The sequence below is a fragment of the Aquirufa sp. ROCK-SH2 genome, assembly GCF_054558315.1.
The window spans coordinates 115,344-173,014 of record NZ_JBPXKB010000002.1; the positions used below are offsets into that span (position 1 = coordinate 115,344).

The 57,671-nt window shown below is 36.6% G+C and carries 52 protein-coding genes and 2 tRNA genes (2 of these 54 cut by a window edge); 22 read left to right on the top strand and 32 right to left on the bottom strand.

The genetic code is table 11. The features are described 5' to 3' along the window. Positions 1–1,250: the 3' portion of an OmpA family protein gene (locus tag V7S79_RS04485; RefSeq protein ID WP_459489365.1), read on the top strand. The gene continues 499 nt to the left of window position 1, outside the view; 1,250 of the gene's 1,749 nt are visible here — the last part of the coding sequence; its start codon lies beyond the left edge, outside the window; its stop codon occupies positions 1,248–1,250. Between the two features lie 162 nt (positions 1,251–1,412). On the opposite strand, the gene V7S79_RS04490 is transcribed toward V7S79_RS04485, so the two are convergent. The 4 genes from V7S79_RS04490 to V7S79_RS04505 form a co-directional block, all read right to left on the bottom strand. After that, a complete protein-coding gene (locus V7S79_RS04490) occupies positions 1,413–2,417 on the bottom strand; it encodes a glycosyl transferase (RefSeq protein WP_459489366.1) in 1,005 nt (334 codons plus the stop codon). 108 nt (positions 2,418–2,525) lie between these two features. Further along, positions 2,526–3,785 carry a serine hydrolase domain-containing protein gene (locus V7S79_RS04495; protein ID WP_459489367.1) on the bottom strand — a complete coding sequence of 420 codons (1,260 nt, stop codon included), beginning with the start codon at positions 3,783–3,785 and terminating at the stop codon, positions 2,526–2,528. Between the two features lie 168 nt (positions 3,786–3,953). Further along, a tRNA-Leu gene (locus V7S79_RS04500) sits at positions 3,954–4,039 on the bottom strand. Between the two features lie 41 nt (positions 4,040–4,080). Continuing rightward, positions 4,081–4,153: transfer RNA gene (locus V7S79_RS04505), tRNA-Gly, on the bottom strand. Between the two features lie 100 nt (positions 4,154–4,253). On the opposite strand from V7S79_RS04505, the gene V7S79_RS04510 reads away from it, so the two are divergent. Further along, the gene (locus V7S79_RS04510) at positions 4,254–4,724 is read left to right on the top strand and encodes an Lrp/AsnC family transcriptional regulator (protein WP_459489368.1); all 471 of its coding nucleotides are present in this window, start codon (positions 4,254–4,256) and stop codon (positions 4,722–4,724) included. A gap of 432 nt (positions 4,725–5,156) precedes the next feature. Here V7S79_RS04510 and tgt read toward each other — a convergent pair whose 3' ends face one another. The 12 genes from tgt to V7S79_RS04570 form a co-directional block, all read right to left on the bottom strand. Then, positions 5,157–6,290 (bottom strand): tRNA guanosine(34) transglycosylase Tgt, encoded by a 1,134-nt coding sequence (tgt, locus tag V7S79_RS04515; RefSeq protein ID WP_459489369.1) that lies wholly within the window; start codon positions 6,288–6,290, stop codon positions 5,157–5,159. Positions 6,291–6,308: 18 nt separating this feature from the next. Further along, on the bottom strand, positions 6,309–6,644 hold the full coding sequence (locus tag V7S79_RS04520; protein WP_459489370.1) for a helix-turn-helix domain-containing protein: 336 nt from the start codon (positions 6,642–6,644) through the stop codon (positions 6,309–6,311). A 162-nt stretch (positions 6,645–6,806) separates the two neighbouring features. Next, the gene (locus V7S79_RS04525; RefSeq protein ID WP_459489371.1) at positions 6,807–8,264 is read right to left on the bottom strand and encodes a capsule assembly Wzi family protein; all 1,458 of its coding nucleotides are present in this window, start codon (positions 8,262–8,264) and stop codon (positions 6,807–6,809) included. A 4-nt stretch (positions 8,265–8,268) separates the two neighbouring features. Continuing rightward, a complete protein-coding gene (locus V7S79_RS04530; protein WP_459489372.1) occupies positions 8,269–8,709 on the bottom strand; it encodes a UpxY family transcription antiterminator in 441 nt (146 codons plus the stop codon). A 48-nt stretch (positions 8,710–8,757) separates the two neighbouring features. Then, complete coding sequence (gmd, locus tag V7S79_RS04535) at positions 8,758–9,834, bottom strand: GDP-mannose 4,6-dehydratase (RefSeq protein ID WP_459489373.1); 1,077 nt, start codon at positions 9,832–9,834, stop codon at positions 8,758–8,760. Between the two features lie 82 nt (positions 9,835–9,916). Next, complete coding sequence (locus V7S79_RS04540) at positions 9,917–11,689, bottom strand: AMP-dependent synthetase/ligase (protein WP_459489374.1); 1,773 nt, start codon at positions 11,687–11,689, stop codon at positions 9,917–9,919. A gap of 85 nt (positions 11,690–11,774) precedes the next feature. Further along, positions 11,775–13,271, bottom strand: a complete 1,497-nt coding sequence (locus tag V7S79_RS04545) for a tetratricopeptide repeat protein (RefSeq protein WP_459489375.1) — start codon at positions 13,269–13,271, stop codon at positions 11,775–11,777. A 294-nt stretch (positions 13,272–13,565) separates the two neighbouring features. Next, positions 13,566–15,212 carry an Ig-like domain-containing domain gene (locus V7S79_RS04550; protein WP_459489376.1) on the bottom strand — a complete coding sequence of 549 codons (1,647 nt, stop codon included), beginning with the start codon at positions 15,210–15,212 and terminating at the stop codon, positions 13,566–13,568. After that, positions 15,205–16,089 carry a class I SAM-dependent methyltransferase gene (locus V7S79_RS04555; RefSeq protein WP_459489377.1) on the bottom strand — a complete coding sequence of 295 codons (885 nt, stop codon included), beginning with the start codon at positions 16,087–16,089 and terminating at the stop codon, positions 15,205–15,207. The genes V7S79_RS04550 and V7S79_RS04555 overlap by 8 nt, the downstream gene beginning before the upstream one ends. Before the next feature lie 2 nt (positions 16,090–16,091). Next, entirely contained in the window at positions 16,092–17,951 is a 1,860-nt protein-coding gene (gene mnmG / locus V7S79_RS04560) for a tRNA uridine-5-carboxymethylaminomethyl(34) synthesis enzyme MnmG (RefSeq protein ID WP_459489378.1), read from the bottom strand. A gap of 29 nt (positions 17,952–17,980) precedes the next feature. Then, complete coding sequence (gene ybeY, locus V7S79_RS04565) at positions 17,981–18,397, bottom strand: rRNA maturation RNase YbeY (RefSeq protein WP_459489379.1); 417 nt, start codon at positions 18,395–18,397, stop codon at positions 17,981–17,983. A gap of 23 nt (positions 18,398–18,420) precedes the next feature. Continuing rightward, positions 18,421–18,774, bottom strand: a complete 354-nt coding sequence (locus tag V7S79_RS04570; RefSeq protein ID WP_459489380.1) for a YraN family protein — start codon at positions 18,772–18,774, stop codon at positions 18,421–18,423. Positions 18,775–18,977: 203 nt separating this feature from the next. Here V7S79_RS04570 and lipB point away from each other — a divergent pair, with 203 nt between their 5' ends. Both lipB and V7S79_RS04580 read left to right on the top strand, forming a co-directional pair. Further along, a complete protein-coding gene (lipB, locus tag V7S79_RS04575; protein ID WP_459489879.1) occupies positions 18,978–19,733 on the top strand; it encodes a lipoyl(octanoyl) transferase LipB in 756 nt (251 codons plus the stop codon). A gap of 1 nt (position 19,734) precedes the next feature. Then, entirely contained in the window at positions 19,735–20,463 is a 729-nt protein-coding gene (locus V7S79_RS04580; RefSeq protein ID WP_459489381.1) for a 3'-5' exonuclease, read from the top strand. On the opposite strand, the gene V7S79_RS04585 is transcribed toward V7S79_RS04580, so the two are convergent. The 3 genes from V7S79_RS04585 to V7S79_RS04595 are packed head-to-tail and all read right to left on the bottom strand — an operon-like array spanning position 20,464 to position 23,502. Further along, complete coding sequence (locus V7S79_RS04585) at positions 20,464–21,099, bottom strand: NeuD/PglB/VioB family sugar acetyltransferase (protein WP_459489382.1); 636 nt, start codon at positions 21,097–21,099, stop codon at positions 20,464–20,466. 1 nt (position 21,100) lies between these two features. Next, entirely contained in the window at positions 21,101–22,294 is a 1,194-nt protein-coding gene (locus V7S79_RS04590; RefSeq protein ID WP_459489383.1) for a M14 family zinc carboxypeptidase, read from the bottom strand. Next, positions 22,294–23,502 (bottom strand): chloride channel protein, encoded by a 1,209-nt coding sequence (locus V7S79_RS04595; protein WP_459489384.1) that lies wholly within the window; start codon positions 23,500–23,502, stop codon positions 22,294–22,296. The genes V7S79_RS04590 and V7S79_RS04595 overlap by 1 nt, the downstream gene beginning before the upstream one ends. A gap of 118 nt (positions 23,503–23,620) precedes the next feature. Here V7S79_RS04595 and V7S79_RS04600 point away from each other — a divergent pair, with 118 nt between their 5' ends. The 3 genes from V7S79_RS04600 to V7S79_RS04610 are packed head-to-tail and all read left to right on the top strand — an operon-like array spanning position 23,621 to position 27,219. Beyond that, a complete protein-coding gene (locus tag V7S79_RS04600; RefSeq protein WP_459489385.1) occupies positions 23,621–25,000 on the top strand; it encodes a DEAD/DEAH box helicase in 1,380 nt (459 codons plus the stop codon). A gap of 11 nt (positions 25,001–25,011) precedes the next feature. Further along, complete coding sequence (locus V7S79_RS04605; protein WP_459489386.1) at positions 25,012–25,719, top strand: tetratricopeptide repeat protein; 708 nt, start codon at positions 25,012–25,014, stop codon at positions 25,717–25,719. A gap of 12 nt (positions 25,720–25,731) precedes the next feature. Continuing rightward, on the top strand, positions 25,732–27,219 hold the full coding sequence (locus tag V7S79_RS04610) for a GH3 auxin-responsive promoter family protein (protein WP_459489387.1): 1,488 nt from the start codon (positions 25,732–25,734) through the stop codon (positions 27,217–27,219). 407 nt (positions 27,220–27,626) lie between these two features. Here the strand turns inward: V7S79_RS04610 and V7S79_RS04615 are convergent, their stop codons facing one another. Beyond that, complete coding sequence (locus V7S79_RS04615) at positions 27,627–28,136, bottom strand: gamma carbonic anhydrase family protein (protein ID WP_459489388.1); 510 nt, start codon at positions 28,134–28,136, stop codon at positions 27,627–27,629. A gap of 10 nt (positions 28,137–28,146) precedes the next feature. After that, positions 28,147–28,659: a KdsC family phosphatase gene (locus V7S79_RS04620; protein WP_459489389.1), complete on the bottom strand. Its 513-nt coding sequence runs from the start codon at positions 28,657–28,659 to the stop codon at positions 28,147–28,149. 74 nt (positions 28,660–28,733) lie between these two features. Here V7S79_RS04620 and V7S79_RS04625 point away from each other — a divergent pair, with 74 nt between their 5' ends. The 4 genes from V7S79_RS04625 to V7S79_RS04640 are packed head-to-tail and all read left to right on the top strand — an operon-like array spanning position 28,734 to position 36,287. After that, on the top strand, positions 28,734–33,428 hold the full coding sequence (locus V7S79_RS04625; RefSeq protein WP_459489390.1) for a hypothetical protein: 4,695 nt from the start codon (positions 28,734–28,736) through the stop codon (positions 33,426–33,428). Next, entirely contained in the window at positions 33,428–34,225 is a 798-nt protein-coding gene (locus V7S79_RS04630; RefSeq protein ID WP_459489391.1) for a lysophospholipid acyltransferase family protein, read from the top strand. Before V7S79_RS04625 ends, V7S79_RS04630 begins: the two co-directional genes overlap by 1 nt. Before the next feature lies 1 nt (position 34,226). Next, on the top strand, positions 34,227–34,913 hold the full coding sequence (gene recO, locus V7S79_RS04635) for a DNA repair protein RecO (RefSeq protein WP_459489392.1): 687 nt from the start codon (positions 34,227–34,229) through the stop codon (positions 34,911–34,913). Continuing rightward, positions 34,914–36,287, top strand: coding sequence for a M61 family metallopeptidase (locus tag V7S79_RS04640; RefSeq protein ID WP_459489393.1), 1,374 nt, complete (start codon positions 34,914–34,916; stop codon positions 36,285–36,287). Between the two features lie 88 nt (positions 36,288–36,375). Here V7S79_RS04640 and V7S79_RS04645 read toward each other — a convergent pair whose 3' ends face one another. Continuing rightward, complete coding sequence (locus V7S79_RS04645; RefSeq protein ID WP_459489394.1) at positions 36,376–37,611, bottom strand: nucleoside recognition domain-containing protein; 1,236 nt, start codon at positions 37,609–37,611, stop codon at positions 36,376–36,378. A gap of 73 nt (positions 37,612–37,684) precedes the next feature. Here V7S79_RS04645 and V7S79_RS04650 point away from each other — a divergent pair, with 73 nt between their 5' ends. Both V7S79_RS04650 and V7S79_RS04655 read left to right on the top strand, forming a co-directional pair. After that, complete coding sequence (locus tag V7S79_RS04650) at positions 37,685–38,389, top strand: M15 family metallopeptidase (protein ID WP_459489395.1); 705 nt, start codon at positions 37,685–37,687, stop codon at positions 38,387–38,389. A gap of 139 nt (positions 38,390–38,528) precedes the next feature. Then, positions 38,529–39,119, top strand: a complete 591-nt coding sequence (locus V7S79_RS04655; RefSeq protein ID WP_459489396.1) for a NifU family protein — start codon at positions 38,529–38,531, stop codon at positions 39,117–39,119. Positions 39,120–39,250: 131 nt separating this feature from the next. Here V7S79_RS04655 and ispE read toward each other — a convergent pair whose 3' ends face one another. The 4 genes from ispE to V7S79_RS04675 are packed head-to-tail and all read right to left on the bottom strand — an operon-like array spanning position 39,251 to position 42,771. Next, positions 39,251–40,054, bottom strand: coding sequence for a 4-(cytidine 5'-diphospho)-2-C-methyl-D-erythritol kinase (ispE, locus tag V7S79_RS04660; protein WP_459489397.1), 804 nt, complete (start codon positions 40,052–40,054; stop codon positions 39,251–39,253). A 1-nt stretch (position 40,055) separates the two neighbouring features. Then, positions 40,056–41,048 (bottom strand): vWA domain-containing protein, encoded by a 993-nt coding sequence (locus tag V7S79_RS04665; RefSeq protein ID WP_459489398.1) that lies wholly within the window; start codon positions 41,046–41,048, stop codon positions 40,056–40,058. Further along, entirely contained in the window at positions 41,045–41,905 is an 861-nt protein-coding gene (locus V7S79_RS04670; protein ID WP_459489399.1) for a hypothetical protein, read from the bottom strand. The genes V7S79_RS04665 and V7S79_RS04670 overlap by 4 nt, the downstream gene beginning before the upstream one ends. Further along, positions 41,905–42,771 (bottom strand): DUF58 domain-containing protein, encoded by an 867-nt coding sequence (locus V7S79_RS04675; RefSeq protein ID WP_459489400.1) that lies wholly within the window; start codon positions 42,769–42,771, stop codon positions 41,905–41,907. The genes V7S79_RS04670 and V7S79_RS04675 overlap by 1 nt, the downstream gene beginning before the upstream one ends. A 127-nt stretch (positions 42,772–42,898) precedes the next feature. Here V7S79_RS04675 and V7S79_RS04680 point away from each other — a divergent pair, with 127 nt between their 5' ends. From V7S79_RS04680 to V7S79_RS04705, 6 genes are all read left to right on the top strand, one after another. Next, positions 42,899–43,246, top strand: a complete 348-nt coding sequence (locus V7S79_RS04680) for a DUF4296 domain-containing protein (RefSeq protein ID WP_459489401.1) — start codon at positions 42,899–42,901, stop codon at positions 43,244–43,246. Beyond that, a complete protein-coding gene (locus V7S79_RS04685) occupies positions 43,243–44,133 on the top strand; it encodes a glycerophosphodiester phosphodiesterase family protein (protein WP_459489402.1) in 891 nt (296 codons plus the stop codon). Before V7S79_RS04680 ends, V7S79_RS04685 begins: the two co-directional genes overlap by 4 nt. Before the next feature lie 6 nt (positions 44,134–44,139). After that, the gene (locus V7S79_RS04690; RefSeq protein ID WP_459489403.1) at positions 44,140–45,660 is read left to right on the top strand and encodes a GH3 auxin-responsive promoter family protein; all 1,521 of its coding nucleotides are present in this window, start codon (positions 44,140–44,142) and stop codon (positions 45,658–45,660) included. A 4-nt stretch (positions 45,661–45,664) separates the two neighbouring features. Then, complete coding sequence (locus tag V7S79_RS04695; RefSeq protein ID WP_459489404.1) at positions 45,665–46,117, top strand: GatB/YqeY domain-containing protein; 453 nt, start codon at positions 45,665–45,667, stop codon at positions 46,115–46,117. A 74-nt stretch (positions 46,118–46,191) separates the two neighbouring features. Beyond that, the gene (gene rlmN / locus V7S79_RS04700; protein ID WP_459489880.1) at positions 46,192–47,175 is read left to right on the top strand and encodes a dual-specificity RNA methyltransferase RlmN; all 984 of its coding nucleotides are present in this window, start codon (positions 46,192–46,194) and stop codon (positions 47,173–47,175) included. A gap of 8 nt (positions 47,176–47,183) precedes the next feature. Beyond that, positions 47,184–47,762, top strand: a complete 579-nt coding sequence (locus V7S79_RS04705) for a precorrin-2 dehydrogenase/sirohydrochlorin ferrochelatase family protein (RefSeq protein ID WP_459489405.1) — start codon at positions 47,184–47,186, stop codon at positions 47,760–47,762. 516 nt (positions 47,763–48,278) lie between these two features. Here V7S79_RS04705 and V7S79_RS04710 read toward each other — a convergent pair. The 4 genes from V7S79_RS04710 to V7S79_RS04725 all read right to left on the bottom strand — a co-directional run bounded on the left by V7S79_RS04710 (position 48,279) and on the right by V7S79_RS04725 (position 53,055). Further along, positions 48,279–49,487, bottom strand: coding sequence for a helix-turn-helix domain-containing protein (locus V7S79_RS04710; RefSeq protein WP_459489406.1), 1,209 nt, complete (start codon positions 49,485–49,487; stop codon positions 48,279–48,281). Positions 49,488–49,811: 324 nt separating this feature from the next. Beyond that, a complete protein-coding gene (locus tag V7S79_RS04715) occupies positions 49,812–50,531 on the bottom strand; it encodes a hypothetical protein (RefSeq protein WP_459489407.1) in 720 nt (239 codons plus the stop codon). Between the two features lie 167 nt (positions 50,532–50,698). After that, the gene (locus tag V7S79_RS04720) at positions 50,699–52,417 is read right to left on the bottom strand and encodes a GMC oxidoreductase (protein WP_459489408.1); all 1,719 of its coding nucleotides are present in this window, start codon (positions 52,415–52,417) and stop codon (positions 50,699–50,701) included. Positions 52,418–52,446: 29 nt separating this feature from the next. Then, positions 52,447–53,055, bottom strand: a complete 609-nt coding sequence (locus V7S79_RS04725) for a gluconate 2-dehydrogenase subunit 3 family protein (protein WP_459489409.1) — start codon at positions 53,053–53,055, stop codon at positions 52,447–52,449. Positions 53,056–53,168: 113 nt separating this feature from the next. Between V7S79_RS04725 and V7S79_RS04730 the strand changes: the two genes are divergently transcribed. After that, the gene (locus V7S79_RS04730; RefSeq protein ID WP_459489410.1) at positions 53,169–53,309 is read left to right on the top strand and encodes a hypothetical protein; all 141 of its coding nucleotides are present in this window, start codon (positions 53,169–53,171) and stop codon (positions 53,307–53,309) included. Positions 53,310–53,501: 192 nt separating this feature from the next. Here the strand turns inward: V7S79_RS04730 and V7S79_RS04735 are convergent, their stop codons facing one another. Together V7S79_RS04735 and V7S79_RS04740 are read right to left on the bottom strand one after the other, a co-directional pair. Then, positions 53,502–54,005: a helix-turn-helix domain-containing protein gene (locus V7S79_RS04735; protein WP_459489411.1), complete on the bottom strand. Its 504-nt coding sequence runs from the start codon at positions 54,003–54,005 to the stop codon at positions 53,502–53,504. An 11-nt stretch (positions 54,006–54,016) separates the two neighbouring features. After that, positions 54,017–54,355: a type II toxin-antitoxin system HigB family toxin gene (locus V7S79_RS04740; protein ID WP_127804946.1), complete on the bottom strand. Its 339-nt coding sequence runs from the start codon at positions 54,353–54,355 to the stop codon at positions 54,017–54,019. 335 nt (positions 54,356–54,690) lie between these two features. Between V7S79_RS04740 and V7S79_RS04745 the strand changes: the two genes are divergently transcribed. Beyond that, entirely contained in the window at positions 54,691–55,833 is a 1,143-nt protein-coding gene (locus V7S79_RS04745) for an ATP-binding protein (protein WP_459489412.1), read from the top strand. Between the two features lie 604 nt (positions 55,834–56,437). Continuing rightward, positions 56,438–57,671, top strand: part of the annotated coding region (locus tag V7S79_RS04750) for an Ig-like domain-containing protein (protein ID WP_459489413.1) (this coding region is incomplete at its 3' end). The annotated region continues 12,034 nt past the right edge of the window; 1,234 of its 13,268 annotated nt are in view.

Consider the following 57,671-nt stretch of genomic DNA (forward strand, 5'->3'; position numbering starts at 1 on the left):
ATGGAAAAGTGCTTTTATTGGCGTTTTCAGAAAAGAAAAACAGTGAAAACGATGATTTATACATTAGCTTTTTAGAAGATGGAGAATGGTCTAAACCAGAAAATTTAGGTAAAAAAATCAATACCGACTTCTCAGAAACAACGCCTTTTTTAGCCGCAGATGGCAAAACACTGTATTTTTCATCCGACCGTCCAGGGGGAAAGGGGAGTCAAGATATTTATGTGGCCAAAAGGGTAGATGACAATTGGTTAAATTGGCGTGCCGCACAAAACTTGGGTGCGCCCATCAATACCGAAGATTACGATGCCTATTATTCGCTTTCTGCCAAAGGCGATTACGCCTATTTTTTATCTGGAAAAAACAGTTTGGGTAAAAAAGATATTTTCCGATTCAAAACCTCCGATCAAGATAGCAACCTAACAGAAAAAGAAGCACCAATATTAGCGAAAAATACGGCCAAAGACGGGAAGTCGAATGGAAACAATTCGAACAATACTAACGATGGAAATAATCAAGCCAACTCAGGTAAAAATGCTATAACAAAACCAAAAGAAGAAGCTCCCATTTTGGTACAGCAAAATGCCAAAGAAAGTCCGCGCTTAGGCTCATCTGAACAGTCTGAGGCAGTAGTTTTAATCTCTGGTAAGGTGTTTAATCCGAAAACAGGAAAAGCGCCAGAGGATGCCAGTATTAGCTATGAAGATTTGGTGACGGGTAAAACGATTGGAATCGCGAAGCCAGATCCGAATTCCGGAATTTATAAATTGGTTTTACCTTATGGAGTCAATTATGGCATTACAGCTAAAGCCAAAGGTTTTATGCCAAGTTCCATTAATATCGATTTGAGCAAAATGAGAGGAAGATATTTGGAATTAGACGAAAGAGATTTAGTAATGGCGCCTATCGCCAAAGGATCCAGTGTAACGATTAATAACCTCTTTTTTGAGTTGAATAAAGCAACTTTACAACCTGAATCTGAACCAGAGTTGAAACGCATCGTTTCTGTATTGAAAGAAAATATGAGCTTGGCGATTGAAATTAGCGGCCACACCGATAATACCGGTTCCGATGAAATCAACCAAAAACTATCTTTAGACCGTGCTGATGCAGTTAAAACGTATTTATTAGGCGCAGGAATCAAGCCTGAGAGAATCAAAACGAAAGGTTACGGTAAAACCAAACCAAAAGCTTCTAATGATACAGATGAAGGCCGATCGATTAACAGAAGGGTGGAGATTGAGATTCTGTAGAGGTAAAAGGTAAGAGGTAAAAGGTAAGAGGAAATAGCTCTTTTCCTTTCCGCAGTCCTTACTGTTTTTTTAAACATTAAGGAATTAAGATATTAAGAACCATTAAGTAATTTATACACCTCTTACCTCTTACCTTTTACCTTTTACCTTTTACCTCTTACCTCAAATACGTACTTCATCAATCCACTTAACTATTGCTAAAAATGGCATAGATAAATACTTTCTGACACGAAGGTATTTTTTGCGTGGTAATACAGGTGCGGTTTTAATGTAGAAACAAGGATATTTCTTGTATTCATTGTGTCCATTTTTGATCAATGTTTGTGCATAAACATCAAAAATGGAGGCTACATCACCTTTTTCCACAAAATCAAATCGATTTTGGTACTTCGAAATTTGAGTAGAATTACTAGGGTCATAACCTGAAAAATGGAAAAAAATCAAGGGAACTTCTTGATTTACCTGATAACTTTCTCCATCCGTATTCAAGCTTCGTTCATGCAAATTCCAATATGCCATGTTTAGGCCTTTATGGCGACTCACAAATACATCCTGATAATATATTGGAGCGAAGTTGACCCAATTTTGATCCACAAACATTCCATGTGCTAAATCTATGTAGCAATGTTCAAACAAACGTTCTGCCCACCAATTCAAAAACGACAAAGTTGTTTCACTTCTTTTTGTCCCGATAAATCCCAAATTATACATTCCCGTGTTCAATAAATCGCGCTCCTGTGGCGTAGATTCATCGGGAAAAGGACTTAAAATATGAGGGGTTAAAAACAAACTGTTTTGTTCCAAACCCTTTTCTATTTCTGCTAATGTTTGGAAAATAATGATATCTGGATCAAAGTAATGTAGAATTTCTATTTCGGGAAATTGATCATACAAATACTTCAAATAAAAAGGCTTAACAGCCGTATTCAATTCGGTAATATTATACCGATTGCACATGTCCTCAAAATCAGGAATTCCAATGTTATGTAATTCGATTAAGGTATATGCAGGTAATTGTTCCTTAGAAATACTTGATTGATCTAAACGATCGACCAAGCCAATGACAAAGTCATAATCTGGGTTATGTTCCAAGAGAGAATCGCCCAAGGATTTAGCTTGTGCCAAATAATTGATCGAACAAATTGTTAAAACTACCTTTTTTTGCATGGAATTAATTGAGGTCGCAATTTCGGGAAATAAAATTAAAATGAAGAATTAAGAATGTAGAATGTAGAATATTTCATTTTCAATTCTACATTCTACATTTTCAATTTATCATTTCAGGCTTCCATAAATCACATTCTCAATTTTATTATTGAAATCGCTATGGGAATTTGGAGTGTGTTGAGTCATAATTAATACAATCAATTTCTCTTTCGGATCAGCCCAATAGGTGGTTCCATAATATCCTCCCCAAGAAAACGAACCTTTGCTTCTCGGTTTTAAGTCGGCACTTTTTTCTGAGGTCAATGAAAACCCTAATCCAAAATTATCATTTCCCATTAAACCAGGGGCCAATTGTGGACTAATCATTAACTCGGCGGTTCTTCTGCCAATGATTTGTTTACCATTGTATTTTCCTCCATTCAAAATCATTTGAAGAAAAATGGCATAGTCGAAAGTACTCATAGAAAGTCCTGCACCACCTGAAAAATACGTTTTCTTGTCCAAAGGATAGTTGGGATTGATATTTCTAAACGTTGGAGACCAAGGAATGATTTTACCATTTTCTTCCGTGTATACTGTCGCCAAACGGCTGCCTAATTCAGCAGGAAGGTTGAAAAAAGATTCTTTCATTCCCAAAGGCTGAAAAATATGGGCTTTGAAATACGCATCTAAGCTTTTACCAGAAATCACTTCAATCAAACAACCAAGCAAATCGGTATTTAAACCATAAGTGAATTTCTCGCCAGGTTGGTGGGCTAAAGGAAGTGTTCCTAAGACCTTCATTTTTGCTAATAAAGTGGCATTCATTTTTCCCAAACCGGAGGGAATATCTGCTTTGGCATAAATGGCTTTCATTTTTTCTGATCCGATGGCCGTATAATCAATGCCAGAAGTATGGGTTAATAGGTCGCGGAAAGTGATTTCTCTTTTGGCAGGAACTGTGGTATAAGTAGAATCAGCGGGATTAAAATCTTTTAGAACTGTTGGGTTTTTGAATTCAGGAATAAAATCAGAAATTTTTTGATCCAAATTCAATTTTCCTTTTTCGAATAATTGCAAAATTCCCAAGCTTGTAATGGCTTTGGTTTGACTCATGATTCTAAAAATCGCATCAGCTGGCATGGGTTTTTTAGTCGCAAAATCGGCATAACCATGCCCTTTATAATGAATTAACTGATTGTCTTTCACGACCAAAGTAACCGCACCTATCAAGTGGTTTTTCTCAATATAAGGTTGAATAACTGAGTCGATATAGGCCAAATGCGCATAATTAATGTGCGGATTATTTTTAATGATATTTGGTGAAAGAGTTTGTCCAAATAATGAAAGAGACAAAAACAATAGGCAATAGGTAAAGAGGTTTTTCATAGGAGGGAGGCTTAAAAATGCTTTTAACGACAAAATTTATCCTAATTTATTCAATTTTTTGATTCAATGAATAAATATTCGGCACAGAAAGCTTTGTTGACTTCGTGATAAAAAGAAAGTTGGTGAAATAAAATGAAAAAAAATCCCCTGCTTTCGCAGAGGATTTTGTACCTGGGGCGGGAATCGAACCCGCACGAGCGTTTCGGCTCACAGGATTTTAAGTCCTGCGTGTCTACCAGTTCCACCACCCAGGCGTCCCTGAAAACTTAAAAACACCTTGCGGTGTTCTAAGTTGAGCGAAAGACGGGGTTCGAACCCGCGACCTCGACCTTGGCAAGGTCGCGCTCTACCAGCTGAGCTACTTTCGCTTATTGTGAGTGCAAAATTAAGACACTTTATTCTTTTATGCAAGTACAAAAGCAAATTTTCTATTAATAATTCTATAATTTTGTGTTTTCAACAAAAGATATGAACATTCACAAGCTCGACCCAACCGACCATAAATTACTTGAAATTCTTCAGCAAAACGCCAAAATTACCAACGCGCAATTGTCAAAAGAAATTGGACTTTCTCCTGCACCTACCTTGGAACGTGTCAAGAAATTAGAAACCTTGGGTATCATTCAAAGTTATCATGCGCAAGTAAGCAGAGAAAAAGTGGGTTTAGGAGTAACTACCTTTGTTACAGTCACTTTAACTGGTCACAAAAAACAAGTAACCGAGTCTTTTGTTCATCAAATCAATCAAATTCCAGAGGTTATTGAATGCCACCACGTCACCGGCGCTGGCGATTTTATGCTGAAAATTATTTCAAAAGATATCTCTACTTATCAGAAATTAATGTTGGAAAAAATCAATGAAATCGAAGAGGTTTCTGCCACTTCTACCATGGTAATTTTATCTACTTTTAAAGAAAGTAAAATTTTACCAATTCCTTGATTTTTGGCTTCGGTACCTATCATTGAAATCTATTTTCTATGTTTTTAAACACCAAGGAAACAAAGATTTTATAAAATTTTGCCTGTCCAATTTACTATTGATGAAAACTGAGTGTTAAAAAACACAAAAATAGCATTCCCAAAGTTGAACCAATGTCAATAATTGGACTCCTTTTTCGATCTAATCAATTTATCAAATAACTGAACTTTATAACTCGTAAATTGCAGGGGGTAAGGGGACGCATTTCCCCTTAAAAAAAGAAAATTAGATTTACTATCTAGTTACTTATATTTCCAATCAATATTCTGATTTTCTTCAAGGCGCAATGAACTATAAGTTCAAATCATAGTACACACTCAGCAAAGCTGAGCGCGTATTGCCTGAGCGCGTATTGGTAGCTAATCTTACGTCATACATCTTACATCATACATCTCACAGTCGATTCATAAACTGCGGTATCATTCGATTTTTCCATTCAGTGAAGGTGCCTTGCTGAATTTGTACGCGTGCCTCTCCGACCATCCAAAGATAAAAGCGCAAATTACAAACACTGGCAATCATGGCGCCAAGCATTTCTTCACATCGGTTCAAATGCCTTAAATAGGCTTTGGTATATTGTCCATGTAATGTTCCCACAAATGCTGGGTCAATCAATGAAAAGTCGTTTTTCCACTTTTCGTTTTTGATATTGATAATTCCTTGCGTGGTAAAGATGGTGCCATTTCTAGCGTTTCTAGTTGGCATTACACAATCAAACATATCTATTCCCAAAGCAATTCCTTCCAAAATATTTGCAGGCGTTCCTACACCCATCAAATACCTTGGCTTGTCTTTGGGTAAAATATCCGTCACCTGATCCGCCATTTCATACATTTCTTCCACAGGCTCTCCAACAGATAAGCCACCAATTGCATTACCAAAAGCATTTTTGGAGGCAATGTATTCGGCTGAAATTTTGCGCAAATCTGGAAAAACACTTCCTTGAACTATTGGAAAAAGGGCTTGATTGTAGCCATACTTGGGCGCTGTGGCATCAAAACGTGTAATGCACCTGTCTAGCCAGCGGTGGGTCATTTCCATCGATTTACGGGCATATTCATAGGTACAAGGATAAGGTGTGCACTCATCAAAGGCCATGATAATATCTGCGCCAATGGTTCTTTGAGTGTCCATGACAGATTCTGGACTAAAAAAATGAATGCTCCCGTCTATGTGCGACTTAAATTTTACCCCTTCTTCTTGAATTTTACGGCCAGCTCCGGCTAGAGAATATACTTGATATCCACCCGAATCGGTTAGAATCGGTCCAGACCAACCATTGAATTTATGCAATCCACCTGCATTTTCTAAAACTTCTAATCCGGGTCTAAGGTATAAATGATAGGTATTCCCTAAAATAATTTGAGCTTTAATTGGGTCAGATAATTCTGCGGTATGAACTCCTTTTACGGTACCAGCTGTACCCACAGGCATAAAAATGGGCGTTTCTATGACACCATGATCGGTATGTAATTTTCCTGCTCTGGCTTTCGATTTTTCGTCGATATGATTTATCTCAAATTTCATCCGACAAAGTTAAGACTTTTACTTTTTAATATTCTCAATCTTCTGTTGTAATTCCAGAACCATTAACTTCAATTCGTTAAACTCTTTTTTGCTGACAAAGCGATAATTTTCACTTTCTTTTTCTTCTTCAAATTGCTCAAAAGAATTTTCTTCACTGTGGTATAAAATTTCAGATAAATCGAAATTTAATATTTGGGCAATCTGCTTCATTCTCGAAAAGGAAGGGTCCGTCAAGCCTCTTTCAATTTTTGAGTAAGCCGACAAAGTTATGCCCAATTGTTCGGCGATATATTCTTGACTAAATCCTTTATTATTTCTAAGTTTTTTAATGTAAACCGAAAAGCTATTTTCCATAATAGTGTCTTATTTAGCCCTGAAAAGAACAATTTGAACCTCTAGTGAACATCATAGGACCATGAAGGAAAAATTGCCTCTAATATGATTTTAGGCAATGTAAACAATATTAGAAAATTGAACGTATTAGTATATACGTTTAGGCGAAAAAAATATCGATTTTTAATATAATGGAACAGAAAACGAAACATTGGCCCCAAAGGTGTTTTTATTCAACCATTGGCCCAAATCAAATCCAAAATTGACTTTTAATATGCTATCTCCGTAGAACTCTACCTTGCGTTTCCATTGCACTCCTAAAGAATATTGTCGTTTTACTGGATTCCACAATTGGCCATAATTGCCAAAAGAATTGGTCATACTAGCCCTAATTTGAAAATTATCCTCCTCCTTTTGATATTCTGCACCCACATAATATGCTTCCACACGGTTATTATCAAAAAACGTTTTTTTCGTCTTGTTCAAATCCGTTTCAGCGTCCAAGGTAATAAAAGGTGTTCCTATTCCTCGTCCTGAATAAGTCCAACCTTGATTAAATATACCATTATTAAAATAATTATCTAAGCCTCTTTTATAAGGAATATTATCAATATATACATTCCCGCCTTGTGAACTGGTATTTAAATATTCTAGCGTTAATTTGAGTAAACCTGTTTTTTGACTACTGGTAAATGAAATTCCATGTAAACCATCTGTAATATTATTTCCATAATACAAAGACCCATCTTCATAAACACTTTGACGGTACATCAGTATTTTACCCATTTTCAAATCCAATTCCATACCCACATCCACACTCCCCAAATGATTCCCTAATCGGTTACCTCCATCATTTGCACCGTAAGTCGTTGTGTCGGCTCCAATGGCAGCCAAAGATTGACCAGTAATGATGTACAAATAATCTTTCAAATTTACGTCGCCTTTGTTCCAGTACCACTGAACTTGATGATTGAATCCCCCATACAACTTTACAGGCCATTCAGGGCGGCCTATTCTACCATAAAAAGATTTTTGATGCAAAAATGCTCCTTTAACATCTCCTCGTTGATGAGCCAAATCTAAGTAACCATGTGCATAATTGCCTTTAAAGGAAAATAATTCTCCCACCGGATAAAAATAATCGCGGACAACAATATCAATTTTAGGAACTGGCAAAGAATTTCCCGACCAAATATATGATCCTGAAGATAAGGTTGAATCTACTAGTCCTTGAATATCTTTTTTCCGACCCAAAACCAATTCAAAAATCCCATATTTTGCTTTGGCATAAATCTCTGGAAAAATAAGAGCCAAATTATCTCCATTTCCTTGAATATATCTCGTAGATATTCCAAATCCATAATCAAATTTTTTACGAAACCTTTTCTTTTTCTTTAAATAATCTGAATAAAAATCCAATTCAGCGAAAGAATAAGCGCCTGAAATCGGAACCACACCATATTGGTTCGATTTTAACCAAAATGGGGTATAATCTCCCGTAGATGCACCACCTCCAATAGAAAAAGTTGACTTGATAGGTCGATCTTCATTGAATTGACCAAAAGTTTGTAAGGAATAAATACTTAATACACTAAGTAGCAATAATCTTCCAAGAAAGGACTTATGCGTCGTATTAAGCATTTTCTTAATTATTTAATTTAGCAACTAACTCAAATCCCAAACTTTTAATTAACAACTTTACTTCATTTTTATTTTTTAAACCAATTACTTCTGCTTCTTGTCCCATCATGGCACCTGAATCTAATAGCACGACATCTCCCACTTTAAGTGTTTTTGACAATGCTTCAACTTCTGAATATTCTGCTAAAAATGAACGGATTAAGTTAATTTCCTCTTCTAAAATAACAGCAGGCTGCTGTAACCAATAGACGAAATTAACTACGCCAACAGTTTGGCGGACTATGACATTTTGAGTAGAATAATCAATATTTATAAAAACATAAGATCGAAAAACAGGTTCTTCAATCCACTTTTTTCGGTCCGACCATTGTTTTTTTCTTTTAACCAATGGACAATAACAATCAATACCCTTGGCTATTAATCGCTCTGAGACCTTTTTTTCCATTCTGGACTTTGTGTACAAAGCAAACCATGCCATATTGTTTCATTAATACTATACGGTAAACAATTTCACGTCTGATTCCATCATATCTTTTACCAAGGCCGGTAAATCATATTTCAATGTCCAACCTAATTTCTCCTTTGCTTTAGTCGGATCTCCAATCAATAATTCTACTTCCGTAGGTCTGAAATAACGAGGGTCCACGTTAACCACCTCTTTCCCTATTTCCAAATGATACAAAGGATTGTTACATGCTTTCACTTTGGCGATTTCATGTACCCCTTCTCCTACAAATTCCAATTCAATGCCCACTTCCTCAAAAGCCATTTTAACGAAATCCCTCACCGTAGTTGTAATTCCAGTAGCAATCACATAATCCTCCGCCACTTCTTGTTGCAAAATCAACCACATCGCCTCAACGTAATCTTTGGCATGTCCCCAATCTCTTTTGGCATCCAAATTTCCTAAATACAATTTATCTTGTTGACCTAAAGCTATTTGTACCGCACCTCTCGTGATTTTTCTCGTAACAAATGTTTCCCCCCTCAATGGCGATTCATGATTAAACAAAATACCGTTCACCGCAAACATATCATAAGCCTCTCGGTAATTAACCGTTATCCAATACCCATACAATTTAGCAACAGCATAAGGAGAACGTGGATAAAACGGCGTTTTTTCAGATTGTGGAACTTCTTGTACTAATCCATATAACTCAGAAGTGGACGCTTGATAGATTTTTGTCTTTTTCGTCAAACCCAACAATCGAATCGCTTCTAAAATACGTAGGGTTCCGATTCCATCTACTTGAGCGGTATATTCAGGCTCATCAAAAGAAACCTTCACATGCGACATCGCTCCTAAATTGTAAATTTCATCGGGTTGTACCTCTTGAATGATTCGAATGATATTGGTAGAATCACTTAAATCGCCATAATGCAAATGAAAATTGGACGAATCTACATGAGGGTCTTGATATAAATGATCTATTCTTTGTGTATTAATCAAGGAACTTCTACGCTTAATTCCATGCACCACATAATCCTTCTCCAACAAAAATTGAGCTAAATAGGCCCCATCTTGTCCCGTTATTCCTGTAATTAATGCTACTTTTTTCGTCGAATTCATGCTTAAAAATAATATTTTCCAATAATCTGGTACAAGTTTCAAAAATACTAAAAATTAAAGAGAGTGCCGAATTCGAACTCACTTAATTATACAATGGTAATATTAACGACTCATATTTGGCGTATATAATTTTTCGTTTCAATTTCAAAGTTGGCGTTAACTCCCCATCCTGAATGGTAAATAACTCTGGCAATAAGACGAATTTTTTCACTTGTTCGTATTTGGCAATATTGGCCATGGTCATTTTAACTTCATCCTCCAACATTGCCACAACCTTCGGATGATTGATCATTTCCAAATGTGTCTCCGATGCTATCCCGTGTTGTTTACACCAAACTTTTAATGCATTGAACTCAGGAATGATTAAAGCAGAAGGAAATTTTTGTCCTTCACCAACGACCATACATTGTTCAATAAATGCGGATTCCTTCAATTTATTTTCAACCAATTGAGGTGCTACATACTTACCCCCAGAAGTTTTGAAAATTTCTTTTTTACGATCCGTAATTTTCAAATATTTTCCCTCTACCATCGTTCCAATGTCCCCCGTATGAAACCAGCCTTCTTTATCTATCGCCTCTGCGGTAGCTTCTGGATTGTTGTAATAACCTGGCATGATGGAATCTCCTTTGACACAAATTTCTCCATCTTCCGCAATTTTTAATTCCAAACAATCCAACAAAGTTCCTACACAACCAATTTTAAAATCAGGTGGGCTCACCTTTGAAACAGAAATAACGGGTGAGGTTTCTGTCAATCCATATCCTTCTGAAATGGGAATACCCGCCGCCCAAAAAACCCGGGATAATCGAGGTTGTAAAGCTGCAGAACCAGAAGTTATCAAACGAATGTTTCCGCCTAAAGCTTCTTTCCATTTACTGAAAATCAATTTACGATAAACGCCTAATTTGATTTGATCCCACATTCCCAATTTGACCATCGGATCATATTGTAAGCCAAATTCCACCGCACCAAAAAACAAGCTTCTTTTTAAACCAGTTAATTCATTTCCTTTGGCCATTATTTTATCGAAAACCTTTTCCAATAATCGTGGAACAGTAGCAAACATGCTTGGTTTCACTTCTCGAATATTATCCGCAATGGTCTCCATACTCTCCGCATAATAAACCGAAACACCATAATACATGTACATGTAAATATCTGTACGTTCGTAAATGTGACAAAGCGGCAAGAAACTCAAGGCTTTATCTCCTTCATACAATTCAAAAAATCCTCCGCGAACCAAGGCTTTCACATTGCTGATGATATTTTTATGTGTTAACATTACTCCCTTAGGTTTTCCTGTCGTTCCCGAAGTATAAATCAAGGTTAATAAATCATCTGCTTGTACTTTCGACTTTAATGTTTCTAAAACTGATGCATCTTTTCCGCCTCCTAAATCAATGACTTCCGTCCAAAATTTTGCCCCTTCTATTGGATCAAAGGTATAAATCGCTTGGATATTGGAATTTCCTTGGGCAGCTTCCTTCGACTTATTTAATAAATCTTCTGTTTCAGCAAATACAATTTTTACCTCCGAATCTTTGAAAATAAAGGCATAATCCTCTACCGTAATGGTCGGATACATCGGAACGGAAACGGCACCAATTATTTGAATCGCAAAATCTAAAAAATTCCATTCTGGACGATTCGAGGAAATAATAGCTACTTTATCATTCGGTTGAATTCCTAACTCGATTAAACCTAGAGCAAAATCATTGATGATACCCAAGGTTTCTTGTGCGGAATAAGTTCGCCATTGTCCATTTTCCTTTTTACAAAACAAATCCGTTTGATTACTTCCTTTATAAGCATTTAATAAATCAAATACCCTTTCTAATTGTTGATGTTGCATAGTTTTATAAGCTCAAATATTCCCAAAGTTATGGAAAACACTTTGACGTATTATAGAACTTTCCGATTATTTTTTTGGAAAAAATTTATGGCATTAATAGTTGATTTCTAACCTCTACTTGAAATAAACTTGTTGGATAAGATTCTATGAATTTTTGGCAAGCATTTTTATCTCTAAATTGGCTCAATTTAAGGTAATAATACAAGGCATCGTCGGCATAAATATCCTGAGGAAATCGTTCAAATAGATCATAGAAAAGCTTTTTTGCTTGATCTTCATTTTTCAATTCCATTTGCCTTTTCGCTTGTAAAAACAATACATCGTCTTCTAAACTTGATTTTTGAGAGTTTTGAGAAAACTCACTCAAGGCTAAATCGCCAGCTGAAAATTTCTTTTGTTCAAACAACCACTGAATTTTAGAAAAGGCTTTCAAATTTGTTTCTAAGGAATCCATCCCTGTATTGTCCTCAATTACCCATCGTAAATTCAAGGCGTCATTGGAAATTTCACGTTGAGAACTTTCTTTTAAAATGTCCAATAATTCTTTCGCCAATTCAAAATCGCCAGTATAATAATAAATTTTAGCTTTTTTAAATTTTGCTTCATAAGACATAGGACTATCCTTAACTTGTTTTTCTACTTGTGATATCAAAATCAAGGCATCGTATTTTTTTTCTTGAAAAGACAAATAATCAGCCAAGTCCATTTTTAATTGAGCTTGTAAAGCATCACTCTGAATCTTAGGTAAAGCATTTTGCAGAAGCACTATAGCTGAATCCATTTCATTTAATTGATAAGCCCATAATTTCGCTTCTTTCAAATACGTTTCTTGTGCGATGGACTGAGCAGCCCATTCTTTTCTAAATAGACGATAGGAATGAATTAAATTTTTAATGGAGGAAGGCTCTATGCTTGACTGAGAAAAAATCAATTGCTCTTTACACATCAAAGCCAGCTGTTTCCATCTTGAAATCTTAACAGCGTTTGGATAAATTTTAATGATATAATCAAAAACTCGATTGGCTAATTCCCATTCTTGATGCTGAAAAAGTAATTGTCCAAATTCAGCCAATTGTAAACCCCCTTGCTTTAATCGAATATCTAATGACCTTCTTTGTAACCAAGCCTTTTCGTATTGATGATTTAAAATATATATCTGAATCAATGTTTCTAAATGATTCGTCTCATTGGGAAATTCCTGAATTTTTAAAATGAGATAACGTTCCAGTTCAGCAACGGGTAGTTGTTCAGAAGATAAGTCGCTCACAAAATCAATGGCGGTATTTAAGCCATGCTCTTCTATCAACTTATCCACAACTTTTCCACAATAACTAATCCATTTTTCTTTTAAATTAGCATCATTTGAAAAATTATATATATTTAAAGTAAATAAAGCACCATTTTTTGAGGCTAATTGAAATAATTCATCCACTTTAAGATCTCTTTTTTCCAAATTGCGAATAGAAAGAGCTTGTTTGAATTGTTTAATCAATAAACTATCTGTTGGAATAGCTATTTTTTGTTGTGCCAAAGTATTGGTAAAACAAATCAAGAACAACAATAAAAATACATATCTAAACATCTTTCAGTTTTATCCACATGATATAATTTAAAAAAAAGAAATTTTAAAATTTAATCTTTTTTGTTTCTATTTATTGTTCTGTGTGGATTTGTGGATAAGTTAAATATTACTTTGTAAATTATTGATAATCTTATTATTATGTTTTTTAGAATTCATTATTCAATGTGTATAACTGTTAACATCTCTGGGGATAAGTGTGGACTTTCCCACATGGCATGCTTGATGGCTACTGTTATACACATCTATGTTGAGTGACTGTGTATAAATTATACGTTTATCCACAGCTTATCCACATCAATTTTGGGTATTTATCAACAGGTCAGTTATTTGAAAATTAGCCTTCATTTTGATCTTTCCTTCCATGAAATAAATGTTTTCAGGCTTTTCGTATTTTAAAAAATTACCAATATCCCATACTCCATTTTTATTTTTATCTTCAATGGCCCTTATGATATATGTTCCAGGTTCCACGTGCTTAAAACTGAATGATTCATCCACAGTCAATTTCTGGTACATTTCATTGTTGAAAGAATTTAATAGCTCCACAATGTATTTAGAACCATTTTTTGCTTGATTTATTCTGCCTTCCAAAATTCCATAGTTTTCCAGATCTTGTCGCTCTATTTTTTGTTGATAAACCAAATTTGTATCAGATTCAATGCTGACAAATGCTGCTTTTTCTATTTTTAATTCAAATTCATTTTTCTTAGGAAAGAAAAATGTGGGTAATGATAATTCATTTTTGAATTTATTCCAGTGGTAATATTCTGCCGGTATGCTTAATTGCTCATTAGGTCCAGTTTGCCAAGTGATTTTCGTTAAATCATAGGTTTTAATTGGTTTTTCAAAATGAATGAGTAATGAATCATTGGGAGATAAAAGAGTTCCCAATGCTGGTTTTATATCGAAACGCATGGAATTTGGGAGTACCTTTTCCTTTTTGTTAATTTCTCTAAATTTTAATTTTAAGTCAAATTTTGTTTCACGTCCGAGTGAATCTTCCAACATTGCCCTTAAAAATAAGGTGTCTTTCTTGTCGATATCATCTACATAAAAACGGATATTTTTATTGTTTTCTAATTGATAAACTGGAATTACATTTCCTTTGGCATTTGATAAAGTAATATTTTTAATCCCTCTATTGTATTCATATAAAATGGTTTTTGCTGTAGAGGTAACTTTCAGCTGTTTTATTGGATCTAAATTTTGCAAAGCAATTTTAAAATCCTGTTCTCGATTGCTTGTTAGCGTAATGAATTTATCTGTGATAAAATCGACTTGTTCTTTATTTGAATTTAATAACAGATTGTTGTTTATATCTTCAAATGCGGCTAAGTAATATTTTCCACTTGCTAAATTTTCTAGTGAATAATTACCTGAAGTATCTGTTTTTGTAAAATAATAGGGTTTTACTTTGTCGATTCTTAAGGTATCCGTATAGGGATAAAGACCGACCAAAATATTTTCAATCTTTTTGTTGTTATGCAATGTTTTAACGTTTCCCTTGATGACAAGAGAATCAATCATATTTGATGTACTAAATACCAATTTGATGTTTTTGCCTATATTTCTTTCTGATACATCTTCAATAGCATTTCTAAAATTGAAGGTATAGGTTGTATTTTCTTTCAAGGCACTATCTAAAATGATACTTACTCCGTTGGGTTTAATTTTTGTTTCATAGAATCCAACATTTGGAGTAATGAGTAATTCTTGATTGATGTTTCTAATGCTGATGTATTCATTGAAGCTTAGTTCAATTTTCTTCCCTTTGAAATTTTTACTTTTATTGAGAGGAATAGATTGTATAATGGTGGGAGCTAAAGTGTCTTTTTTACCCCCTGGTGGTGATGCGATTTGTGCACAATTTTGAAACAACAATTGTGCCAATACAAAGAGTATGCTAGATAATAAAACAAACTTTTTCAATACTTTATGCATGTTCTAAAATGTATAAATTGCTAGAATAGTTTCCTGTTTTAAAGTAAGCTTTTAAATTGGAAATTAATCCGATGATAAACGAAGCGATTAATTTTTTATTTCCGTATTTATATTGATTGCTCAAAAGTGCTATGTAAAAACTATCAAAAATTAGACCCTTGCTTTTGACAAGTTTAAATCCATGTTGTCGGGCCAAAAAGTCTAAGGTACTTGGATTAAAATGATAGATATGACGTGGAACATCATAAGCTGCCCAATATTGTTGAAACACTTCCGCATCGTAACTTTTGTGATTGGGAAGGGCAAAAAGTAATTTTCCTTTTGAGGATAAATGTTGTTGAAAGAAGTCAAAATATTCTTTGATTTCATACACATGTTCAAGTACGTGCCACATGGTGATTAAATCAAAATTTTCATTCTGTGGAATATTATTGATAGATGGGTGTATATCTTGTTTCAACAATTCGCTTGCGCGCTTTGCCGTTTCAGGATCTAATTCCATTCCTGTAATTTTCCAACCCTTATCTTGACTGGCTTTTAAAAAATGGCCATTTCCACAACCAATATCTAAAAGTTTTTTTTCTCCAATTTTATAAGGATCAATCCAACTTGTTTTTTGTTGTAAAGTTATATTTCTAACGAAATGGTATAATCGATTGACTAATCCTTTTTGCGTATTGCTATGAGAGATATAATCTTCTGATTGGTAGTATTTCCCTGCTTGATCTGCTTTGGGTCTTGGATTCGTAAATAGTAAATGACAAGATTCACATTTCACAATTTCAAACGTATTTTGTGAAACGGTATAATCTATGGCATGTAAAGCTGCTGTAAAATGTTGGTGACCACAAGAAGGGCATTCACTTAATTTTTCCATAATTATCTTCCCATAAATAAAAGTAAGATTGAAATATCGGATGCGGAAACACCTGATATTCTACTTGCTTGTCCAATCGTTTGTGGTCTAATTGATTTTAATTTAATCCTTGATTCAGTAGATAAGGTTTTAATCTTGTCGTAATCGAAATTTTCTGGAATACGTAAATCTTCCATGGATTTCATTTTATCTACCATGATTTTTTCTTTGGCGATATAGCTTTCGTATTTCACGACGATTTCTACCTGCTCTATTACTTCTTGGTGGTATTTTTCTTTCAAATTGGAAACTGTTGAATGTTCCAATAATTGTTCAAAAGACACATCAGATCTCTTCAATAAATTGATAATGGGTGTCCCCTCTTTTAAGGTTGCCGTACCCTGAGTTTCTAACCAATCGTTAATTTCAGTGGGTTTTATTTTTGTGGTTTTAATTTCTTGAATTAATTCCGCCACTTTTTCTTTTTTCTCCAAGTAAACATCCAACCGGTCTTTTTTTGCAAGTCCCAAATCGTAGGCTTTTTCGGTCAATCGTTCATCGGCATTATCCTGTCTCAAAAGCGTTCTAAATTCAGCTCTAGAGGTAAACATGCGGTATGGCTCGTCGGTACCTTTGTTGATTAGGTCGTCAATCAAAACGCCGATATAGGCATCGGATCTTGAAAGAGTAAATGGATCTAATTCTTGCGCTGTTTGGTGGGCGTTTATCCCAGCCATGAGTCCTTGGCAAGCGGCCTCTTCGTAGCCAGTTGTTCCATTGATTTGTCCCGCAAAAAACAATCCTTTAATCAACTTGGTTTCCAAGGTTGATTGCAATTGCGTTGGCGGAAAATAATCGTATTCGATGGCATAACCCGGTCGAAACATTTTGGCTTTTTCAAATCCAGGAATTAAACGAATGGCTTCAAATTGTATGTCCTCTGGAAGTGAAGTCGAGAAACCATTGACATAGATTTCCACGGTACTCCAGCCTTCAGGTTCTACAAAAATTTGGTGACTATCTTTATCGGCGAAGCGGTTGATTTTATCTTCTACGGATGGACAATATCGAGGACCAAGGCCTTTGATTCTTCCTGCGAACATGGGCGATTTGTCAAATCCTTTTCTCAGTACATCATGAACTTTGGTATTGGTATGAGAGATCCAACATGACCTTTGTTCTTGAATGGGAGTCTTGCTTAGGTAAGAAAAGCTACTTGGTTTTTCGTCCCCTTTTTGCTCTTCCATCGCACTATAATCTAGGCTTCTTCCATCTACCCTTGGTGGGGTTCCTGTCTTCATTCTCCCTGATTCAAAACCTAATTGAACCAGTTGTTCCGTTAGACCTACTGCCATCGGTTCAGCCATTCTTCCTCCTCCAAAACTTTTTTCACCGATGTGAATCAGTCCATTCAAAAAGGTTCCATTGGTTAGTACCACGGAAGTTGCGTAATAGGTCATGCCCATTCGAGTAACAACCCCTTTTACGCTTCCATTTTCTACGATCAATTGCTGAACAGAATCTTGCCAAAAATCGACCAATAAATTTTGTTCCAAGACCATTCTCCATTCCTCGGCAAATCGCATGCGATCCGACTGGCATCTAGGCGACCACATAGCAGGGCCTTTGGAGCGATTCAACATTCTAAATTGAATCATGGTTTTATCCGAAATCAAACCTGACATACCCCCCATCGCATCGATTTCTCGAACAATTTGTCCTTTGGCAACTCCACCCATGGCGGGGTTACAAGACATCTGTGCGATGGTTTGCATGTTCATTGTAATCAGCAAAACTCGGGAACCCATTTGTGCGGCAGCGTGAGCTGCTTCACAACCTGCGTGTCCTGCACCTACTACAATTACATCGTATCTATTTTGCATTGTTAACATTGTTTCACGTGGAACAAAACTTAGGCTTCGAACCTTGAAATATAAAAATCTTCTTTTTCAGTCATCCGTGTTTTGTCTTCTTTTTTCTTGTCTTTATAGCCAAGCAAATGCAACAATCCATGGACCATCACTCTGTGTAATTCTGTTGCAGATGTACCTAATTTTTCCCCATTTTCTTTTACTCTTTCGTAGGAAATAAATATATCCCCTTCGATATTTTTTCCGCCATCTGAATTGTCAAAAGTCACAATATCTGTCAAGGTATCATGGTTCAAATATGCTTGATTAATTTGAAGCAAATATTCATCTGAGCAGAATATATAATTAAGCTCGCCAATGTTTTTACCTTCGTTTTTGGCCACTTCTTTCAACCAAGCTTTGTGTTTGTTTTTATCAGGCAATGAAAAAACTAGGTCTTCTGTACTAAAAGTTATCATATCACAATTACTAAACCGCGAATTTACGAAAAAGCATCCTCGAAATGCTCAATTTTATAAGCTTGTTGTAAAAAAGTAACAGCAATGGCATCAAAGCGTATTTCTTGTCGCCAATTTATTTCATATTGATAAGCATTGGCAGCTTGAAATAAAAGATGGGTTTTGTCGCTCGTGATATTTGTTTCTGGATGGCCAAAATCTATTTTCTTGAGCGACTTTACCTCAACAAACACCAGAAACTTTTCTTTTTTGACAATCAAATCTACCTCTGCTTTTCCGCAGCGATAATTTCTTTCTACTATCTGATATCCCTTTTTCTCCAAATACTCTCCTGCCAATTGTTCCGCTAATTTTCCTTGCTGTATGTGTTTTGCCATTTTGTTTTTTATCAAAATTAGGCACTTTGTTTCTCCAGATTGAACAGTTAATTGATAATCTAATGGCTTTTATATGATTATCAAATACTTGATTTTTTCTTAAATGTTTCACGTGAAACATGATTGTTTTCTTAAATGTTTTACCATTCTTGTATATTTGTTTTTCATTTTTCAAGGGCTATTTGATGCGCCCAATTGGTAGTATAAACATGGTGCAAAATAAAACGGTACAGTTTGTTGATTTAGGGCCTATCGCTTACAAAGAAGCTTGGAATTTACAAGAATCATTGTTGGCGAAAACTTCTTCCATTAAATTGGGAAATAGAGCTAAGTCGGACGAAGAGAAAGCCCTAACTCCTAATTACTTGTTGTTCTGCGAACACCCACATGTTTATACCTTGGGAAAGAGTGGTGATATATCCCACTTATTGATGCAAGAAGAGTTTTTGGCTAGCATCGGCGCCAGCTTTTTCAAAATTAATCGAGGTGGCGACATTACTTATCATGGGCCTGGACAATTGGTCGGCTACCCTATTTTCGATTTAGAAAACTTCTTTACCGATATACATTTGTACCTGAGAATGTTGGAAGAAGCCATCATATTAACCTGCTCAGATTATGGCTTGAATGCCGGTCGAATTGACGGATTAACGGGAGTTTGGATTGATCCTGAATCAGAAAATACCCGAAAGATTTGCGCCTTTGGCGTAAAAGCCTCTCGCTGGATTAGCATGCATGGCTTTGCGTTTAATCTCAATACCGATTTAACATATTTTTCGCACATCGTCCCCTGTGGCATTGCTACCAAAGGAGTAACTTCATTAGCAAAGGAATTGGGATGTTGGGTGGACGAAAAGGAGGTTAAAAGCAAAGTTTTAAATCATTTAAGTCGATTATTTCAGTTTGAATTAAATAATGTTTCACGTGAAACATTAGAAAGTGCCAAAGTAGAACTATGATATGGAAATCTTAAAAAACTTTAAAAGCACCCTGTTTATCGATATAGAAACGAGTTCCGGATTGTCAGATTTTTCCCAACTTTCTGATAAAATGAAAGAATTGTGGATAAAAAAAGCGAAGAACTTGTTGAATGTAGATCAGGTGAGCCTTGAAGATTTGTATTTTGAAAGGGCTGCTTTATATGCGGAATTTGGAAAAATTATTGTCATTGGCATGGGTTTTTTATATCTGAATACGAAAAAAGAGCTATCTCTGAAAGTAAAAACCATCGCCAATACAGATGAAAAGGTGTTGTTGGAAGAGTTTATCGAGTTTGTGAATAAGACATATAAATCTAAAGAATTAACCTTGGTTGCGCACAATGGAAAGGAGTTTGATTTTCCTTATTTATGTAGAAGAATGTTAGCCAATCAATTGATTATCCCCAAATCATTGCAATTACAAGGAAAGAAACCTTGGGAAATAAACCATCAAGACACTTTAGAACTTTGGAAATTTGGAGATAGAAAAGCCTATACTTCTTTGGAATTATTGGCTGAGACGTTGAACATAATAGGGGCTAAATCCGATTTATCTGGGGATAAAGTTAATGCCGTGTATTATCTAGAAAAGGATTTGGATCGGATTGCTAAATACTGTTTGGAAGATGTTATTATTGTGGCCCAACTCTTTTTGCGATTTAATTTCTTAGATCTGGTTGAGCCACATAACATCATTAAGCTAGAATAATTATATCATTTTAGCTGGATTTCCGAATACTCGCTTTGAACTTGGCACATTTTCTATCACAACACTTCCTGCTCCCACTGTAGCGCCTTTGCCAATTTTAATACTTCCGACAATCGTAGAATGAATGCCTATAAAAACATTGGCATCTAATTTGGCTTCTTTCCCAATGACAGTTCCCGCTCCTATTTGGCTGTAATCATCTATATAAACACCCGTTTCTATGATGGATCCTGCTCCAATGATGCAACTTTCCCCAATTTTTGCTTCTGGAGAGATAACACTTCCTGCACCGATGAATACTCCATATCCCAAATTTTTGCTATCCGATATCTGTGCGGATGGATGTATGGCATTAACGGGTTTTACTTTTCTGTCTTCAATGATTGTTTCTATCATTTTTCGTCTTTCAACGGGATTATCTAATGCTACAAAAACTCCGCAATTTTTGCCAATTAAACTCCAATATGTATCGTCTTCTGTGTTTCCAAGCACCGGAATTTCTCCTACGTATGTATCTTTTTTCTTTGGGTCATCGTCAAGAAAACCATATATGACTACATTGTTTTTCTCAAAAATGTTAGCAACTTCTAAGGCAAATGGATTTATTCCGATGATAATAACTGGTAATGATGTCATATTATTGATTTATTTTATTTGTATAGTCTGTTAATTTAAATGCTATTTTGTCCTTTTCAGTGAATATTAATTCGTTGTATTCTCCTTCTAATATTATTTTATGGCTTTTTCCTAATTCAAAACGACTTCCATCTATTTCAATTAATCCGTATAAATGACTCATGTCTCCAATGTCTTCTATAGTCCATGAAAAGGCTATCTTTGAATCTTTTGATACCTTTTCTTTTAAATTAATAACCAAATCCGCTCTTTGTAAATTGTCGGCTGTAATGGGGGCGTTCGTTATTTTGATGTCTACGATTGACTTTTCATTTGTTGGTAATTGAATATACAATTCTGTGTTTTCCTCTTCCCATTTAGACTCAGCTATTGCATGAAAGGCATCTAATAGCATGCAAGCGTTGAGTTTTCTTAAGCTTTGTTTTTCTAAATCCCAGCCTGCACCACCAGATTCGATTAATAATAACCCATATCCTCTCGATTGAAATGTATCACCAAATGCTCTTCTTTCATATTCATCTGTCCATTTGGCAATCTTATTTTCTAAATAGGGCTTTAGTTGTTTTGTTAATCGGTTAGCTAATTTTGCTGCTCTAATTCTTGATTCTGTCCATGTGCCAGCTTTATCACCTGGTGTTGCTAACAAGGCAATATGTGTTTGATGTTTAGTATTTCCTGCTGAATATAATCTATTTTGATCGTGTAAATTAAATGCAAATTGTGGTTTTATTTTATCTGCCCAGTTTGATAAAATTCGAGCTTCAGTGGTGTGTAATTTTTGTGCATCTCTATTCATATCTATTCCCAAAGCGGTTTCCCTTTGCCATTTAGATGCTCCATCAGCATTTAATTTGGGAATAATATGTAAACTAATTTTTTGATGTAAATTTTTCCTTAATACTTCAAAGTCATCCCCTTTTTGGGATAAAAAAAGCAGTATATCTGCAATGGCCATGGTGGCTGTTGCTTCATCACCATGCATTTGTGACCATGCAGCAATTTTAATAGGTCCTATTCCAAATTTTATTTCATGAATAGCTCTGTTTTCGTAAGTTCTTCCAATTTCATTTATTTGAAATAATGGATTATTCTTCCATTCAGCCAATAAAATTTGCCAAGTTTCATCAGAGAATCTTCGCTCTTTAATTCTTGTTTCTTGGAAGGAATGATAGTGTTGATAGAAATTGTTAAACATCATTTATACTTTGGTTTTGGAATCCATGCACTCCAAATTTGTGATTTAAAAATACCTTGAGATCCTGAAATATAGATTACGATTATCGTACAAATTAAATAGATAAAGCCTGCACTTCCTCCAAATAGTTCGATACCCATCAACATACCTGAAATGGGTGTTTTACTTAGACCATGGTATAAACAAGTAAAACCGATAGCTGCTAAAAGTGGAATAGGTAAAGGCAGTATGTTTGACAGACTGTTGGCTGCGTGTGATCCAATCAAAAATAGTGGAGTTGCTTCTCCCCCTTTGAAGCCTAAGCTTAAACTTAATATTGTGGCAATGGATTTGAAAAGTGGAAATTCAAATGAGACATTTCCGTGGAACGGTCTTAGTAAAAATTCAGAGCCCAAACCTCGACTTTCTTGAAAATGGGAAAATTGAAAAATTCCTAGCAAAATAAGGCCAGCAACTAGGCCTTTTGAATAGAAATTTCCGGGCAATTGTGCGAAGGCTTTAGAAATAATCGATTCTGAGTGCTTATAGATGAGGGCAATTATACCTAAAAATAGTCCAATAGAGGCAATGGACAAACAAAATGAGGGTGTAATGGCGGGCAAAAAAACGCTTGGATAAAATGGATGTTTTGTGCTGTACACGTGGAGACTCGTAAAATTGGCTAAAAAACTAGCAAAAAGACAAGGAAGGAATGAGCGAAAATTTATTTGGCCAATTTTTGAAATTTCTAATCCGAAAAAACAACCCGCCAAGGGAGTTCCAAAAACAGATGCAAAGCCAGCGGATATTCCCGCCCTAATCCAAATTTTTTTTTCGTCTTCTTCCAATTTTAATTTTTCTACCCAATTCGAAGCAAAACTCCCTCCCATTAAAACTGCTGTTCCTTCTCTTCCGACGGAAGCTCCAACGATGTGACTCGCCCAAGTAGCGATTAAAATAAAGAACCCAGTGTTTTTGTTGACAACAGGTTTAGATTCGTTTAATTGGATGACCAAATCATTGGTTCCCGTTTTTGACCAAACAAAACCTTTTTGATATAAATAATGAAAAATAATACCCAGAAAGGGTAACAAATAAATGAAAGTTAGATGCGATTCTCGTAGAACTTTCATTTGTTCTAAACCCCATAAAAATAGCGAAGATGCAGATCCTATGGCAAAAGAAATCGTCAAAAGAAGCATCAATCGGCGAAGCCAAATGTTTCGCATTATTTTCATTTTATTGATTTTGCAGGTAAAGGTAAATAAATCTGCTTTCATAATTGGAATAGTCCCACAGTCTTTGGTTCTAAATATGTACCTTTGTTTTTATCATTGACAAAATCGAATGTCTGAATTTTTAAAATTAGGCTTAAATCCGCAACTTCAGAGGGCGTGTGATGCCATTGGTTATACATCCCCCACACCTATTCAAGAAAAGGCAATTCCTTTATTGCTTGGTGGACATGATGTGTTAGGTATTGCACAAACAGGAACGGGTAAAACAGCAGCTTACGTTTTGCCTATTTTGATGCAATGTAAATATGCACAAGGGAAAAATCCACGGGCTTTGATTTTGGCACCTACGCGTGAATTGGTGATGCAAATTTATGAGGTGATGATTGAATTAGCTCAGTTTACCGATTTGCGTATTTTGGCTTTATATGGTGGTTTGGGTCCAAAACCACAGATTCAGGCTTTGGAAAATGGGATTGATATTTTGGTTTCAACGCCAGGGCGATTCATTGAATTGTACCGCAAAGAAGCCATTGTTGTTAAAGAGTTGAAACATCTAATTTTAGATGAAGCAGATAAAATGATGGACATGGGTTTTATGCCTCAAATCCGTCAGATTTTAGAAAAAATTCCTTATAAAAAGCGACAAAATGGATTGTTTTCGGCCACTTTTCCAGAAAAAGTAGAAAACCTTTCACATGAGTTTTTGGAATTTCCGATCAAATTGGAAATTACTCCACAGGCTACTCCAGCGAGCCAAGTTACCCAATGGGTTTTTGAAGCGCCGAATTTAAAAACCAAGATTAACGCCTTGGAATATTTTCTTCAAAATCCAGATTTCGAGCGAGTAATGGTTTTTTGTCGGAGTAAAGACGTGGCGAATCAAGTCGAGAAATTTTTGATTCGAAAAGTTTTGAATGAAGATCAAGTTCGAGTAATACATTCAAATAAGGGTCAAAATACGCGAATTAATGCCATGCAACAGTTTAGAGAAGGTTTGGTGCGTGTTTTGGTTACAACCGATGTTGCTTCACGTGGAATTGATATTCCGAAAGTTTCCCATGTAATAAATTTTGATGTTCCCTTGATTTATGAGGATTATGTACATCGAATTGGTAGAACGGGCCGGGCGGCGGAAGTGGGAGAATCCATTACTTTTGTGACATTGTCAGAGGTTTATCATTGGGCTAAAATAGAGCAAATTATTCAGCAAAAGATTGATATTTTACCATTTCCAGAAGGGATTTTGATCGAAGACACACCCTTTTTGGAACAGCAAGATATGTTACGTGCGGTGGATGATCAGAGAAAAAGGGAAGATCCAGACTTTAAAGGCGCTTTTCACGAGAAAAAAAGACGTCCAGGACAACAAGCCGCAAGCAAGAAACCACAAGGATCTAAGCCTAGTGCAAAAGCTACACCAAGAAATAATCGTCCAAAAAAATCAACAAATTTTCGGGGAGGAGCATCATCAAATAAAAAGAAAAGATAGTTTTGTAAAATATGAAGCATAATTTGAAACAAATATTTTCTTTAATCGCCTTACTTTTTTGTTTTTCTGGTCAATTGCTCGCTAAAAATTTAGCAGATAGCTTGGTCAAAGAACAAAAATATCTACCCCTTTTTGGGAAGAAAAAATTAAATAACAAAGACGCCAAGGACTTACAAGCCTTTTTACTTTCCTGCGATGAAAGTTTTTCATCTAGAAAAGAAGCGGCGAAGTTTTTTTCCGACCGAGCTTGGGAGTATGTTTCAGAAGGCAAACCAGACACCGCTACCTTTCGATTTAATTATGTAAATGCTTTGGATTCAACAAGTTATGAATCTTATTGGGGTTTAGGTGTTATTTCTTTTCAAAAAGAACAGTTCGGTCTTGCATTGGAATTATTGGGCAAAGGATTGGAATTGGATTCCACACAAACAGTTATGCGAGTGGATTATGCCATTGTAAAACTTTCTTGTTATTTAAAAAACCAAGAATGTGGCACTCTGGCAGAGGTAGAGTCGATATTAGCTCGTTGTTTAAAAGAGGATCCGAGCAATGCTAATGCATGGATGAAAAGATGTCAAGTGGCTTATTTATTAGGCAATTATGAATTGGCTTGGGCGTATTTTCATGAATGTCGGCAGTTAGATTTTCTGCAATTGGACATCAATTTCGCCTCTCAATTGGTCGAAAAAATGCCTGATCCTAAGGGCTTTTTTAAATAAACTTTTTAAAATATGGGAGTTCGCTCATTTTTTGCCAAATTTTTAGCGAAGACAATTGTTAAAAAATATCGAAAGTCGCAGGAAATGGCTTTTGAGAAGCAATCGTTTTGGTTAAAAAACAATTTAAAAAAGGCAGAAAAAACATTATTTGGTCAGGCTTATCAATTTGATAAAATTCGGAATTACATTGATTATAAAAATGCAGTTCCTATCGCAGAATACGAGGATTTAAAGCCCTATATTGAGGAAGCCTTATCTGGAAAGTCGAATATTTTATGGCCAGGACTTCCATCCTATTTTGCCAAAACCTCTGGGACTACTTCTGGTGCAAAATACATTCCTATCTCGTCTGATTCAATGCCTTTTCATATTTTGGGGGCTAAAGATGCCTTGTTGCATTATGTTTTTTACAGCGGTAATTCGGAATTTTTAGATCGAAAATTGATTTTTTTATCGGGTTCTCCAGCTTTGGAATCTAAAAATGGTATTCCCTTAGGTCGATTATCGGGCATCGTGAATCATCATGTTCCATCCTATTTAAGAGGAAATCAGTTGCCGAGTTATGCGACAAACTGCGTGGAAGATTGGGAAGAAAAATTGGATTTAATTGTGGAAGAGACGATTCATCAAAGGATGGGTTTGATTTCAGGAATTCCCCCATGGGTTCAGATGTATTTTGATCGTTTGGAAGAAAAATCGGGTAAAAAAGTTGGGGAATTATTTCCAGATTTTCAGTTGTTTGTCACAGGAGGGGTTAATTTTGAACCATATCGTGAAAAATTATTGGGATCTATTGGTCGAGAAATCGATGTGGTGGAAACTTATCCAGCCTCTGAAGGTTTTATTGCGTTTCAGGATTCGTCTGGAGAAGAAGGATTATTGCTTTTGATTGATGCAGGGATATTTTATGAGTTTGTGCCAACGGAGACTTATTTCTCTGCGAATCCAACTCGTTTATCTTTATCGGAAGTGGAATTGGGCGTCAATTATGCGCTTTTATTGACAACCAATGCAGGACTTTGGTCTTATTCCATTGGTGACACGGTGAAATTTGTTTCTTTGAATCCCTATCGGATTGTTGTGACTGGAAGGATCAAGCATTTTATTTCAGCTTTTGGAGAGCATGTAATTTCAGAAGAAGTGGAAAAGGCGATGCAAGAAGCATTGAAAGCTTGTCCTGAGGCGAAAATCGTGGAATTTACCGTTGCTCCTCAAGTAAATCCTAGTGAAGGAATGCTACCACATCATGAGTGGTTAGTTGAATTTGAGCAAGTTCCCAATGACATAGCATTGTTCCAAAGGACCTTGGATTTGTCTATGCAAAGGCAAAATATTTATTATAAAGACTTAATCGACGGCAATATTTTACAAAGTCTAATTTTGAGTATACTTCCCAAAAACGCTTTCATAGATTACATGAAATCGCAAGGCAAATTGGGTGGTCAAAACAAAGTTCCACGTTTATCGAATGATCGGAAATTGGCGGATTCGCTTAAATGATGGGAGATGTATGACGTAAGATGTAAGACTGTTCAATACGCGCTCAGCTGTGCTGAGTGTGTACTATGATTTGAACTTTTAGTTCAATTATTCCTTGAAGAAAATCAGATTATTGATTAGAAATATAAGTTTCTGGTTAGTAAACCTGATTTTCTTTTTTTAAGGGGTAATGCGTCCCCTTACCCCCTGCAATTTACACGTTTAAAAGTTCAGTTATATGATAAAATTTTTAGGAAGAGAGGAGAGAGAAAAGAGGAGAGAGAAAAGAGGAGAGAGAAAAGAGAAAAAATTGTGTCCTCTGTGGTACAAAATAAATTAGTGTTTTTATCACAGAGGGCACTAAGAGTGCTGAATTGAGACTTCATTCTCAATTTTACATTCTTAATTCTACATTCTTTCCTCTCTCCTCACCTAAACCACCCCGCATATTTCACATAATTCATTGCAGTGCGCATGAATACCTCGGCAGCTTCGGGACTAACTTCTTTTAGGAATTTGGCGGGATTTCCCGCATAAATGCTTCCTGATTTTACGCGAGTTCCTTGGGTAACAATTGCGCCTGCAGCAATGATACTGCCTGATTCTATAAAGGCTCCGTCCATTACGATGGCGCCCATGCCGATTAAAACACGGTCTTCAATCGTACACCCATGCACGATGGCGTTGTGAGCGATGGAAACATAATTGCCAATGATTGTCTCTGTTTTTTGATAAGTACAATGTACCACAGCGCCATCTTGAATATTGCTGTGATGACCGATTCGAATTTTATTCACATCCCCTCGCACCACAGCATTGAACCATACTGTACAATGTTCACCCATGACAATATCACCTACAAGCGTTGAATTTGGCGCTAACCAACAAGTTGTATCAATTTGAGGAGAAACTCCTTCTACGGGTAAAATAAGTGCCATGGTCGAGTTGTTAAGAAGGCCAAGTGCCTTGCAATTTCATTACTTTTTCAATCACATCCCTAACTGCTCCTTTTCCCCCGTTAAACGGAGAAATGTATTTCACTACTTGGTGAATTTCAGGAATTGCATCGTTGGGACATGTACTTAATAATTTTGGTCTAGATAATATCTTTAAATCTGGCACGTCATCACCCATGTACAAGATTTCTTCTTCAGGTATTCCTACTTCTTCCAACCACTCTAAATAAGTTGTTAGCTTATCTTTTCCCCCTAATCCGGCATATACATGTTGAAATTTTAAATTTTCTAATCGTTTCTTTACACCGGGATGCCCTCCACCTGTAATCACACAAAGCTGATAATTTGCTTCCCTTGCCTTTTCGATCCCATATCCATCGCGAATATAAAAACTTCGGTAATGTTCTCCCGACTCTAAAACATGTACTTGGCCGTCTGTCATGACTCCATCTACATCAAATACAAATGCTTTTATACGAGAAAACAAAGAAAGTACGTTTTGCATATTGGGGAATTTTGCCTCAAATATCTTAAAATTTTGCTTATTTTTACTCGCTTATGCGGATTCCTATCAAGAATATGTTTCGAAAAACCGTTTTTCTATTCTTTTTATTTTTCGGATTTATCCGCACGCAGACTATTGCCCAAATTTTTAGTTCAAAAGGGAATTTTCCACAAGAAGTAAAAGCTTGGATTCTTTCTAGTAAAAATCGAGAAGCACCTCAAACTGCTGAAAAATGGCTTAAATTTTATGTAGGGACCACTTTTAGTCCAGAAGAAAAAACGCGTTTTGAGCAATTGGTTTTGTCTATGCCCAATAAGGGATTTAAATCGGGTTATTTAGCCTATTTATTTTTTCGATCTACCATTCAATGGGAAAATCATCCTGAAAATTTACAGCAATTTTTAAGCGTTTGGGAGAAATTAGTTGCCGCCAAAGATGTCAAAACGGGTCAATTATTGGTGGAACAAATCGAAAATTGGCAATACAATCGCTTTATTCCTAGCTTGGGAAATATGCAATTGAGAGTCAAAGGAAATCTAAGCATCACCTGGCCTGTTCAACAATCTGTAAGTAAAGTAGATACCAATCAAGTGGCTGCCAATAATGACAATTGGGATTCTCCCAGCACAAATGTGGACGTAGAAATGTCGCTTGAATCAGAGAGCAATTGGTTGCCTAATTTGTTCGTTGAAGACGGCCCTTTACTAACTTGGGAACGCCCTGAAATCATGTATCGTACCGGAAAAGATAGCATCAAATTCGAGGCAAATGCATTTGTTTGGAGTGTTAAATCTAAAATTGGGACAGGGAAAAAAGTAGATATTCCGGGTAAATATGTTGGATTTCCTTCTGCATCTTGGTCATTGGAAGAATTCGAAATCATTCCCCATAAAGGTGTTTTAAATGGAACTGTGAGTAATTGGCAGGACCGAAATGATTGGAATTTGGCAGGTCAAGGACAAATTAAATTGAAGCGAAAAAGCAATGCACTATATTTTCCTTTCGAGTTCAAAGCTAAACAGGATTTACCAAAACCTTGGCAAGAAAGTGATTGGAAGGCCAATGGTAGATTGTGGATTTTAGGCGACAAATTGGGGATAATGGCCTCTTCTAAGTCTAAATGGGCCACTTTTGAGGTCTTTAATGAAAAGGAATTACTGGGGAAAATTCAAACCCAAGTGCTGTGGATTCATCCTGATCAATCGGTTCAAATTGCAGAAGGGCAGTACTTTTCTCGTTTAGGAACAAAAGATAGTTTAGTACATGCAAGTATCAAAGCTAAATGGTTTCCCAAAGAACAGGTTTTGCACATTCGAAAATTGGAAGGACTTAATGCCGACCGCTTGTTTTTCGAAGATTCTTATCATCAAGTTCGCATTTCAGCAGATTTAGCCATCATTTCTGTGCGGGATAAAAAAGTAGATTTTTTTAGGGTCGCAGCTAAACTGCAAAACCCCGCTTGGGTAGAATCTTTTGATTATTTTGAAGAAGAGCGGATTCGTGTTTTGCAAGATATGATGACATTTAATCCCATTCGGATTTTGTACAATTATCTCTTGGAAACGAAATCAAGTAGCGCATATTTAAGTGATATCGCCCTTAAAAATAAAAAGACCTTAAAGGAAATTCAAGCGGGTTTTGTTCGTTTTGCCAAAGCGGGATATCTTAATTATTCGACCCAAACGGACCTGATTTCTTTTACTCGTTTAGGTAAACATTATGCCAACGTATTGTTTGCCAAAAAAGATTTTGATCGATTTTATGTGGCATCTATGTCGGACCAAGTGCCCAAAGATACCGCCAATATTACCTTGTATTTGAGCAACAAAACCCTGAAAGTTCGAGGGATAGATGAAGTCGTAATTTCCGATTCTTTGAAAGCAAATTTTATACCTATTGATCATCAAATTGTTTTTAGTAATGGTCGCGATTTCGATTTCAATGGAGAAATTAAAATTGGGAATTACCGGTTTAGAGGTCCTGATTTTAAATTTGATTTTGCCAATTTCACCGTAAAATTTAATCAAATAGATTCGATTACTTTTTTGCCCAAATTGAAAAATGGAGATATTGGAACAAAGGAATTAGGAGGGCAATTTAAATACGAATCTGGCTCTTTGTTATTGAGTCCTCCCAACAATAAATCGGGCCGTTTGGGGATTGCGGCGTACCCTAAATTAATTATTCCAAAAGGAGTTACGGCCTATTTTAATGAGCCATGGCGCGCAGAAGGCGTCTTTTCTGCTTCAAAATATTATTTTAAGGTGCCTAAAATTGAGCTGGATAGTTTGCTGTTGAAGCAAATTACCTTTGAAGGATCTTTTTATTCTGATGGCTTATTTCCTGTATTAAAAACGGATTTGGAATTGATGCCAGATCAATCGTTTGGCTTTAAATATCTTCAAAAAAATCCTTTGGATATTTACCAAAAGCAAGGAAAATTCCAATTGGAAGGACCTTTATTCATGGATAAATTAGGCTTGCATGCGTCTGGAAATTTAAGTGTTTCAGGTATTTTTTCGGATACCAAAACGAGTCAATTTTATCCTGATTCTCTTCTTGCAAATAGTACTTCAGGCAAAATGCAAAGCCTTTATCAAGGTAAAAATGTTTTTCCACAAGCGAGTTGGGAACAACATACCTTGCGTTGGGTTCCTCAAAAAGATTCTATCACCATTCATCCCATTAAGTCGAAAATTGCTTTGTATCAAAACTTGTTGACTTTAGATGGCGACTTATTTATTCATCAAAAGAAAGTGGTAGGAGCAGGAATTCTGAATTATGCAGATGGACTATTTACCTCTTCTCGATTTACTTTTGCTGCCACCAATTGGCAAAGTGATGAATCTGCTTTTCAAATTGGTAGGAACATGAAATTGTTCAAACCTTTGGTTTATGCAAAATCTATATCTGTAGAATCGCTGGTTGGCAGCAATAAAGTGACACTCAAAACAGCGAAAAATACCACGAGCGATTTGGCAGAAAGCAATATTGTATTCCCTCATTTGGCTTATCAAAGTACGATTTCAGAAGCTCTTTGGGATTTAAGCAATCAACGATTTAAATTATTTGGTAAAAAAGGGTTCGAGTTAAGTAAGTGGTCTGCGGATAGCACGACTTTTGAAAAAGATAGTTTGAATGTTCCTTCTCAGATGAAAAGCAATGTAGGGGAATCGCAAGGGTTAATTTTAGCAAATTCGGCGGATTACGATTTAAAGGCTCAGTTTTTACAATTAGGGGGAGTCAAGCAATTGGCCATAGGACCTGCTTGGGTTTATCCTTCTGGAGGATTATTGGGCATTCAAAAAGATGGAAAATTCAAGCCATTTACGGAAGCAAAAGCCTTGTTAGATCCTGACAACAACCGACATAAATTGGAGAATCTAGCTGTCATAGAGGCCAATTCTGAGTTTTGGAAAGGTACGGCTAATTACCTTCTTCCAAGAGCCAGTGGCGATAGTATTCCTTTGCCTTTGAGCAAATTTGAATTCACGGAAATTCCCGCCGATGCAAAAAATCAAGCACGAAAATTAGTGAAAGCAGAGGCCAATTTTGGAGAAAAACGCACTTTGGCCATTGGTCAACATCAGCAATTTAAGGGGGAAGTGAGTTTTCATTCGGATCAAGAATTTTTACAATTCAAAGGATTTATTCGTCCAGATTTGGGATTAAAAAACATCAAATCCGCATGGATTCCTTTTGAACCCAAACAAGGTGAAAGCCCAAATTTGAAATTGGATGAAAATTTAAGAGATGAATCAGGAAGGCCTGTTACAGCTGGAATATTTATCAATGCTGATAATAAATTGTATCCAACCTTTTTGAGTCCCGTTTCAGATGATTTGGATCCTGTTTTATTTTCAGCTTCTGGGATTGTGGAGGAACAAAAAGAGTATTTTCAAGTATTGGGCAAAACGTCTTTAATGAAGTTGTATACCAAAGAAAAACGAATTGAAACGAGTGGTGCGGTGGAGTTATTTACGGGAAATAAATGGCTGAAATCCTTTGGAAATATTCACATGTCGACGGACACCTTGGTTCCTAGAATTGAATCTTGGTTAAGTTTACAATTCCCTGTGCCAGCCAATGTATTAAAGGTAATGGGAGATCGAATCGTGAAGTATAATTTAGATGAAGGTTTGATCACAAGTTCCGCAGATGAACCTGAAACGCGAGATGATTATTTGTTGAGGGTGAGTTTATTGATGAACAAAGATATTCCTGAGCCTATCAAAAGTAAAATGGATAAAGAGCATGTGGCCTTGGATAAAGTCGCCCCCGATTTCGCTAAAAGCATTAATTTTTCCTCGGTTAAATGGACTTGGTCGCCTAATACCAGCTCATTTTATACCACAGAAAACTTTCCATTGGTCAATGTGGGGCCTGTGGATGTGAACAATATGGTTAAAGGCTACATGGAAGTCATCAAAAAACCAAGTAAAGAGGAGTTCTATGCGTATTGGGAATTATCGGAAGATCTTTGGTATTATTTTGCTTATTTCAATGGTGAATTAGGCGTTTATTCTTCGGATAATGGATTTTTATCCGCTATTCGAGAGTCAGTTAAAGAAAACAAAAAGGATGCAGATAAGTTAGGTGTTCGAGTGGTAGAGGCGGCATCGGATGAAAAAGATGCATTTTTGAAGAAATTTACATCTTATTATCGTAAAATTGTACCAACAAAAAAAGCAGCCACTAAAACCCTTGATAAACCAAAAGAAAAATCAACACCAAAACCCAAAGCAAAAAGTAAACAAGGAGGATTTTAATGGCATCTAAGCTAACACGATTATTTCAATTTATGGACACCTTGGGAATCGGAGAAAGAGACCCTTTTGGAAATCCGATTGTATTTAAACGAATCATCATGTTTGTGTTGGGTTTGGTTACCTATAATCGACTCCGTTTTTACAACAAAACCTTGATCAAGGGGACGGAACATATAGATAATTTGCCTGAAAACGGTGTTTTATTCTTGCCGAATCATCAAACCTATTTCATGGACGTGATTTGTTTGTATCACATCTTTTTTTCCGTCAAATGGGGCTTTAAAAATTCCGTCAATTATCCCATTTATTTGTTGGCGCCTCGGTCCAATTTATTTTATGTAGCGGCTGCAGAGACGATGAAAAATGACGGATTGGTTCCCAAATTATTTGCCCAAGCGGGAGCCATTTTGGTAAATCGTTCTTGGAGAGCCAATGGCCAAGAAGTCAAAAGGGAAGTGGATTTGGAGGCTGTTGAGAAAATTGGAAAAGGTTTAGGATTTGGTTGGGTCATCAGTTTTCCTCAAGGTACCACCAGGGCTTTTGCTCCATTAAGAAAAGGTGTAGCACATTTGATCAAAGGCCAAAATCCTATTGTGGTTCCTGTCCGAATCAATGGATTTAGAAGGGCTTTTGACAAAAAGGGCTTACTTCTCAAAAAGAGAAACACTCAATTGGAGGTTGAATTTCGGGAGCCCATTCGATTTGCGGAAGACGCAAGTGTGGATGAAATTTTAGAAAAATTAGCCTTGGAAATCGGATTATCGGACGATTTTTTGGCTGAAAATTCAGAAGAATAATATGCTGACCAAAACCAAAGGCATCGTTATTCATTATTTAAAATACCGAGAAACTTCCTTGCTCGTTACTATTTATACTGCAGAATTGGGGATCGCTAGTTATATCGAAAATGGCGTGCGTTCCGCCAAAGCGAAACATAAAATGGCCTTATTTCAGCCGCTAACGCTGTTGGATATGGAGGTCTATTCCAAACCAGGAAAAGGCTTGAATCGAATTTCTGAGCTGAAATGTTATTTTCCTTATCAGCATATTCCATTTGATATTGCTAAATCGAGCATTGCTTTGTTTTTAAGTGAAGTTTTGAATAAGGTTTTAAAAGAAGAGGAAGCAAATCCTATTTTGTTTCAATTTTTGGAGGATTCTTTGCAGTTTTTAGATACTTGTCAGGAGAATTTTGAAAATTTTCACATCCAGTTTTTATGGAATTTGACCGCTTTTTTAGGCTTTTCGCCCAGTAATGGCTCGGAATTTTATCAACAATTGGCATTGAATCGTTCAGAATACGGAAGGCCGGATCATTTGGAGGTTTTGGATCGATTGATTTTATCCGATTATGGAACCTCGATTTTGGTCACCAAAACTCAAAGAAAAGAAATGTTGGGGGCCTTGATTCGTTATTATCAATTACATGTGGAATCTTTCGGAGAATTAAGGTCTTTGCAAATTTTACAAGAAGTATTAGCTTAAATGAATACATCCATTTATACCATTTCCGCCGATGAAAAGGAGCCTAAAAGGCTTCAATTGACTTATACTTTTTTCCCTAAAAAGTTAGGGAAGCAAAGCATTTTATTGCCCATTTGGCGTCCAGGAAGATATCAAGCGCAGCATTTTGCTAAAAATATTGATCAAGTAATTGCGAAAAGTGCATCAGGAAATTCCATTGAAATTTTCAAATCTGAACCATCGGTTTGGAATCTTTTAGCGGAGGATTTAGAGCCTATCACTTTGCATTATAGCTATTGGGCGGAGCAGGCAGATGCAGGAGGAAGTGTTTCTACGTCTGAGATGTTATACATCAATTTTATCAATTGTTGTTTATTTTTGAAAGGGACAGAAAACCAAGCTTGCGAAGTTCGGATAGATTGTCTGGATTTTTGGCAAAAAGCAACGGCACTTAAAAACCTTAATTCGTTCACTTGGAGGGCCAAATCTTATCGGGAATTAGTCGATTCTCCTTTTATGGCAGCGCCTCAAATCGCTAGTGCTAAATGGAAAGTGGGTGATGTTACTTTTTATGCGCAAGGCATTGTTCCCCAAGGATTTTTCACTCAAAAATTGCTGTCTGCTTATCAAAAAATCAGCGAATTTCAGTTGGATTGGATGAAAGATTTCCCCGTAAAAAACTATCGATTTTTACATTGGATTTGTCCACAACCTTTTTACCATGGAGTAGAACATATTAATTCCACTATGATGGTCATGGGTCCAGAAGATCGCGATGCGTATGAAGATTTGATCGGATTGGCATCCCATGAATTGTTTCACGTTTGGAACATTGGCACCATTCGCCCCAAAGAATTATTGCCTTATGCTTATCATAAAGAGGTTTATTTTACTACAGGAGGTATTGTAGAGGGAATAACGACCTACCTGGGCGATTGGTTTTTATACGCTTCTGGGGTGTGGAATCGAGAGGAATATGTGGCCTCTTTATTGGGAAATTTGAAGTTGCATTTTGATCGAGATGGGGATTCAAAGCAGTCTTTGGTGGAAAGTTCCATCGATTTATGGATGGACGGTTATGGTAAATCTTTACCTAGTAAAAGGGTTTCCATTTATTACAAAGGGGCCTTGTTTGCCCTCGGTCTTGACCTAATGATTCGTCGAAAATTTGAAGATCAAAAATCAATTCGGGAAGTGATGCTTTTAATGAATCAACGCTTCGGTCGATTAAAAAGGGGATATACCTTGGAGGATTTTTATGCCATTTGTGAAGAAGTATATGAAGGCTCCCTTCGGGATTTTTTCCAAAAATGGATGGAAGGAAATGATTGTTTGTTGGATGAAACGAATGAATTGTTAGGGGAGAGATATGAGGAGTGTAGAGTTGTTAGGTAATAGGTAATAGGTAAAAGGTAAAAGGTAATAGGTGTCTTCTCTCTTCTCTTTTCTCTCTTCTCTTTTCTCTTTTCTCTCTCCTCTCTTCCTATCCAAAAAACACATAACTAACCCCAATCGCCGTGATAATTCCCACAATATCTGCGGTGAGGCCAGCCCATAGGGTATAGCGAATATTTTTGACTTGCACAGATCCAAAATAGAGGGCAATCACGTATAAAATGGTTTCTGCGCAACCTTGAAAAACGCATGATAATCGGCCAGGGAATGAATCGGGGCCAAAGGTTTTCATGGTATCAATCATCATCGCTCTGGAACCACTTCCACTCACTGGGTGTAGTAAGGCAGTTGGTAAAGCATCCGTAAAACGGGCATCTAAAGGGGTTAATGAAACAATCCATTTCATGCCTTGTACAATAAAATCCAAGACCCCAGAATTTCTTAGACAACTGATGGCAACGAGCATTCCAACCAAATAAGGGATGATTTTCACCGATGTTTCAAATCCGCTTTTTGCGCCATCTACAAAGGTGGAAAAGATGTCCACTTTCTTCCAAAACGCAGCTGCTAAAAAGCTAAAAATTAGGGTAAATAATAATCCATTACTGAATATTTTGGATTGAATTTCAATCTGTTCTTTGCTCAATTGACTGAAATAAAATAATATCCCACCTAAAATGGCAGTTAGACACAGGATCCAGCCCATTAAAACGGGATCTAAGAGGCGAATTCTTTGTTTGATAGCCACGAATATCAATCCAGTCATTGTCGCGGCGTAGGTGGCCATTAAACAGGGAATAAAGACATCCGATGCATCCTTTGCTCCATAGATGGCTCTTTGTGCCATGATGCTGAGTGGAATTAAGACAGGTCCAGCACTATGCAAGGTCAAAAACATGATTTGAGCATTGGAAGCTGTTTCTTTTTCCGTATTCAAATCTTGCAATCCTTGCATGGCTTTTAAGCCAAATGGAGTGGCAGCATTATCAAGTCCCAATAAATTCGCAGAAAAATTCATGATCATTTGTCCATGAACAGGGTGGTCTTGCGGAATTTCGGGAAATAATCGGGTAAAAAAAGGTCTAATTCTTTTGGCTAAAAACTGAATGGCGCCCGCTTTTTCACCCACTTGCAAAATGCCCATAAAGAAGGTCATAACACCCGCCAAAGGCAAGGCAATTTTCATTACGGCCATTTCGGCGGAATCAAACATGCCATCGACCAAGATTTTAAAAATGTCCGCATTTCCAAAGAAAATATATTGAATAATGGCTACCACGAATGCCACGCCAAAAAATAAAAACCAAATCCAATTTAAAGCCATTGATCAAAGCGCCATTAATGAGGCATTATTTCGTTAAAAATTTGGCTAAATTTAGGGAAATTCTTTGTTTTTTATGGAAAAGCTTTCTCGATTATCCTTTCTTTTTCTGTTTTATGCAGGTCTTTCTTCAACGCTGTCGGCTCAAAAATCGAATTGTTCATATGAATTAGCCATGCAGGTGCAGGGACTTTTAGAAGTAAAGAAAGAAATTCCTTCCATTTTGGTCGACTTGAAATATGGTACAACGGATAATTTCATGAAAAAGAATGTGTATGGCTGTTTACATACCGCGTATTTGCAAAAAGAGGTGATTGCCAAATTAAAAATAGCGAATGAAATTTTACAGAAAACACATCCTGGGTATCATATTCTGATATATGATGCAGCTAGACCTTTGTCGATTCAATGGGTTTTATGGAATACATTGAGCGATTTGCCGCCCAAAGAACGCCAAAAATATGTGGCAGATCCCAAAGAACATTCCATTCATAATTATGGCAGCGCCATTGATCTTACTTTGGCTGATGAGCATGGGCAGGCCTTGGATATGGGCACGAAATATGATTTTTTCGGGGAATTGGCCTATCCGAAATTGGAACAACAATTTTTAAACAATGGCCAATTGTCCCAAAAAGCCTATGAAAATCGTTTATTATTGCGAAATCTAATGAAAAAAGCAGGTTTCATGCCCATCGATTTTGAATGGTGGCATTTTAATGCTTTTTCTAGGAAAGAGGCGAAAAGGAGGTTTGAGGTGGTTAGGTCAGGTATGAGGTAAGAGGTAATAGGTAAAAGGTAAGAGGTAATAGGTGGCTTCGAGAGCCTCAGCCACCGAATTCTACATTTCTCACACCTCATTGTGAAACTTATCTACTATTTTTGTAGTTATACTATTTACATCTAATTTAAATTCGATCATGCTTACTTCAACGATACATATTTATACCGAATCGACGCCCAATCCACATTCAATGAAATTTGTTTTTAATATTGAATTGTTGCCAGATGGTTTAACATTTGATTACGAACAACCAGCAGATGGCTTGACCAAAGAAAAATCTTCTCCTTTGGCAGTCGCTTTATTTGGATTCGATTTTGTTAAAAGAGTGTTTATTACGAGTAATTTTATTACCCTCACCAAGTCAGAAAATATTGCCTGGGAAGATGAATTATTTGGCATAAAACAATATTTGAAGGCCTATTTTGCTGATAAAAAACCTGTCTTTAGTTTACCAGAAAGTCAATATGCTGAAACAGATGGGACTTCTGATTCTGAAATTATCTCAAAGATCAAAAATGTATTAGAACAATACGTTAAACCTGCTGTAGAGTCAGATGGCGGTGCAATTTCTTTTCATTCTTTCAATGAAGAAACTGGCCAAGTCAAAGTCCTTTTACAAGGTTCTTGCTCTGGTTGCCCTTCATCAACGATAACCTTGAAAGCTGGTATTGAAACATTGATGACAAGAATGGTTCCGGAAGTAAAGGAAGTTGTAGCAGAAAGCTGATTGATGTAAGATGTATGAGGTAGGATTTTTTTAACATTAAGTCATTAAGAATCATTAAGTTTTACCTCTTACCTCTTACCTCTTACCTCTTACCTCTTACCTCTTACCTCTTACTTCTTACCTCTTACCTCTTACCTCATACTTCTTACATCAAAAGAACTCCATTTTTCCGGTATTTCAATCGGATGATCAAATATGCCAAATAGGGTGGAACCAGATCCGCTCATGGAGGCGTAAATGGCGCCTAATGCGTATAGGTCTTCCTTGATTTCTTTTAGCAAGGGGTATTTGGGGAAAACACTGTCTTCAAAATCATTATGAATGGTGTTTTTCCATTCCGAAATGGGTCTTTTTAGTGCATCTGGCAAATGATTTTTAGCAGGTTTCGGTAGGATATTGGCATAGGCCTCTTGGGTAGAAATGCCCATTTTTGGATAAACAAAAACCCAAAATTTATTCTCTATCGAGCAATCGATTGGACTTAATTCATCTCCTTTGCCGACCCCAAAGGCAGGAGTATTTAACAAGAAAAAGGCGCAATCGCTGCCTAATTTTTGAGCATAAGGAATTAAGTCAGTATTGCTCAAAGTCAATTCAAAAATATCCCTTAAAGCCATCAGCGTGTAGGCCGCATCTGAACTTCCGCCACCGAGCCCTGCGCCCATTGGGATTATTTTATGTAAGTGAATATGCACTCCAGGGATGTTGTAGGCCTCTTTCAGTAATTGATAGGCTCGATAACATAAATTGCTCTCTATGTTTCCAGAAATAGGTAAACCAGATGCGCTAAATTCAAATGTTTCTTGTGGAGTTATTTCCAATATATCGGTCCAATTGGTTGGGAAAAATGCGCTTTCTAAATTGTGAAAGCCGTCTGCCCTTTTTTCAGTGACATACAAACCAATATTGACTTTCGCGTTGGGGAATACTATCATATCAATCTTCTAACATATTATTGATCCATGTTAATCGTAGAATCATACCAGCCATAAACAACAAGAAGCCCAATTGAATAAAAAAGGCACTTTGATCAATTCGCTCTTCCCAAGTAATCTGATAGATTTTTGTTTTCTCCAACTGATCAATCCGCTCGAATGTTTTCTGCAATGCCTGTGTATCTGTTGCCCTAAAAAATTGCCCATCCGTCTGTTCCGCAATACTTCTTAAAGTACTTTCATCTACTGGATCTATCTGGGTTGTGTTGGAACCAACTGCAATGGTATAGACTTTTATGTGAAAAGTTTTAGCCAATTTGGCGGAAATATTCGGGTCTAAATTACCAGCCGTATTTTTTCCATCACTGATTAAAATACAAATCTTTTTGGGATTGGGATTGTTGCGAATTTGGTTCAAACACATGCCTAAGGCGTCTCCGAGCGCGGTTCCTTCTTCTGGTATTAGTTCGGATTCTAAGGCACCTAGTGCTCCTTGTAAGTAGGCGTTGTCTAGGGTGATTGGGCTCGCTAAATAGGGTTCTCCCGCAAATGCAATCAAGGCAATGGGATCAGCAGTTCTTTTTTGAATGAATGTTTTTGCCACACTTTTTGCCACTTCTAATCGAGAAGGCAATACATCTTTGGTCAACATAGATGATGAGATGTCTATCGCCAAGGCGATATCGATGCCTTGTGCTTCTTTTTTGTGGTGAATGATTGACTTATACGGTCCTGCAAGGGCGATGAGTAAACTTAATAATAGACTTCCTTGCAAGACGTCAGGAATAAAACTTAGTACTCGGTTGAGTTTATTCTGTACCAGGGGTTTGGAAAATGAAAGACTTATTTTAGATCGATTATTTCTTTGCCAAACATTTTTTATGAAATATAGTAAAAATGGAAGGGGTAAAAAATAGAGAATGATGGGATTTTCCCAATGAAAAGAGAAAATCGACTTGATTTCAAACCAGTAAAATTCTAAGCTGTGCTTCATTTTTTCTTAGATTCTAGTTTAATTTTTCGCCTTTCCGATTGGTAAATATTATTCGCAATATTCATTAATTCAGTGACTGAATCCATGGTTTTGGTGGAAAAATTACCCCCATAAATTGCCGAATCCATTTCATTTAAATATTTGTCTAAGCGTTTAACATTTAGATTGTCCAACATTTCCTTCGTCGTAAAAGTAGAAAAAGGAATTTGTGTGAGCGATTCCAAATAGATCTTCCAAAGCGTAAAGGCTTTTTCCAAATTCCTCAATCCCAATGTTGAGTTAGAAATATTTCTAAAATAGCGTTGAAAACTTCTTCTAAAGTCTAAATTCTTTCGCCAAAGGAGGTAAAGCTTGTAGGTTTGTTTAATCCTATTTCCAAAAAACCAATAAACAAGTCCGGCAAATAATAATACTCCCAAACCCCAAGAAAGAATGTTTTTTAATTCTGTTTTTGGCGCTAAATGTGGAATTGCGATTTGACTGTATATGGCATCTAGGTTCACATTTTCAGGATGTTTAACTAAATGTTTGATAAATATTGTATCGGGTTTCGGAGAAATTAAGGTGCAATCTTGATCATCCATCACATAAATCGGAAAATTCAAGATGTGGCTTTTTTGAATATTGAATAAACGAAAGGTGTAAATAGCGGAATCTACACTATTTTGACCCTTGGTTTTTGTCACAAAATATTCTCTTTTGACAGGTTCAAAAGTCCCGATATTTTGATGAATGGAGGGGAAAAAAATTTCTTGATTTTTAGGATGTTTGACAAATACGGTATAATGAAAGATTTGCCCGATTTTGACCGAATCTTCCAAAAATTTTCCTTCAATTTGCAATTCCTTTTCCTGCATTACTTTCTGGTATTGAATAATTTAATCAATGTTGGCACAAAATCTTCTCCGGCCTGAATTGAAATATAATCCGCACTCCATTGTTTGCATAATTTTTTTAATCGATTTCCTTTGATTTCTGTTTCTTCCTGAAGCAATTGCTTAAAGGATTTCGAGGAGGTGTTCATCCAAGTTGTTCGATTCCTTTCTGGGTCAAAAATTGGAATAATGCCCATAGAAGGCAATTTTAGCTCTTGTTTGTCATTGATTTGAATCACTACTAAATCATGTTTGTTGGCTGTTGCCTTCAGAAAATCTTCATATCCATTGTCAATGAAATCCGACAAGATAAAAATGAGGCTCCTGCGTTTTAAGACATTCGACAAAAACATCAATGCGCCTTTTAAATCTGTTCCTTTGTTTTCGGGATCTAATTTAAATAACTCGGAAATGGCTTTGAAGCCATGTTTTTTGCCCGCTGCAGGCGCCATGAACTTCTCATTCTTGTCTGAATAACAACAAAATCCGATGTGACTTGCTTCTTTGATGGCAGAAAGGGCTAAAACAGCAGTTACCTCTTTCATGGTCAAAAACTTACTTTTCCCTTGTCGGCCGATGTTACCAGATGCACTCACGTCCAAAAGAAAAAAAACGGTTTGCTCTTTTTCTTCTTTGTACAATTTCACAAAAGTTCCATGCCCTTTGGCACTGGTATTCCAATCAATGTGCCGAACATCATCCCCATATTGGTATTGTCTTAAATCGCTAAATTCTAAGCCAGAACCTTTAAAGACCGACGAAAAATTCCCGTGCATTTGGGTATTTATCGCCTTTCTTATGCGAATTTCAAGTTGAACAACATGTGAAAAAAATGATCGAATATCCATTATTGGGGATATAGATTGGATGAATACAAAGGTTAAAATTAGAGATTTAAAATGAAAATTATGGAAAAGTCATGATTTCCAATGAATATTCACAAAAGCTTTCTAATTTGTGTCCAAATTTTTTAGCATGTACAAATATATTTTTTTATTCCTACCCTTTTTGTTTTCATGCAGTGAAACGAAACAATCCTCCACTTTACCAGAAGCCAAAATGATTCAGATTTTGGTAGATATACATTTAACCGAAGGGAAGGTAAATGCGATGCATTTGGGTACGGTAGACTCCTCCTTGGTGGTTTATAATTATTTTGAAAAACAAGTGTTTAAAAAACATGGCATCGATTCTACCCGATTTGTTAATAGTTTAAATGATTACATCAAAGAACCCAAAGCATTCAAAGAGTTGTATAAGAAAGTTTTTGCTCAATTAGACGAACAAAGTAATGCGCGTAATAAGTCGATGAAACCTTTATGAAAAATATTTACCTAGCTATTTTTTTGTGTATGAATATCCATTTAAGCGCCCAAATACCCTTTATTCAAGGCCACCGTGGTTGTCGGGGATTGTATCCAGAAAACACGATTGTGGCTTTTGAGCATGCTTTGGATTTGGGGATTCAAGTCTTAGAAATGGATGTTTGTATTTCCAAAGATGGCCAAGTAGTGGTTTCTCATGAGCCCTACATGAATGCATTGTATGCCAGTTTTCCAGATGGCAATTTGGTGTCAAAAGAGCAACAGGAAAAGCTGAATTTATATCAAATGACCTACGATGAAATCAAGCAATTTGATGTGGGCAAAAGGGGTAATGCCTTGTTTCCCGAACAGCAGAAAATTGCCTGTTTTAAACCTTTGTTGTCAGATGTGCTAAAAATGGCGGAGGCCTTTCGAAAGAAAACGGGAAAAGCGATTTATTATAACATTGAAATTAAATCAGACGAGAAGGAATACGGGATTTCGCAGCCGAAAAGCGTGGAAGAATTTTCTCAACGGGTACACGAAGTCATGCAAAATCAGGTGGATTCAAAGTTCTTAATTTTACAAAGTTTCGATTTCAATGTATTGAAATTTTGGCATCAAAAGATACAAAATGGGCAATATGCTCCCGTTAAACTTTCTGCTTTGGTCAGTCGGAAATCGCCTGAAAATACCCTGAAAGATTTGGGTTTTGCACCAGATATTTATAGCTCCAGTTACACCGCTTTGGATGCATCGGCAGTTGATTTTTGTCATGCCAATAATATCCAAGTGATACCTTGGACAGTGAATGAGCCAGAAGAAATGAAAAAACTCATTCAATTGAAAGTGGACGGTTTTATCACCGATTACCCCAATAGAGCCCTAACAATTAGCCAGCCTTAAACATCCATGTCACTTTTCAATGAAACTTTATTGTGGTTAATGAAGAAGAGAATGCCTCGCATTGAAGCGATGTACACTCGGCCGCATGAGTTGCAGGAGCTATGTTTTTTTGACTTGTTGGCGCAGGCACAACACACGGAATGGGGGCGAATGTACGGATATGGTTTGATCAAAAATTATCAGCAATTTAAATCGACCGTGCCGATTTCCACCTACGAGGAGATTTTTCCTTACATCGAACGAATGATGAAAGGCGAGGAGCAAATTCTTTGGCCAACACCCATTTCTTGGTTCTCGAAATCGTCCGGAACGACCAATGCAAGAAGTAAATTTATTCCTGTGTCCAAAGAATCGTTGGGCGATTGTCATTTAATGGGTGGAAAGGACATGATTACTTTGCTGGTCAATAATAAGCCAGAAACCAAAGTATTTGAGGGCAAAGGATTGTCGATTGGTGGCAGTTTGGCGAGTAATCCCATGAATTCGAGTATGTTGTTGGGAGATGTGTCAGCGGTGGTGATGAAAAATTTACCCATTTGGGCACAGTTGATTCGAACGCCTTCTCTGGATGTGGCCTTGATGGATGACTGGGATCAAAAAATTGAAAAAATGGCTTTGGTAACTTCTCAGGAGAATGTTACAAGTATTTTAGGGGTTCCCACTTGGACCTTGGTTTTGATTGAAAAAATCTTAGAAATAACGGGTAAGAAATCCATTTTGGAAGTTTGGGAAAACTTTGAATTCATGATTCATGGGGCGGTGGCATTTGGTCCTTATCGAGAGATGTTTAAAAAGGAGGTATTTCAAGGATTGGATGTAGGTTTTTTGGAAATATACAATGCTTCCGAAGGGTTTTTTGGTATACAAGATGATTTAAGTCTGCCCGATGAATTGTTATTGATGCTGGATTACGGCATTTTTTACGAGTTTATTCCATTGAATGAAGAAGGAGAGGAGGCCAACACCATTGTGCCACTTTGGGAGGTGGAATTGGGCATTAATTATGCTTTGGTGATTAGCACCAATGCGGGATTGTGGCGCTATAAAATCGGGGATACAGTGAGATTTACCTCTAAATTTCCTTATCGAATCAAGATTACTGGAAGAACTAAGCATTTCATCAATGCTTTTGGCGAAGAATTAATTATCGATAATGCGGAACAAGCCATCGCTAAAGCGTGTTATGCTACTTCTGCTGAATTAAAAGAATACACGGCTGCTCCTTCATTTATGGAAGGGGGAAAAAGTGGAAATCACGAATGGGTCATTGAATTTTCCAAAGCACCCAAAGATTTCCGTATCTTTGCAGAGATGTTGGATCAGACCTTGAGAGAACTCAATTCTGATTATGATGCCAAACGGTCTTATAATTTAGTCTTAGGCCCGCCTATTATTCACCAAGCGCCTACTGGGACTTTTTATGCTTGGATGAAGGAAAGAGGAAAGTTGGGAGGGCAACATAAAGTACCTCGTTTGAGCAATCACCGAGAATTTATAGAGGGGGTTAAATCCCATTTTAAACCATAAAAATATGTCGTTAAAGTTAACAATTGAAAGTGGTATCAAAGATGCCATGCGTGCGAAAGATGCAGATCGCTTAAGAGCTTTGAGAGCTATTAAATCCTTGATTTTATTGGAAGAAACATCGGGTTCTAATTCAGGAGAATTGTCAGCAGATGCTGAAATGAAAATCTTGATGAAGGCTGCCAAGCAACGCAAAGATTCTTTGGAAGTTTATGTGGCACAAAATCGTGCTGATTTAGCGGAAAAGGAGCAAGTGGAATTAACGATCATTGAAGAGTTTTTGCCAAAGCAATTATCGGAAGATGAATTGACAGCCAAATTACAGGAAATTATTGCTTCAGTAGGCGCGAGTAGCCCTGCGGATATGGGCAAAGTAATGGGTGCTGCTACCAAACAATTGGCTGGTTTAGCAGATGGTAAGGCCATTTCTGCTAAAGTAGGAGAATTATTAAAGAAATAATCGTGCCAGAATTAGTAGAAAAACGTGTTGTGAAATCCATTCGTAAATTAAGTTTGGAAGAGTTAAAGCAGGCCATGTTGGAGCAGGGTCAGCCGGCTTTTCGTGCCAAGCAAATCTATGAGTGGATTTGGAAAAAATCGGCACGTTCTTTTGATCAAATGTTAAATATTCCGAAGGAAACGCGTGCTTGGTTAGATGAAAATTATGCCATGCATTGTGTGGAGACTTCCGAAGTTCAAATCAGTAAAGACAGAACGGTTAAATCCAGTTTTGCTTTGCATGATGCGCATTTGGTGGAGGGAGTTTTAATTCCGACGGATGAAAGGGTGACTGCTTGTGTTTCTTCGCAAGTGGGTTGTTCTTTGACCTGTAGTTTTTGTGCCACAGGTTATATGGATCGAAAGCGGAATTTAGAGGCCTTTGAGGTTTATGATCAAGTGGTTTTAATTCGTGATCAAGCGGAAAAAATATACCAACAGCCTTTGACGAATATCGTCTATATGGGCATGGGAGAGCCCTTGTTGAATTATGCCAATGTATTGGAGTCGATTGAGAAAATTACTTCTCCAGAGGGTTTAGGGATGTCGCCCAAGCGAATTACCGTTTCCACGGCGGGCATTGCTAAAATGATCAAAAAATTGGCGGATGATGAAGTGAAATTCAATTTGGCTTTGTCTTTACATGCAGCCAATGATGAAAAAAGAAATCGGATCATGCCGATCAATGAAAGCAATACTTTGGCGGCATTGAAAGAAGCCTTGCTTTATTTTTATGAGAAAACAGCCAATAAAATTACTTTGGAGTACATCGTTTTCAATAAATTCAACGATAGCATAGATGATGCCAGAGAGCTTTGGGCTTTTGCGAAGCAAATTCCTTGCAAGATTAATATCATCGAATATAATCCGATTAAAGAAGCTGATTTTGTGAATGCGGAGGCTGATGCGATTCAACAATTTTCTTCGTTTTTGGAGAGTAAGCGGATGATTGTAAACGTTCGTCGATCGAGAGGAAAAGACATTGATGCTGCCTGTGGGCAATTGGCAGGTAAAAAATAATTTCGAAGATGGAATCCACTAACACCCTTTTTCCTATTTTTTTAAAGTTGGATCAACTTTCTACGCTAGTAGTAGGAGGGGGAAATGTGGCTTTGGAAAAGGTTTCGGCCTTGTTAAGAAATTCTCCACACGCAAAAATCACCATGGTGGCGCCTTTTTTTCGAGAGGAAACGCTCGATTATTTGAAAGATTTCACACAGGTTCAAATTCATCATAGAGGGTTTTTAGAGCAGGATTTGGAGGGCTTGGATTTGGTGATTTGTGCTACGGATAATTTTGCTTTGCATCAAGAAATTAAAGCATTGGCTGCTCAAAAGCATCTATTGTGCAATGTGGCAGATACTCCCGCCTTGTGCGATTTTTATTTAGGATCGATTGTCCAAAAAGGCGATTTAAAGATCGCCATATCTACCAACGGCAAATCGCCCACCTTAGCAAAGCGTATTCGTGCGTTTTTAGAAGATATTATCCCCAATGACATTCAGACTAGCCTTGAGCAACTAGAAGCTCTTAGAAAGCAATTAAAAGGTGATTTTCAGGAGAAAATTAAGCAATTGAATGAGATTACGAAGAACGTTAGGAGGTAAGAGGTAAGAGGTAATAGGTAATAGGTAAGAGGTAAGAGGTAATAGGAATTAGGAAAGAGTGCCATTGTGAAAAGTTATATCCTTTTTAGTTATTAGTTGTTAATTAGTAGAAATAAACTTCTAATACCTCTTACCTCTTACCTCTTACCTCTTACCTTTTACCTCTTACCTCTTACCTCTTACCTTTTACCTCTTACCTCTTACCTCTTACCTCTTACATCCTCCGTGCCTTTGTGTTAACATTCTAACACAAAGAGACACAAAGAATTATTCTTATATGATACTTCCTTATTAAAAAGATAGTGGTAGTCGATGTTGGTTAGGACATTCTAACAATGAACCAATACGAAATTAGATATACGTGAACCTCATGTATCTAATTTTTACCTGTTGAAGGAGCTACAAATTTCGGCATATAATACAAATTCGAGCAGTCCAAAAAATTAAAATGAGTTCCGTTTTGAGAAAAATGAGTTCAGAATTGAGAAAAATCAACGCTCAGTTCTATTTTTCAACTCAATTTTCCATCAATTCTCCTAAATTTTTTGATTTGATGTATTCCAAGGGCGTGGATCCAGTTACTTCTTTGAAAGAAACAAAGAAATTGGTTCTAGAGGCAAATCCTGCTTTGGTCCAGATTCCTTCCATCGACATGGTGGTTAAATCGCCACTTAATAGAATTTCTTGAGCATAATTGACCCTGAGTTTTGTCCGAAGGGTGGTAAATTTAATTTGCAAAATATTGTTGAAGCAATAGTATAAATGATGTTTTTGAATATCTAAACTCGTAGCCAAATCATCGATACTGAATTCCGGATTAACAAATGGCTTTTCATTTTCGAGGTAAGTCATAATGTGATTAGCGACATTGACAAAAGGGTCAAGGGGATCGTCCAAGTCTTTTTTAATGGACTCAAGAGGTTTTTCGTTGCTTGAATTGTTGCTGTTGTTGTTCGTTATTTTGCTTCTATTAATTGGAATTCCGTACAAATGCTGAGGAAATAGGAGCATCATAATCGGAATTAAACTGTAGGACAATGCTGCAAGGCTATTGATGGAATAGGCATTGATTTCATTTTTGGAAGGACTTCCGAAATAATAGTTTTTGGTAATGATGAAGTAGGAAATACTTGTTACACTGGCAATAAAAACTAAGGCATACAGCCATTGTAATGCCTGTTGTTTTTGACCGCTTGGAACATTTTGCTTTTTAAATTTAATGCGGTATTTTGTTAGAATACAAATGCTGGAAAATAGATAAAAAAGGATTAAAATCGAACGTAAAAATATATTAAATGAGCTGGGATACAGCCATGAAATATTGATGGATTTATGCGTATTTGGGTAATCAAATACTATTTTTGCCAATTCTAATTTTTTATCAAAATCTTCAAAATAATAGGGAAAAATGGAAATCAAGGAAATAATTGCGGGAAGAAAATGTAGATAATCCCATTTAGACAAATTTGATTTATCGATCAATGTTCCCCTAACATAAAAAAAGATCATGGGGCCTGATAAATAATAGATCGGAATAAAATGCCCGTAAACAAATGCTAATCCAACAGGGGAATCATGGAATATACAAAAGTAGTGAAGTATACCTGTTAGAGATAGTGGAACCAAAAAACCAGCTAAGTATAAACTCGTTTTATTGATTTGGTAGTTAAAAAGCGTTATAACTAGGGCTAGTATTAACGTGGTTATTGAGACGTATAAAATCATTCAAAGGTCTTATTAAGTAGAATATTAGCATTGAGGTATAAGTTTAAGCTTTATTTAATTCACGAACGGTTGACCAAAATAAGGGAATTCTTTTGTGAGTTCCAAATTTTTTGTCAATATGGGACTGGAGTTAGATAAGAGGTAAGAGGTAATAGGTAAAAGGTAAGAGGTAAAAGGTAAGAGGTAAGAGGTAATAGGTAAGAGGTAAAAGGTAAAAGGTAAGAGGTATTAGAAGTTTATTTCTACTAATTAACAACTAATAACTAAAAAGGATATAACTTTTCACAATGGCACTCTTTCCTAATTCCTATTACCTCTTACCTCTTACCTCTTCCCTAATTTCACCCCCGAAACTCCCCCTAACCAAATGACTCCCACCAAAGCCCAGGTGGCGATTTCTTGAGAGGATGGGGTGTCGATGCTTAATCGTTTGGAGTAGATGCCCCATAGGGCCCAAACGATGGTTAATCCGATGAATGGACCACGTTTTAGATAGACTAGTATCATGCCTAAGGCAATGGCGATGGAAATCATGATTTTGGTCCAAAGAACTTCTGAAATTCCGAAGCCTGTCCAATGGTTTCCTACCAAAGCAGCAGTGAAATTGGCGATTGTTGCTACGCAAATCCAGCCAAAGTAAATTTGAAAAGGAATTTTAACCGCCCAACGAAAAAAGGGACTGGTTTGATCATTGTTTGTTTCTAATTGGATATTGTTTTTGATTAAAATGCCCAATAAAACCAACATAACGGCGACCGAAAGCCATAATTGCTCATAATGCCAAGCACATAACCAGGCAATATTGGCGATGCTTGATAAAGCAAAATTCCACCCGATTCGCTTCACCCAAAAGTCGCTTTTAGCAGCAATACTTTCAGAAAATAAACCGATGGTTTGATAAACCACCCATATCAAGGTATAGGTATAAATGATGCCCCAAATGGAAAAAGTGAAGCCAGCAGGTACAAAATAATTGACGTATAAATCTGATAATTCTCCAGGTGTATGCCCATTCAATGGCAGTTTTACCGATAAAAAATTCATCGTTAATACCGCGATGAAACTGAGGAGGTTGGCTATTCGGAGAAGTTTCATTTTAGTTATTAGTTATCAGTTATTAGTTATCAGTTATTAGTTTTTAGTGCTTAGTTAAGTGACTGTATTCTAATAACTAATAACTAAACACTAATAACTAAACACTAATAACTAATTTACAGATTTCTCTTCTTCAACTCAGAAACCGCGAAATCTGCAGCACGAGCAGTTAATGCCATGTATGTTAGGGATGGATTAACGCAAGAAGCAGAAGCCATTGCAGCACCGTCTGTCATGAACACGTTTTTCACTTCATGAACTTGGTTGTGCTTGTTCAAGACAGAAGTTTTTGGATCACGGCCCATGCGAGCAGTTCCCATTTCGTGGATACCTAAACCGATGTGCGTTTTATCGCTATTGTATTGGTTGATATTTTTGAATCCAGCTGCTTCTAACATTTCTGCCGCATCGTGCATCATGTCTTCACGCATTTTTAATTCGTTTGATCCGAAGCTTGCTTCAAATTCCAATACCGGTAATCCCCATTTATCTTTGGCTGTTTGGCTTAATTGAAAACGGTTGTTTGGATCTGGTAAAATTTCACCAAAACCTCCGAAACCGATGGTCCATGTACCTGGTTTAGTCAAATCTTCCTTGAATTGTGCACCAAAACCATCAGAATTGACTCCACGGCCCCAACCCTCACGGCTCGCGCCACCTTGGTAACCGAATCCACGGGTATATCCACGCTTATCTTTACCCCAGTTACGGAAACGAGGAATGTATAAACCATTTGGACGACTTCCGAAGAAATAATCATCTGCGAAACCTTCTACGGTTGCACTTGCACCCACTCCTAAATGGTGATCCATGATGTTACGACCCAATTGATCGCTATCATTTCCTAAACCATTGGTAAAACGACTCGATTTCGAGTTCATTAAAATAGAGGTTGAGCCAATGGCTCCCGCGTTTACAAAGATGATTTTAGCGTAATATTCTTTTACCGCTAAGGTATTTTGGTCAATCACACGTACACCTTTTGCCTTTTGAGTCGCTTCGTCATAAATAATTTCTGAAACGATGGCATTGTGAACCATGGTCAAACGATTGGTACGCATTGCAGCAGGTAAAGTAGCTGATAGGGAGCTAAAATATCCGCCGTAAGGACAACCACGCATACATTTATTGCGGTATTGGCATTGACCACGACCGATTGCCGTGTGTTGAGGACCTGGTTGAGTCAAGTGAGCCACACGTCCGACAGTTACCGGACGGCCTAATTTTTTATCTACTTGCTCTTTGAAATGTCTTTCAGGAGCTGTCATTTGCATCGCAGGAAGAAATTCACTGTCGGGAAGCACGTCTAAACCTTCTCTTTGTCCAGAAATACCTGCAAATTTTTCTACATACGAATACCAAGGAGCAAGGTCTTCATAGCGAATCGGCCAATCAGTACCTACGCCTTCTTTGGCATTGGCTTCAAAATCTTCTTTGTTCCAACGGTAAGTTTGGCGGCCCCATAAAAGAGATTTACCTCCAGTATGGTAGGCACGAAGCCAATCAAAACCTCCTTTTTTCTCAATGTAAGGGTTTTGTTTATCGTTTTCAAAAAGGTAACGGTGTTCTTCATTGGCTGTATAACCGGTACGCATACCTGCCCAATATTCTTCCGCCGCCATATTGTCTGGTCTACCACGGTGCGCAAAATCCCAAGGATTTTTCATTGCCGTTTCGTAGCCTTCTATGTGCTTAATTTCACGGCCACGTTCTAACACAGCCACTTTTAAACCTTTTTCTGTCAATTCCTTAGCAGCCCAACCGCCAGAAATACCTGATCCCACCACAATGGCATCAAATGTTTGACTTTTTATTGCATCTATATTCAGATTCATGATTTTATTCGATATCGTTTTGGAAAGATTTAGTATTGGAAAGATTTTTGACCTGGTTTTAATTTAGTCGGTTCAAATTTTCCGGGGATTGGTTCATATACAAAAGAGGCGTTAATGCCTTTTTCAGAGGTATAATATCCTAAAAGCGTCAATTCTTTCATCAATCTCCAGAAAGGAACTCCATTGTTTCCTTCTAAGGTTTCTTTGTCGACATTATCACCCACTTTTACCTTGTTCAATTGATACGATTTCATCAATTCTTTGGTATTAGCTTCCAATAATTTCAAAACGGCTACTTGGCCTTCTTGATTCAAAGTTAAAAACTTCGCGTTTTCTAAGTCTTTGACACCTTTCAAAAAGCTATTGTGTTCAGGGGCTTTGTAACAATCTTTTAACATCATTTCGATGAAAGCAGGAACTCCTGCATCGATTGCTCCAGGCGTGGATGTAGCAGGAATAATGTGTTCTGCAACGGCTGAAACTATTTTTCTTTGGGAATCACTTAGGCCAAATGATGCGACATTAAGTGAATGCGATGGATTGGTTTGTGCTCTATCCATGGCTAATAATGTAGGAGCAGTTAATGCACCGCCTAACATCATAGCAATTTTAGAGACCGCATCTCTTCTGTTAATCATGTTTTTCTTGTTAAAATGTTCTAGGTAGATTTCGTTTAAAAGGCATTTTAAACGTTTAAGACAAATGTAGAATTTAGAATTTAGAATTAAAAATTAAGCATGCAGAATTTTAAATGAATGTAGGAAAGAGGAAAGAGAAGATAGAAAAGAGGAGAGAGAAGAGAGAAAAGAGGAAAGAGAAGATAGAAAAGAGGAGAGAGAAGAGAGAAAAGAGGAAAGAGAGAAGAGAGAAAAGAGAACCTTCTGGTGGCTGAGGCCGAGCGAAGCGAGGAGACTCGAAGCCACCTATTGCTTTGTGTCGTTGTGTTAACACTAAGTTCACCAAGTTTTTAAACATTAAGTTTTTCCTCTTTTCTCTTTTCTTTTAAACATTAAGTCATTAAGAAAAATTAAGATTTTCCTCTTTTCTCTTTCCTCTTTTCTCTCTTCTCTCTTCTCTTTTCATTCTACATTTCCTCTAAAACGTGGCGAATTCGTATTTTTTCTTCATTTGGAAGAAAAATGGGAACAAGAGTTTTTAAATTTATATTGAGTAATTGATTAATGATGGTTAGGTCTTTTAAGGTAAATGGTTTTAAACCGTTGATAAGTTCAGACATATGTGTTTTACTCTTATGGCCCAAAATAGTTCCTAAATTTTCTTGAGTTAAACCGATTGATTTTAGTTTTGTCTTAATAGCGAGTTTTCTATTTTCGTAAAAATTCCGCTGTTTTTCCGCGTATGCTTCCGCTTTTTCTGATTCTATTAATTTTAAAAAGTCGATTTTTCGGACATCTTTCCATTCTTTTTGTTCATAATCTTCAATTATTCCTCTTAAAATGGCCCTTTTGGTTTTGAAATTAGCATTTTCCTTAGCCAAAATGCGTAATTTTTTATCAGCTAAAATGGCAATTTCATATTCCAACTCGTTTGCTATAAATCCAGTCTTTATGATTTGTTCTATTTCCATTTTGTTCTGTATTAAATATATCCGAATTTTTTAAGCCAATTTTCAATTGCGTTTTTGTTGTTTTTAAATGTGGAATCATATTCCTTATGATTTCCTGCCCATATAATGGTTGCATCCCCCTCGTCTTCCAACTCAATTAAAATTAATGTTCTATGGATATTTAGGTTAAAAAAATAAAATCCATCAGGATGTACACAATCTGCATCAGCTCTATATGTCTTGATTGAACCATTAGATGGATTAAACGATTCTAAATCATTTAATAATCGATCTATTTCAATTCCCAGTTTTTGGTTCCCAATCTGTTTCTTTTTCAGTTTTAGGAGAATCTTTCGCCCAATTACCCGCATAAATTCTTTTCAAATATACAAAAGTTCGGAAAATAACCGAACTTTAATTAGTGATTTTTTACAATATATACCTTTATTATATAAGTTGTTTGATAAAATTATGAGGTGAAAGAATGTATAATTAAAAATTAAGAATGTAGAATTGAGAATGAAAAGAGAAGAGAGAAAAGAGGAAAGAGAAAAACCGTGTCGTTGTGTTAACACTAAGTTCACCAAGTTTTTAAATATTAAGATTTTCCTCTTTTCTTTTTCCTCTCTTCTCTCTTCTACATTCTCCCAACCTCTTATCTCTTGCATTTTAGGAATCCAATTCCTAAATTGCATAAAAAATTCACATGGAAACAAAAAGAAGAGAAGCGGAAGAAAAGGTTTTGCAAATGGCAAAAGATTTCAAAGCCATCGCTATCGTTGGACCTAGGCAGTCGGGGAAAACCACGCTTGTCAAAAAAATATTTCCAGATAAAAAATACGTCAATTTTGAAAATCCAGATATCAGACAATTTGCTATAGAAGATCCACGTGGTTTTTTATCTAATTATCTGGAAGGCGCAATTTTTGATGAAATACAAAGGGTTCCGCACTTATTCTCCTATTTGCAACAAATAATAGATGAATCCCAAAAAATGGGGATGTTCATTTTAACAGGCTCCAACAATTTTTTACTGCAAGAAAATATTTCGCAAAGTTTAGCGGGTAGAATTGCCTATTTGAATTTGTTACCCTTTACCCTGAAGGAAATCAATGAGCCTGAACTACCTTTAAATGAACTATTATTAAAAGGTTCATATCCCCCTGTTTATCAACAAGCCATCGATACCCAACAATGGTATGCAAATTACATTCGTACCTATGTAGAAAGAGATGTGCGCCTCATAAAAAATATTACCAATCTTTACTTGTTTGAGCGCTTTATCAAATTATGCGCTGGCCGTATAGGGCAATTATTGAATATGAATAGTCTGGCCATTGAATTGGGCGTGGATAATAAAACCATCGCTGCTTGGATCAGTGTCTTAGAAACAAGTTTTGTGGTATTTCGTTTGCAGCCTTATCATCAGAATTACAACAAGCGCATCACAAAAATGTCGAAATTGTATTTTTATGACACAGGACTCGCCTGTAATTTATTAGGCATTCAAACTGCAGAACAACTCGATTTCCATCCTTTCAAAGGAGCGATATTTGAAAACTGGGTAGTCCTAGAATTTTTGAAAAAAAGATTCAATCAGGGAAAAAGCAATAATCTCTATTTTTGGCGAGATAGCGCTGGAAATGAAGTCGACCTTTTAATAGATAATGGGAATCAAATTCTTCCTGTTGAAATTAAATCCGGACAAACCATTACCAATCAATTTTTCAAAGGATTGTTATATTGGAATAAAATAACTGAATCTACTGGCGGTACACTCATCTACGCCGGAACAGAAAACCAAATGCGCTCCCATGAAATGCGTGTGGTGCCGTATAGTGAAATGTAGAATTAAAAATTAAGAATGTAGAATTGAGAATGAAAAGAGAAGAGAGAAAAGAGGAAAGAGAAAAACCGTGTCGTTGTGTTAACACTAAGTTCACAAAGTTTTTAAACATTAAGTTTTTTCTCTCTCCTCTTTTCTCTTTCCTCTCTCCTCTTTCCTCTCTCCTCTTTCCTCTCTCCTCTTTCCTCTCTTCTCTTACCTCTTACCTCAATTTCCGCCTATTTAGTTCCGTTTTCTAAAACGGAACTCATTCACAGTTCCAAAATTCTTTTGTTTTTATCATAAAAAGTAGGTTTGTGTAATTATTTCCATCAGACCATACTGATTTACATCTGTTGGGCTCCTTTTGGAGATTGTGTTAAATAAAATTATATCATCCACACAAGTCAAAAATCATTCCTATATATATAGGGATGTTTTTACTTGTCAATTGAAAACAGCCATGGGCAAATCATTACTGACCAACATCACTTCATCAATCAACAATTTTTTTGGTAATTGGTACAAAGCGCTATTGTCTTCATGTTTCTACATGATCAATATCCTTAGATCTCCTTTCCAAAAATTCCTTTTCAAACTTTCTAGCCCTAAAAGAAAAAATCAGTTCATGGGTTCTCTCCTAAGAACTGTCCTTTTAGCCATCATGATGTTGGGTGCCATACCCACGTTCGCTCAAACAAGCGGCGGCACAGGACCCTCAGATGACTTCGATGGCGATACGATCATCAACTCGATTGACCTCGATGATGACAACGATGGTATTTTAGATACTCAAGAACAAACAGGTTGTTCGCCAGTGGATATCTCTGCGCTGACGTTTACGGGTGGTGCTACTGTTACCAAACCAGCAGCTACATCTGTAAATGTTGCTGTAGCAAATCCATTGGGTTGGAAAAGTTCCTACTCTAACCAAGCTTTAAAATTACCTATTCACTTAGAATACACGACAACGAATCCTGCTACTTATGCGATGATAGGTTTATTACCTGTAGCAGGAGCCAAAACTCCAGACAACTGGACGGATGGTGCCTATAAAGTGTATCATGATGGAGGTGGACTAATTTTTGGAAAATTACCATTAACCACTTGGAATTTTCAAAATGTGGCGTACACTGCTAACCAAAAAATGGAAATGGATATTTCTACTTCAGGTTGGGTGACAGTTAAAAAAGCGGGCGTATTATTATACCAATTCCAAGGTGTGGTTTCTGATTACAACCTTGCCTTAAGTGCTGCAAATAGTGATCGTACTTTTAGTAATATTAAAATTACAACCGCAGATTTCCCTAATGTATGTACTGACATTGATACCGACAACGACGGCACCTCGAACCGTTTAGATTTAGACTCAGATGGCGATGGTTGTAGCGATGGTCTTGAAGCAGGTACTACTACTTCTGTAACAGCTAATTTTAAATTTACGACAACCGTTGGAACCAATGGTTTAGCCGATGCCTTAGAAACTACTGCCGATAATGGTACCTATAAAGGAAGTTATACTTACAACAAAGCCATTGATGCAACCATAAAGGTTTGTTTAGATTCGGATAATGATGGTATCATTGACGTTTTCGACATCGACGACGATAACGACGGAATTCTAGATATTGCTGAGCAAGGCTCATCGTGTACCTATGAGGCTACCGATGTTTCAAAATTAACCTACAATGGTAATGGTACCACCGTATTTACAGGAAATTCTATTTTTACAAATGGTGATTTGTCCAACTGGAAATCGAAATACTCTGATGCAAGTTTTGCATTGCCTATTCATTTAGAATATACCACAAATACTACAGGTTACGGAATGCTTGGTTTACTTCCAGTAAACGGTGTCAAGA

Excerpts from the sequence above, each read along its gene's own strand:
- V7S79_RS04665 (WP_459489398.1), bottom strand. The coding sequence starts at position 41,048 with ATGAAGCACAGCTTAGAATTTTACTGGTTTGAAATCAAGTCGATTTTC.
- V7S79_RS04720 (WP_459489408.1), bottom strand. The coding sequence starts at position 52,417 with ATGAATCTGAATATAGATGCAATAAAAAGTCAAACATTTGATGCCATT.
- V7S79_RS04555 (WP_459489377.1), bottom strand. The coding sequence starts at position 16,089 with ATGGAAAAATTAAGTGAATGCCCTTCTTGTGGTCACCAACATTTTACA.
- V7S79_RS04680 (WP_459489401.1), top strand. The coding sequence starts at position 42,899 with ATGTACAAATATATTTTTTTATTCCTACCCTTTTTGTTTTCATGCAGT.
- tgt (WP_459489369.1), bottom strand. The coding sequence starts at position 6,290 with ATGAAATTTGAGATAAATCATATCGACGAAAAATCGAAAGCCAGAGCA.
- V7S79_RS04545 (WP_459489375.1), bottom strand. The coding sequence starts at position 13,271 with ATGTTTAGATATGTATTTTTATTGTTGTTCTTGATTTGTTTTACCAAT.
- V7S79_RS04645 (WP_459489394.1), bottom strand. The coding sequence starts at position 37,611 with ATGGCTTTAAATTGGATTTGGTTTTTATTTTTTGGCGTGGCATTCGTG.
- V7S79_RS04615 (WP_459489388.1), bottom strand. The coding sequence starts at position 28,136 with ATGGCACTTATTTTACCCGTAGAAGGAGTTTCTCCTCAAATTGATACA.
- V7S79_RS04640 (WP_459489393.1), top strand. The coding sequence starts at position 34,914 with ATGAATACATCCATTTATACCATTTCCGCCGATGAAAAGGAGCCTAAA.
- V7S79_RS04690 (WP_459489403.1), top strand. The coding sequence starts at position 44,140 with ATGTCACTTTTCAATGAAACTTTATTGTGGTTAATGAAGAAGAGAATG.
- gmd (WP_459489373.1), bottom strand. The coding sequence starts at position 9,834 with ATGAATTCGACGAAAAAAGTAGCATTAATTACAGGAATAACGGGACAA.
- V7S79_RS04530 (WP_459489372.1), bottom strand. The coding sequence starts at position 8,709 with ATGGAAAAAAAGGTCTCAGAGCGATTAATAGCCAAGGGTATTGATTGT.
- V7S79_RS04540 (WP_459489374.1), bottom strand. The coding sequence starts at position 11,689 with ATGCAACATCAACAATTAGAAAGGGTATTTGATTTATTAAATGCTTAT.
- V7S79_RS04745 (WP_459489412.1), top strand. The coding sequence starts at position 54,691 with ATGGAAACAAAAAGAAGAGAAGCGGAAGAAAAGGTTTTGCAAATGGCA.
- V7S79_RS04695 (WP_459489404.1), top strand. The coding sequence starts at position 45,665 with ATGTCGTTAAAGTTAACAATTGAAAGTGGTATCAAAGATGCCATGCGT.
- recO (WP_459489392.1), top strand. The coding sequence starts at position 34,227 with ATGCTGACCAAAACCAAAGGCATCGTTATTCATTATTTAAAATACCGA.
- ybeY (WP_459489379.1), bottom strand. The coding sequence starts at position 18,397 with ATGATAACTTTTAGTACAGAAGACCTAGTTTTTTCATTGCCTGATAAA.
- V7S79_RS04510 (WP_459489368.1), top strand. The coding sequence starts at position 4,254 with ATGAACATTCACAAGCTCGACCCAACCGACCATAAATTACTTGAAATT.
- V7S79_RS04550 (WP_459489376.1), bottom strand. The coding sequence starts at position 15,212 with ATGCATAAAGTATTGAAAAAGTTTGTTTTATTATCTAGCATACTCTTT.
- V7S79_RS04670 (WP_459489399.1), bottom strand. The coding sequence starts at position 41,905 with ATGCAGGAAAAGGAATTGCAAATTGAAGGAAAATTTTTGGAAGATTCG.
- mnmG (WP_459489378.1), bottom strand. The coding sequence starts at position 17,951 with ATGCAAAATAGATACGATGTAATTGTAGTAGGTGCAGGACACGCAGGT.
- V7S79_RS04655 (WP_459489396.1), top strand. The coding sequence starts at position 38,529 with ATGCTTACTTCAACGATACATATTTATACCGAATCGACGCCCAATCCA.
- V7S79_RS04710 (WP_459489406.1), bottom strand. The coding sequence starts at position 49,487 with ATGATTTTATACGTCTCAATAACCACGTTAATACTAGCCCTAGTTATA.
- V7S79_RS04705 (WP_459489405.1), top strand. The coding sequence starts at position 47,184 with ATGGAATCCACTAACACCCTTTTTCCTATTTTTTTAAAGTTGGATCAA.
- V7S79_RS04525 (WP_459489371.1), bottom strand. The coding sequence starts at position 8,264 with ATGCTTAATACGACGCATAAGTCCTTTCTTGGAAGATTATTGCTACTT.
- V7S79_RS04685 (WP_459489402.1), top strand. The coding sequence starts at position 43,243 with ATGAAAAATATTTACCTAGCTATTTTTTTGTGTATGAATATCCATTTA.
- V7S79_RS04630 (WP_459489391.1), top strand. The coding sequence starts at position 33,428 with ATGGCATCTAAGCTAACACGATTATTTCAATTTATGGACACCTTGGGA.
- V7S79_RS04625 (WP_459489390.1), top strand. The coding sequence starts at position 28,734 with ATGTTTCGAAAAACCGTTTTTCTATTCTTTTTATTTTTCGGATTTATC.
- V7S79_RS04650 (WP_459489395.1), top strand. The coding sequence starts at position 37,685 with ATGGAAAAGCTTTCTCGATTATCCTTTCTTTTTCTGTTTTATGCAGGT.
- V7S79_RS04740 (WP_127804946.1), bottom strand. The coding sequence starts at position 54,355 with ATGCGGGTAATTGGGCGAAAGATTCTCCTAAAACTGAAAAAGAAACAG.
- V7S79_RS04725 (WP_459489409.1), bottom strand. The coding sequence starts at position 53,055 with ATGATTAACAGAAGAGATGCGGTCTCTAAAATTGCTATGATGTTAGGC.
- V7S79_RS04730 (WP_459489410.1), top strand. The coding sequence starts at position 53,169 with ATGAATGTAGGAAAGAGGAAAGAGAAGATAGAAAAGAGGAGAGAGAAG.
- V7S79_RS04590 (WP_459489383.1), bottom strand. The coding sequence starts at position 22,294 with ATGTTTAACAATTTCTATCAACACTATCATTCCTTCCAAGAAACAAGA.
- V7S79_RS04605 (WP_459489386.1), top strand. The coding sequence starts at position 25,012 with ATGAAGCATAATTTGAAACAAATATTTTCTTTAATCGCCTTACTTTTT.
- V7S79_RS04610 (WP_459489387.1), top strand. The coding sequence starts at position 25,732 with ATGGGAGTTCGCTCATTTTTTGCCAAATTTTTAGCGAAGACAATTGTT.
- V7S79_RS04620 (WP_459489389.1), bottom strand. The coding sequence starts at position 28,659 with ATGCAAAACGTACTTTCTTTGTTTTCTCGTATAAAAGCATTTGTATTT.
- V7S79_RS04715 (WP_459489407.1), bottom strand. The coding sequence starts at position 50,531 with ATGAATTTTTTATCGGTAAAACTGCCATTGAATGGGCATACACCTGGA.
- V7S79_RS04595 (WP_459489384.1), bottom strand. The coding sequence starts at position 23,502 with ATGCGAAACATTTGGCTTCGCCGATTGATGCTTCTTTTGACGATTTCT.
- V7S79_RS04600 (WP_459489385.1), top strand. The coding sequence starts at position 23,621 with ATGTCTGAATTTTTAAAATTAGGCTTAAATCCGCAACTTCAGAGGGCG.
- V7S79_RS04675 (WP_459489400.1), bottom strand. The coding sequence starts at position 42,771 with ATGGATATTCGATCATTTTTTTCACATGTTGTTCAACTTGAAATTCGC.
- rlmN (WP_459489880.1), top strand. The coding sequence starts at position 46,192 with ATGTTGGAGCAGGGTCAGCCGGCTTTTCGTGCCAAGCAAATCTATGAG.
- V7S79_RS04585 (WP_459489382.1), bottom strand. The coding sequence starts at position 21,099 with ATGACATCATTACCAGTTATTATCATCGGAATAAATCCATTTGCCTTA.
- V7S79_RS04735 (WP_459489411.1), bottom strand. The coding sequence starts at position 54,005 with ATGGAAATAGAACAAATCATAAAGACTGGATTTATAGCAAACGAGTTG.
- V7S79_RS04520 (WP_459489370.1), bottom strand. The coding sequence starts at position 6,644 with ATGGAAAATAGCTTTTCGGTTTACATTAAAAAACTTAGAAATAATAAA.
- V7S79_RS04570 (WP_459489380.1), bottom strand. The coding sequence starts at position 18,774 with ATGGCAAAACACATACAGCAAGGAAAATTAGCGGAACAATTGGCAGGA.
- ispE (WP_459489397.1), bottom strand. The coding sequence starts at position 40,054 with ATGATAGTATTCCCCAACGCGAAAGTCAATATTGGTTTGTATGTCACT.
- V7S79_RS04495 (WP_459489367.1), bottom strand. The coding sequence starts at position 3,785 with ATGAAAAACCTCTTTACCTATTGCCTATTGTTTTTGTCTCTTTCATTA.
- V7S79_RS04580 (WP_459489381.1), top strand. The coding sequence starts at position 19,735 with ATGGAAATCTTAAAAAACTTTAAAAGCACCCTGTTTATCGATATAGAA.
- V7S79_RS04490 (WP_459489366.1), bottom strand. The coding sequence starts at position 2,417 with ATGCAAAAAAAGGTAGTTTTAACAATTTGTTCGATCAATTATTTGGCA.